The organism is Sulfuricurvum sp., assembly GCF_028712165.1.
Classification (GTDB): Bacteria; Campylobacterota; Campylobacteria; order Campylobacterales; family Sulfurimonadaceae; genus Sulfuricurvum.
Genome location: NZ_JAQTQR010000008.1, coordinates 1 through 53,616, shown reverse-complemented (window position 1 = coordinate 53,616; position 53,616 = coordinate 1). Strand labels below are relative to the sequence as shown.

Below are 53,616 nucleotides of genomic sequence, written 5' to 3'. Positions count from 1 at the left end.
GAAGTTTACATTGTGCTTTCCATCAGGTGCTCCACCTTCACCTTTCCATTTATCACCAGCTGTATCTGAATAGGAGAGAAAAAATGAACTATCGGTTGAAAGCTTCCCGCTATCAACCCTACCAAAAGTTCGTCTAAAATTATCCGTTCCGAAACTTTGTTTGATTGAAAATCCTAGATTATCTGATGGTGAGAGGAGATTTGCGTTAACTACACCTGTAGATGTTGATAGAGAAAAACCTTTATCGGAAGCTATTGCACCCTTGTAAACATTTAGCTCACTAACATTTTCCATATCAAAAAGTTCTCCGCCACCCATACCATTTGTCCCAACAATACCTGTTAGCGGAAGGTCTTCTACCGTCCTGCCAATATGAAAAGCACTTTTTCCACGTATTTTGATATTCTGACCATTAGATATTCCAAGAGCATCGGATGTTTGAACATTAACACCTGGAAGTATGTCAATCGCTTTATAGTAATTTGTTTGAGCCGGGCCACCGATTGTATTGAGTGCTTTTTTACTCAATGTATTGGTGCTTTTAGCGTTATCAGGCTCTTTAGCATATATAGAATTGTCTTGTTCCTCGTAAGTTGCTTCTATTTTCTCTAGAGTGTAAGATTTAGATGCGTTTGTATCATTAGCCATGATGCTATAAAATGGTAATAGCAAGGCTGATGCTATACAACTTATTCTAATAAAATTAGAATTTGATTTTACGTTGTGATTCATGATAGTAATCCTTAAGTTTTTATTATTCTATATATCATATTTGATATAACGTTTTGTAAAAAAAACTTCTCCTCCCTGTTAGTGTTTATATTGGGGGAAGAAGAGTTTAATAAACCGTTTTTCCTCTTGATCGATCGGTTTGATCAGATCGGGATAAAACGAGTGGATAAGCCATCGTATTCCCATCAGCCGCATAAGCGAGGGTGGACGGCTAATATAGTTAAACGGTACGGTAGGGACGGTGAGCACGTGTCCTGTTTTAACGGCTCTGAGGCTTTGCCATTGCGGATTGCTTTTTACTGAGGATGCAAATGCCCCCTCCATCGCTACGATAACATCGGGATCGGCAAGTAGGATCGTTTCCATCGAGATTTTTTCCATCCCGTAGTTGGAAGACATTTTACAGTTGAGAGCATTTTTGGCTCCGCTGTAGGTGAACGGTTCGAGGTGAAACGACCCGTCGCATTCGCTGGCAAATCCGTCCAGACTTTCGGCGAAGTAATAACGGACATCTTTTCGGGCATTCACTTTGGCTTGCAGTGATTGGATAAGCCCCAACGTCTCTTTGGTATAGTGCATCAGTTCGGAAGCGCGTTTTGTATTTCCGGTGAGTTTTCCTAAAAGTTCAAATTGCCCTACGAGGTCGTTGATCGATTCATTATGTACCATTAACACGGGAATACCGAGCATGGAGAGTTTTTTTAATTCATTCTCTGCACCTGTCGATTTCCCCCACATCAGGATGACATCGGGTTTGATTGCGGCTATGTTTTCGAAATTAGGGGTTTGTCCTTGACCGAAATACCCACCTGCTACCGGTTTGGATGCGGCAACACCGACGTAGGGTTTTTGATCCTCTTTGAACGGAAAGTTTAGTGCCGCAACAAGAGAGGGATCAAATGCCGTTACACTGATGGTGATAGGGGGCGATACAGAATAAATTTTGGTGATTTTATCGGGTACGGTAACTACACGGCCGAAATCATCGGTAATACTCCGCGCTTCAATAATATTAGAAAATATTAATAGGAAAATGAAGAGAGATAAAAGTTTCATAGGGTTCCTTTATTGAAAATAGGAAGACAGCGGATGTGGGTATCGTGGACGATGAGGTCGGCTTCGATTCCGTAGACGCTACGGATCATTTCAGGGGTGATGACCTCCTCAGGCAGACCGTCGGCGATGATTTTACCGCCGTTCATGACTGCGACACGGCTGGAGACCAGCAGGGCATGATCGGGGTAATGGGTTGTTTTGAGAAACGTGTAGCCCTGTGAGCTGAGTGAGACGATCAGTTCCAAAAGACGGATTTGGTTGCCGTAATCCAGACCCGATACCGGCTCATCCATAATAAAGGTATCGACCCCTTGGGTAAGTGCGCGGGCGAGAAGCACCATCTGTTTTTGTCCGCCGCTGAGCTGACCGAAAGGACGGGATGCCAAATCAGAAATCCCGACCCTCTCCAATGCTTCATGGGCAATCGTATAGTCAGATGCTGATGGGGCGGCGAAAAATCCGAGTTTGGAGATGCGACCCATGATGACCATTTCTATTACGCTGTAATTGAATGGGACGTTGTTATACTGCGGAATATAGGCGATATGTTCTGCTATCTCACGGTGTGAATAGCGATGCAGGGTTTTTTCATTGAGCCATATTTCGCCCTGCGAAGCATGTATAAGCTTGAGGATGAGACGAATCAGGGTACTTTTGCCGCAGCCGTTCGGTCCCAACAGGCTTACTACTTCGCCGCGGCGGAGGGTAAAATCGATCCCCTCTAACACAGGGCGCTTTGGATAGGAAAAATGAAGGTCATTGACCGTGATGATTGGTTTTAGTTCCATGCTGCCCTCGCGTTTTTAAGTACGATGATAAAGACGGGGATACCGATAAGCGAAGTGAGAATCCCGATCGGGACTTCGACGCTGAATGCCAGTCGTGAAATCGTATCGGCGAGGAGCAAAAATGCTCCGCCCACTATTGCCGAGAGGGGCATCAGCAAACGGTGCGAAGGGCCAACCGCCATACGGATGATATGGGGGATGATAAGACCGATCCACCCGATTATCCCTGCCATGACGACTGAGAGAGAGCTTGCGATCGTCGCCAGAATAATGGCCCCCAGCCGAACCATCGTAACATTGATCCCCAACGCTTTTGCCTCTTCATCTCCCAAACTCATGAGATCGAAATATTTCCCTAAAACGATCAGTCCGATGACACTGGCGAGCATCGGAACACAGATGAGCAATACACCGTGCAGATCCGCCATGGTCAGACTTCCCATCAGCCAGTAGACGATAGCGGGAAGGGTACTGTACGGATCGGCGAGGTATTTGATGATTGAGAGCATCGAAGTGAAAAGGGCACTGCTGATGACGCCTCCGAGTACCAGCATCACGGTGGATCGGGAGTTGGTTACCATCGTGCCGATGAGTACTGCGACCCCGACGGCGACAAAACCGAATGCAAAGGCGAGTAATTGGACGACAAACCATTGATCCGAGATGAGCATTCCCATCGCCGCACCGAATGATGCACCCGCGAGTACTCCCAAGATTCCGGGAGAGACCAGGGGATTGACGAACATCGCCTGAAATGCGGCGCCCGATGTAGCCAGGGCAGATCCTATGAGGATGGCCAGCAGAACGCGCGGCAGACGGATTTGCAAGATGATGTTATCGAGCATCGTGTAGGTATCGTTTCCAGCCCCTCCGAATGCTTTAAATTGGAGATAGCTGATCAACGTATCGAGAGTGATCGGATATTGCCCCCAGAGTAGAGATAGTGTAGCAACAACGATCAAAAGGAGCGTCGAGCCGATTATCCAACTGATCGGTTTGATATTTTTCATCATAGCCCTTAAAACTTCAGATTGATGCTGCCATAAAGTCCGAACGGTGCACCCGTATTGTAGGTACTTGCCGTGCCGGTTGCCGCCAAGAAGTTATCGGCGGCATTGATCGTAGCGATGTATTTTTCGTTTGTCAGATTGGTAGCTGTCAGACGGAAAAGGGCGTTACGAGATCCCATAAACTGTGCGATACGGTATGCTGCGTCGAAATCAACAAGGGTAAAGGCATCTATCTTTTGGGTATTGGCAACATCTCCCCATCGACTGGAGGTGTAGCGGGCACTCGGGGTGAGCGTCCAGTCTCCCAGGTGATATGAAAGCGCCGCTTTCGCCATGTATTTCGGAGCGTCAGGGAGCTGTTTACCGTCGGTTTCAACGGTTGAAGAAGCTCCGCTTTGGAAGTTTTGGGTGAATTGATAGCGATTGTACGAGAGACCTAGCAACAATTCCAAATCTTCGCTGATCGGACCGTATGCCGAGAATTCCGCACCGTATCCAAGTGCATCTCCGACATTGGCAGGATAATTGACACCGAATGAGGGATCATAGATATTGGCTTGTTTGTTTTGTACGAACGAGACATATAGGCTCGGATTGAGAGTGAGTCCTCCGAGGGTTGTTTTAACTCCGAGATCGATATTGTCGGAGAGTTCCAAATCGAGTTTGTCCCATAGCTGTTGCAACGTGACGTTTTGAGCTACAAAACTGGCACGATTGGAAATATAGGTCGGGAAAAGGTTAACGTCGAACCCATAGGTACGCGAATAATCGAGATATGCCATGGTCGATGGAGAAATCGTATATCCGAGGTAGAGCGACGGAATAAACGTATTAAAAGTTTTAGCATCTACGCTTGCCCACGGATCGATGGCAGTCGATGCGATTGCGGCATCATAGTCTGGATTTGCTGCAGATGTTTGATTACCGTTGGTATGGCTTTTAAGCGAGCCGAGTTTAAACGTTTGGTATTGTGCACCGGCAACATACGTAAAACGGTCGATCGTACCGCTGATTTGGGCAAACGGTGCTTGGAGCGTATGATAGTCGTTATCGGCGAGAACCGCATAGCCATCAAATACCAAAGCACCGTTAACCACTCTGTATTTGATTTGATCGCTCGGAGGCCCGGGAGGGAGCTGCTTGTGGTACCAATACCCGATTTTAGTTTTCAGCGCTTCGGAAAACTCATGATCGTACGCTGCGGTTGCACCGTAGAGGTCATGCTCCATTCGCCAGTTCATAACACGCTGTTTGGCGGCAGTTGTATCGAATTTGGAGAACCAATAGTCTCCCTCATCTTTTTTATAATACGGTTTGATCGTGATTGCATCATTCGTAGTCGGCTTGTATTCGAATTCTCCCAAAAGAGCCGTAGTCAGGAAACTTTGTTTGTTCCAGTCGTAATAGTTGACATCATTGGATGCGCTCGGTTGAGTCATGGCAAAATCTTTGTTGAAATTAGCCCCTAAATTATTCGCTTCGGCGTATGAGAGGTTATAGTAGTTGTGGTGATCGTCTGAGTTACGGATAGCGGTTACTTTGGCTTTGAACGTATTTGTAGGGGTGTAGGTCAGGCCGAGAGTACCGTTGAGACGTTTGAGATCGCCTTCGCCTTTGGTTTTGTCATTAGAGAGATGGGAGAAAGAACCGAATACCGCAACATCGCCGATTTTACCCGAATCGAAACGTACAAAAGTACGTTGGAAATTATCCGAACCAAATGATTGGGACACTTCGGCTCCGGCTTTCGATTTTGCACTCAGGAGATTCAGATCGACTTTACCGATGAGGCTGGAGAAGCCGAGGTTTTTATCGGCTGGGAGATACCCTTTGAGCAGATCGATCGAACTGACATTTTCCATATCAACGAGTTGTTTTCCCCCTCCCGGATTGCTGGAGATCGGCATACCGTCGATCATATAGACACCGCCGGGACCGCTTTGGCTTTTTCCGCGTATACGGATAGGATCATGATAGGAAGGTTCGTTTGATCCGGCCTGATCGACAGGGGTAAAGTTGACTGACGGCGAATAGGCGATAACGCTGTAGGGATTCATATTCGCCTGAGTCGAGAGGGTGGCGATACTTTTGGTACCGAATGATTGATTTGCACCGCTTTGATTGCTATCGAGTATCATTGCATCACCATCATCGACGGTGTCAGTAATAACGATTCGCTCGATCCCCAGCGGGTCTGCGGCGAGTATCGCACATGCGGCGAGAGAGAGAAGGATAGGTGAGAGTTTCATTAATTGGCTCCTAATAGATTTTTGACTTGTTCATCGCTGAGTTTTACATGTAAGAAAAGGTCATAGAACTCTTTTGTTCGGACACTCAGGTCGGCTTTGTACTCTTTTGGGTGGAACAGATGAGCCAGCCATTGGATTCCGATCACCCGCATAAACGACGGCGGCCGGTCGATCCAGTTAAACGGCTGGATAGGGACGAGATAAATACGGCCGGATTTAACAGCGCGCAGATTTTTCCAGAGCGAATCCTCTATCAGGTCGTTATAGACAGCTCTGTTTTGGACAATAATGACATCCGGATTGTAGGTAAGAAGTTTTTCAAAATTGATTTTTTCCAGGCCGAGTAGACCGCTTTGTTGGCATTTATGGACGTTCTCGCCTCCGGCAAAATTAAGCGCTTCGACATGAAACGAGGTATCGCATTCGGTAGAAAGTCCATCGGTTCCTTCTGCGTAGTAGTAGCGTGTCGGTTTGGCTTTGGAGACGCTGGTATGGACTTCATCGATTATTTTTTGAGAGTAGTTGGCTAGGATATTTGCCTGTTTGCTCTCTCCGATTGCAGCACCGGCCAGACGAAAAGCGCGAGGCATATCGTTAACTTCACGGAACGGGATCATAAAAGTCGGCAGATGGGTTTTTTCGATTTCACGCTGTACGGTTTGCACCATCATATCGTCTTGCCAGAGTAAAACCAGTTGCGGTTTGTAGGCCATCAGCGTTTCGAGATTGATACTTTGACCGCCGCCGTGAAACGATCCGATTACCGGAAGGGAAAGGAATTTTTGATTGAGGAAGTTTTCATTGGCCCCATTATTGGCGTTTTTTGCAGCAAAGTTCAAACCAATCATTTTATTTGGATTGAGCGCATAGATGAGATAGTTCATCGGCGGAGATGAACCGAAGACTCGATCGGTTTGATCCGGAAGTATGGCGGGATGCCCGTCCATATCCGTCACAGTTTTCGCGTGTGCAGCGAGAACGATCACCGATAAGAAGAGGATTTTCAGAAACGTATTCATAAGATTCCTTTAGGATTTGTGTAAGTTAAATGCGATGGGGATACTCAGTTCAAAGGTCTTTCCCAATGCGGGGTAATCACCGCTGAGGCTGAGAATCGTTTGAATCGCTTTGGTGTCCAGAAGAGTACTGCCGCTCGTCGTGATTATTTTTGCGGCTTCTACGATTCCGTTAGGTTTGAGTACAAACGATACCACCACAATACCCTCGATACGAAGTTTACGAGCGATTGCGGGGTAGGTGATTGCATGTTCGATCATAGCCCGTATATTTCCCAATGCCGCTCCGCCGATTTCGTTGCTGGAAACTAGGTTTCTTGGTAATTCGTTTTCAGATTTGGAGGAAACACTCTCATGAGGAGAATCAATGAGTGATGATGGCGGAGTCGATAACACTGGAGCAGGTGGAGCTAGAGGCGCGGACGCCTCAGAGGACACCGAAGGAGTTAATGACGGTATCCTCTCAGGGGTCGTTTTTAGGGTCGGATGCACTTCTTTCGGTGTACTTTTCGCTTTAGGCGTCGTAAGGGTTTTCGGTGTTTGTTTCTGGATGAGCGAATGTTCCATTACATTTCGATCACCGGAGGTAGAAGTGAACTCCGAGAGGGAGATGATGACTCTCTCTTCCTCCGGTTCCATCAGGATCGGATGGGTTGTCATAAAATACAAAATTCCGGCTAATACCGCACTGTGAACAGCGAATGAAGCGCCGAATGATTTAAATTTTAATAAGAAATTCTTATGTTGTATCTTTTCTGATATAACGATTGAGCTTAAAAAATACATCTTAATTTTCCTCAATTTTGATTTTATTCCATATCGATATATACGGATGACGTTCGATCGGTGCGACGGTCGTTCGTCGGTTGATCATTCGAATCGAAAGCGGCTCGATCCAGTTCCAGAACTCTTCGATACACTCAGACGGCATTTCCAGATCATTGATCGTTTTTTTATACATCATTAGCCAGATCTCTCGTCCTTTTTCATCGATAGTGATATGAAAATGGCGCATTCGTAATGCAGGATGACCATGCACAGGCGTGTAATGTTTTTCTCCTCCCAATGCCTCTACAAAAAAGTCTGCCGTTTTTTCCGTCGCAAAGGCAAACATTGTATCATCCGCTGGGAAGAGATTACCGATGACACTTTTACGTAATAACCCATGATGGTAGCGGACCATTTTACGGATATTTTCTTCTCCCCATTGCTGATAGAGCTTAGTTGTCGGAAAAGGAACTACAGGGTAGACAAAATCGATTTTGGCTTCGGCGGTATTGGGTGTCATACTGGCAGGTTCGAACGGTTTGGTTCCGCAGGCACTAAACATCGATACCGGTTTTCCATCAGACATTAAGAGATTCATTTCATTTCCTTTTACTCAAATATAGATAATATAGGTAGGGCATCAGGGGAGATGACAGGTTTTATTGAATAACCGCAGACAAACCTTCCTGTCATCTCTGCTCATGCCCCGCAGGGGCACAGATTAAAATCGGTAGTTCGCTTCCAAACGCATTTCGCGGTTAGAAGTTTCAGCCGTTGCCAACGTTGATTTTTCATTGTTTTGATCCATCAGACGGGCTTTGAGTTCCGTCCCTTTCCAGCTGCCGGAAAGTTTATACACGACATCAAAGTTCCATTGACGGGTATCACCGTTTCCGTAGGCTCTGTCGGTCATACTTTGGTACGGCTTTTTACTCGGGTCACGGTTATAATAGGCGTAGCTGAGCATTGTACTTACGCCCGACACGATGGCATCACAGTCATAATCAAACTCTGCTTTATAGGCGGTTGTATTCGCATTCCAATCGGTTTGCGTCATACTGCGTGTATAGCCCTGTGTCGGGAATCCGCGCCAAGGAGCGATCATATCCCCGCCGCCGTCCGTATGGGATGTTGCCAGCAGGAATTTTGCCGCACGATAATTTGCGGTTGCCCGCAGTGCATAGAGATAGGTGTCTACACTGTTATCGCTATCGTAATTGTTTGCTTTTGGCAGGATAATATCTCCGGCTCCTTGATCGTATTGTTTCATGTACAAACCGCCGAAGCCGAGGATAACATCGCCCGCTTCCAGTGCGTAATTGGCTTCGAGACGGAGATGATCGATCAAATCCGGCCAATGCATCACCCATCCTTGGAGCTCGAGATTATCAATCGATTTATTCGTGACGCCGACAATGCTGACATTGGGAGCATCTCCGTGCCGTACCGTAGCGGTACCGTATCCGGTATCATAATAGTTGCTGATTTTTGTCGGCGTATCGAGCGTTTCGGCCATGCTTCCGAAATAATCCATTCCCCGTTCTTTTATCTTGTCAATATAGTCCAACTGTATAGTTGTGTTGAGAATATCTTTGGAAACAAAATCAATCCCCTCATAGGCGATCGGGATCATTTTGGTATCGTTAGGAGACATCCATGGGTTAGTCACGAGCATACGACCCGCTCTGATTTTGCTTTTGGCGATATCGTATTGCAGATATGCTTGCGCTAAAACGGCGTATCCGTCACCATAGCTGTACGCCGATCCTGGACCGCGAGCAAAAAGGTCTTTTGAGGTATTGGCATATTTTCCATCCTCCGCTTCTGTCCATCCGCCCGGATTCTGTGTGGTATACAGACCCGTTCCGAAACTAAAACCGTACAACGGTGCCGTTTTATAGATCAAACTTCCCCCTACAGCAAATCCGGTTGCGCTGTATTTGGCGTCATCATCCCAATCGGTCACAAAATATTGGGCTCTGAGACGGCCGTCGAGTTTCCCCTCTTTAAATGCCGATGCCAAATCATCTGCCGCTTGGGCAATAAGACAAGTTCCTAAAATAAGTGCTGTAGTAATACTGAGTTTTGTCATTTGATATCCTTATATGTTTTTTGATATAACGATGCAGAAGCAAAGTCATTTGGCTGTGTCTGTCGTAATCATGCCTCAGGCGAGGCCAAGTTATTTTTTCGGTAAACCGTATCCGCTCGCTTTTAAAATTTCTAATGCTTTGGCAGAGGACATAAATCGGAGGAATTTTTTAGCGGCGATCTGATTTTCAGGGGTACCGTTTTTGAGCCCTACCATCGCCTGATCGATTGTGTTATACGATTTAGGATCGACTTCGACCCATTTACCGACATTTTTCATCTCAGGTGAGAGGACGATGGATTTTGCCATAAACCCGATATCGACCGCTTTTGTTGTTACATAGCTTCCTACTTGGGAGATGGATTCCGCTGTGACGAGTTTGGATGCGACAGCATCGGCAACTTTGTAAAATTTCATCGTGTTCATGGCTTCTGTACCGTAAGGGGCGGTTTTAGGGTTGGCAATAGCAATCTTTTTAACGGATGGATCTGTAACAACCGCAACACCTTTAGAGAGATCAGCACCGGTATCGCTCCAGAGGATAAGTGTTCCGTACGCATACACTTGAGCCGGAGTCGTTGTAAACCCGCCTTGAGAAAGTTTTGTCGGAAATTCGACATCGGCAGAGAGAAACGCATCATACGGTGCACCGCTCATGATTTGCTGTGTAAGTTTTCCGGAAGCACCGGTGATGATTTTGACACCGATTCCGCTCTCTTCAGTAAATGCTTTAGCGATGTCGGCAACAGCATATTTCATATTGGCTGCAGCGGCAACAGTAATCGTTTGCGCAGCGAGTGCGGAGGCAAACGCGAGGGATGCCAATACAATTTTAATCAGTTTCATGGAAACTCCTTAGTATCTGTTTTGATATAACGAAAATTACAAATTCACTTGTGCAAAAACGGTTCGTAAAAAAACGTGACATTTTCGTTGTGTTTTGTAAGATATAACGAATTATAAGAAAAAAGTCTTAAACTTGTCCGACAGTTGATCAAAATATGTTATAAAAGTATCATATTGTGATAAGGCATTTTGTAGTATTATATATCGTTAATATATTGCTTTTATTTTTTATCTCAATTCTGTTTTCTGAGTAGAATATTGACAACTGAAAATATATAAAGGAAGATTTTTGAAAATATATTTGCTTAGAGGCCTTGGACTATTTGGAATCTTGCTTTTTCTTCCGTTATTCCTTTTTACCTTTTCTGATCCCACAATCATTGAAAAATCGGGTAAAGATTTTATTGAGTGGAAACTACAGAGCGAACTAAATGAAAGAGTCGATTTTATTAATTCATCTCAATATAAAACTGTTGAAAAAATCTTTGTCAATTCTTCCAAAGATTTACGTCTAAAACTAGAAAAGGCTAAAGATAAACTGGCAGATTTTACGCAATCAAAATATAATGAGATTGTTGAGAAATTAACAATGGATATTAGAATATTTCTTGGTGTAAACTCGCTCGTGTTTATCTTATTATTCTGGGTATCATTTTTGAAACCGCAAGCCACTGAACATTTGTTTTTACCCGGCACACTCATATTTTTCTCCACAGCCATTAGCTCGTATTTTTATCTATTTGAGCAAAATTGGTTTTATACAATACTCTACAATGATTATGTCGGATTTGGGTATCTAGCCTATCTCGGGCTAGTTTTTGCAATCTTATGCGATATCGTTTTTAACAAAGCGAGAGTAACAACAGAAATCATAAATTTTATTGCAAGTGCTATAGGAAGTGCATTTAGTGTTGCGACTTGTTAAGCTAAAACGATTGTAGATTCTTGTTCAAAAGTGAATAAAGGAAGATTGATTCCGTTCGCCCTGAGCTTGTCGAAGGGTGCATATTCATGGTTCGACTAGCTCACCACGAACGGGGAAAAAGGTGTTTGTTATTCCCGACTAGATTGGGAATCCAGCTATAAGCTAAATCTCCATTTAAGGAGGGGAGATTAGGAGTCTAAAAATGCTTCGATTTTCATTACATCGTCATATATATCTTTAATAAATTTATCTGGGATTAATCCAAGATTTTTACATTCGCGTTCAAAGACTTCTTTATGTTCAAGTATCGTAATTTTTGTTTAAGCCAATATACTTTTAGTGTACCCATCGCTTCTTTCATTCCATCTTCATTAATAGATTTAGACATCCCTATTTCTGTACCATCTGATCCAACTATGGCTTTACAGGCTTCTAGCAATTCGTTATACCCATTGTGTTCTAAGATTGTTTCCAGCTCAATGATTTTATTCATTTGATTTCCTTTGTATTGATCGAAAGACAATTTTAACAAATATAATTGCCAAAAGTTATTAACTATTTTGCATTTTTTAATAATTTGATTAGAAAAACTGGATTCCCGATCAAGTCGGGAATGACGGGCGGGTATTACAATCCAATAATAATATGCAACGGCGAAATAATGGCGTAAGCAGTGGTGCCAACTTTTAACTTTTGCAATGCATCTTGTTTTTCGAGGGCGATGAGGAGTGTGCCTCCGTTTAGGCGCAGGCCGATTTCGATATTGTCTCCCGAAGTTTCGAGGGTTTCAACGGTACCGGCGAGGACATTATCTTCGGTATCGGAAGAGGGCGGAGTGGAGACGACATGGATATCGCTTGATTTGATAATCGCGTAGGTATCGCATCCTACCGTAAGACCCATGTTAAGAACTGATTTGGCGGTAATGGTTGAGCGCATGACATCTGAACCGCTGAGGGCGAGTGTGAGGGTAGAGTGCAGGCCGTTTGTTTGAATCTCTTTGAGAACACTCGGGAGTTGATTACGTGCACTGGTGGTGAGGAATGTACGGCTCAGGATTCGTGCCAGACGTTCGGGATCATTTCCCGCTTCTGAGAATCGGTCGATGAACTGGCGGTGAAGCTCGTTGAAACGGTGGAATGTCGCGATCAGTTCTCTCGCATAGGGGGTGAGTTTTGTCCCTCCGCCCCCTTTGCCTCCGGTTGTCCGTTCGATGAGAGGCTGATCGGCGAGAGCATTCATACCGTTAATACGCTCCCATGCTGCCTTGTAGCTCATTTTCATCTCTTTGGCTGCAGCGTGGATCGATCCGATCTTATCGATACGCTCGAGCAGCTCTATCCGTCCGGTTCCTAAAAAGCTTTGCCCATTTTTGGTGAGCCAAAAACGTCCGTCGATCTTCATTACAGGCTAAAACTGTGCTGCATAGGCACTTCGATGGTTTTGAGGGAAAATTCCCCGCCGAGAAAGAGGTAGGACGCTAACACGCCCTGTGCTAAAAGCATGTCCGAACCGTCTTTGTACGGAAGGCCGCTGATTTTTATTTCGCGTAAAAACGGGGTCTCTTTACCGTAGATAACATCGACCGCCCCTTTTGAACGGGATAGGAGTTCTATAAGCAGCGGTCTTGGGATCGGTAATTCATCATCGCTGAGTCCTGCCGAAGTGGTGTTGATGATCAGATCATAATCGTCCGCGGTAAAACCATTCCAGCAGTATGCTTCTATCCCTTCTTGGATAAAAAAGTCCAACCGACCGGATGAGCGGTTGAGGACAGTCGGGGTAATTTCACCTTGACGTAATGCGATGGAGAGCGCACGTGCTGTTCCTCCTCCGCCTAAAATCAATGCATTTTTGATAGGACCGAACGACTGGATTGCACTCATAAAACCGTCTGCATCGGTGTTATAGCCGATAAGTTTCCCTTTTTCATAGACGAGAGTATTGACGGCTTTGATCGTTTTGGCAATCCCGCGCACTTCATCGCATTGTGCGTAAGCCGCCTCTTTGTGCGGGACGGTTACGTTGGCACCACTGAGTTTTTTGGCTTCAAAAACATTTCGTAATTGCGAGCCGTCGGTGAGATGAGTACGTGAATAGCACGCACTGACTCCCAGTGTTTTAAAGACACTGTTATGCATCAGCGGTGAGCGTGAATGATTTACCGGATCACCAAAGATGCTAAAGAGTTTCATAGGGGATCGACCAAATCGTCAAGTGTGCTTGTGAGGGCACCGAGTTTGTTGGTGACTTCGAGGTATTCGAGTTCGTGAACGGAGTCGGCTACGACACCGGCACCCGCTTGCAAAATAACGTAGTCAGGCTTGATAAGGGCGGTTCGGATTGTGATCGCACTGTCCATATTGCCATCAAACCCGAAATATCCGATCGTACCGCTGTAAAAGCCCCGTTTAACCCCTTCAAACTGTGCGATCAGTTCCATCGCACGGATTTTCGGAGCACCGGTCATAGTTCCCGCTGTAAAAGTTGCTGCGAGAAGATCGAACATATCTTTATTATCGGCGATTTGGGCATGCACGTCCGAGACGATGTGCATAACGTGCGAATAACGCTCCACGTGCATCATCTCTTCGACTTTAACGGTTCCGGTTTTGGCAACGCGACCGACATCGTTGCGTCCCAAATCAATCAGCATTAGATGCTCTGCAAGCTCTTTGGGATCGGAGAGGAGTTCTTCTTCGAGCTCGAGATCGCGTTTTTTGTTGATTCCCCGTTTACGGGTTCCGGCGATCGGTCGCAGCAAGATATCTCCGTCGCTCAGACGTACCATCACTTCGGGAGAACTTCCGACGATACTGAAATCTTCATACTCCATCAGATACATATACGGAGAAGGGTTTTTAAGTCTCAAGATACGGTAGAAACTAAACGGATCTACTTTAGCATGACGGATATAGCGGTTGGTCATCAGGATTTGGAAAACATCTCCGCTTTTAATCATCTCTTTGGATTCATCCACCATAGAGAAAAATTTCTCTTTAGTATGGATAAATTCTCCCCCTTTATCTTCGGCTATCGCTTTGAGAGGAGTGTAGTGATAAGGAGCTTTGAGCGTTGTCTCGATCTCTTCAAAACGGCTGATCATTGTATCGACACAGCTCATCAAGGTGATCGTCGCATTTTTATGTGAGACGACGAGGGTAAGTTTCGGAAGGATCAAATCCATATCTGGTGTTTGTGCCTGATCGACAAGGCCGTTCATGGAGTCTTCGAGAACATGCTCAAAAACTTGTACCATGTCGTATCCGATGAATCCAATGAATCCGTCGATATAGCCCACTTTCAGTGCACGTGCACGTTCACGATATGCGTTTTGATCGATTTTACGATAGTACTCTTTTAAAAATTCAAATGGGGAGAGATCGAGCTGATGCGATAGCCCCTCACTGTCCATGTAGGTAGTTGTTTTATCGGCATAGGTGAGACGTTCACGAGCACCTATCACGATAATCGTATAGTTTCCTTCACTGTTTCCGGCACTCTCAAATAAAAAACTCACTTCGCCGGGGAAAAGGGTTTTAGCCTTTTCATAAACGGCGATAGGGGCAAACTGATCGAGAGAAAAATGGCGAGATGTAATCAAATTATTTCCCTGTTATATATGCGCCGGCTTCGATGTTCTTACGAACGGTTCCGAGTACGTCGCGTGCTGCTTTTTCACCTTGGAAAGGTCCGACCATCACTTTGGTTGTTGTACCGCTTGGTACAGTGATGTATTTTAATCCGCTTGCATTGAGACGATCAAATAATGCTTTATTCGGATCTTTGCTGAAAGAACCGACTTGGATGTAATAGGTTCCCTCTGTATCCGCAGCTGATTTTGCAGCAGGTTTTTCTGCCGTTTTTGGTGCCGTTACGGCAGAAGTTTTAGTCTCAGGTACGGCTGTCTTTTTAGTCTCTACAACTTTTTTCGGCACGACAGGTTTGACGTTCTTAATCGTAGGGGTATTAACAACAGGCTCTGGCGCTTTAGGTGCACTTTTTACAACAGCAGGCTTCGCTACGGCAGGTTTTACTTCAGCTTTGGGTGCGGCAGCTACAGGTGCCGGGGCACTTGCTTCAGTAGGTTTGGCTTGCGGAGCCGGAGTACTCGTTGATACAGCTTTCGGTTGTTCTGGCTGTGTATTTTGGAATGACTCTTGTTTGATTTTTTGCGCTATTTTTCCTAAGTCCTGAGCGGAAGTTTCATTCCCCCCTTCTTGGATCACTTCGACCGGTTCGAAGAGTGGATCGTCAACGATTTCAGTCGGAGCAGTCGGTGTCGGAGGCACTGCCGCATGCGGCGGTTGTTCTTCGGTTTGGGTTTTAAGCGAATTCATAATCACCAATACGATGATGAGAATGAGCGTTAATGCCGCAATTGCCAACAACAGCTTTTTGCTGTTTGATCCTGACCCGCTTTTGTTGAGGATAATATCGTTGAGTTCGTTTTTTTCTTCCATCTTTGTCCCATTCCTTAGGTGTAATAGTTATAGATTGTCGAGTTACATATGCTTCGACCATGAAGCTCCACGCTCTTTAGCGTACACTTCATAGGGAAGGTTGAGAATATTGTATTCCGGCGGCAAATCGAGTGTCGGAAACATTCTCCACTGTTTTGGTTGTTTTGCGGCTAATTTCATGGAAATCATTTTACCCAGTTGGTTGGCTTCTTGTAAAGTGGTATGCCCTTTATGGATATAAACATGGAGATGTCCCGGTGTTTTGGTCTCAAAAGCGGTAAAGTTGATAAATCCCTCTTCACGAAGCAAAAGCTGTGTTTTGTGGTAAAAACGCTGAGGATCGGTACCGTTATAATCGATCACGATGTTTTCGACTTTCTCAAATTTGTTAATCAAAGAATGAGCTACGGTGATCTGCCCTTTTAAATGCTGATCAATAATTGCCTGTGTTAGTGATTTATCGATTTTTTCGTATTTGTTAAAGAAAGTACGCCCTTTGAAATCGATTTTATTGACGACATTGTCATGTTTCAGCCAATAATGGTCCGAAATCATTTTAATCAGTTTCATATCCATCGATGTCATGGGCAAATCTCCTTAATACGTTGGTTGTTTATAGATAATAAATCCGCGTGCTAAAGCTTGAAGCTCTTCTTTGATAGCAGCTTGTTTTTCAACATTTTCAATATCGTCTAAAACATCAGCGATTTTATTGGCAATAAGTTCGAATTCTTTCTCTTTCATTCCGCGTGACGTAAGCGCCGGGCTTCCGATACGGACACCGGATGTAACAAACGGAGAACGGGTTTCACCCGGAACCGTATTTTTGTTGACGGTGATACCTGCACGCCCGAGTGCCGCATCGGCCTCTTTTCCGCTGAACGGTTTATTCAGGAAAGAAACGAGGATAAGATGATTGTCGGTACCGCCGCTGACGATATCATATCCGCGTTTCATTAACACGTCAGCAAGGACTGCCGCATTGGCTTTGACTTGCGCAGCGTACACTTTCCACTCAGGAGAAAGATTGAATTTAAATCCAACCGCTTTTGCCGCGATTACATGAACCAACGGTCCGCCTTGAAGGGCAGGGAAAATCGCGGAATTGATTTTTTTAGCGATCTCTTCATCATTGGTCATAATCATACCGCCGCGAGGCCCTGCAAGGGTTTTGTGTGTAGTTGTCGTGACGACATCGGCATACGGGAATGGACTTGGGTGCTCACCGGCGCACACCAAACCAGCGATGTGGGCAATATCGGCGAATAAAATCGCTCCGACCGCATCGGCAATTTCACGGAATTTGGCAAAATCGATTTCACGGGCATACGCTGATGCACCGCACACGATGATTTTAGGCTGAACGATTTTAGCGATGTCCATAACACGCTCATAGTTGATGCGACCGTCAAGCTCTACACCATACGAAAAACTGTGGTAGTTTTTACCGGAAAAACTTACTTTTGAACCATGAGTCAAGTGTCCGCCGTGGCTCAGATCCATACCGAGAAGTTTGTCACCTGCTTGGAGTAATGCCGCATACACGGCACCGTTTGCCGATGAACCGGAATGCGGTTGAACGTTGGCAAATTTACATCCGAACAATTCGCATGCGCGATCGATTGCCAGTTGCTCGACGCCGTCAGCAAATTCACATCCGCCGTAGTAGCGTTTTGCAGGGTATCCTTCGGCATATTTGTTCGTGAACACCGAACCCATCGCTTCCATTACGGCAGGAAGAGTAAAGTTTTCTGAAGCGATCATCTCCAAATGATCACTTTGACGTTCGAGCTCTTGCTCACATAGGGCGTATATTTCGTTATCGAATTCTTTAAGGAAACTCATTCTTCTTCTCCGTTGTTGATTTGGTTGTTTTGTATCGGTTTCATTGCCGGGAAGAGCAATACGTCCCGGATTGAATGTTGGTTGGTCAGCATCATGACGAGGCGGTCAATTCCGATCCCTTGTCCTGCAGTAGGTGCCATCCCGTAGCTAAGTGCCGTGACGAAATCTTCGTCCATCTCATGGGCTTCGTCATCACCGGAGTCTTTAGCAGCCATTTGCCCTTCAAATCGTCCCAACTGATCTACAGGGTCGTTTAATTCGCTAAAGGCGTTCGCAATTTCTCGTCCGGCGATAAAAAGTTCGAATCGGTCTGTCAACTCAGGACGCTCGTCATTGCGGCGTGCAAGAGGTGAAATCTCAACCGGATAGTGGGTAATAAAGGTTGGATTGATCAGTTTGCCTTCAACAAATTCGTCAAACAATTCGCCTTGGAGCTGACCGAGATTCATCGCACTGTTTGCTTCAAGATTTTTCGATTTCAAGAATGCCAAAATTGACTCTTTGTCATTGACAATCTCTTCCGGAACTCCGCCGATGACACTCAAACTTTTGATGAGTTCAATTTCAGTGAATTGGTCAAAATCGACTTCCAGTTCACCGTATGGAAGACGTTTCGGCAAGTCAAGATGATCAAAGAGATATTCAAAGTACTCTTTTGTAATAACGATCAAATCTTTATAGGTTTTATACGCCCAGTAAAACTCGATAGAGGTAAATTCAGGATTATGGGTTGCATCCATCCCCTCATTACGGAAATTGCGGTTAATTTCAAAAACCGCTTCAAACCCGCCGACAATAAGACGTTTGAGATAAAGCTCAGGGGCAATTCGAAGATAACGATCAACGCCGAGAGCATTATGATGCGTCACAAACGGTTTTGCATTGGCACCGCCAGCAATAGGGTGCATCATTGGTGTTTCAACTTCCAAAAATCCTTTGTCTTCGAAAAAGCGTCGGGTAAGACTGATCACTTTTGAGCGGATATGAAATGTTTTACGCACTTCGGAATTCATGATCAGATCAAGATAGCGTTGGCGGTAGCGCATCTCCTTATCTTGAATCCCATGAAATTTTTCCGGTAGGGGAGAGATGGCTTTGGTCAATATTTTAAGGGTATCTGCGTGTAAAGAGAGCTCACCGTGTTGTGTAATAAACGGATAGCCGCTTACTTCAATGATATCTCCTACTTCGATCAGTTTTTTAAATACATCATTATAAAAGTTCTCAGGAAGATTATCTCGAGCGACGTAAATTTGGAGCATGCCGCTTTCATCTTCGATTTTAAGAAAACTTGCTTTTCCCATTAGACGGTAGAGTTTGATCCGTCCTGCTACCGTGTAATGACGGTGTTCATCGCGTTTTTCCTCACTCTGAAACAAATCAGAGTTAACATTATGGAATTTATCGATCGTCGTATTTCGGTTAGAGTTGTTCGCATAAGGATCAATTCCGAGAGCTCTGAGTGCTTCGGCTTTTTCGATCCGTTGTTGTACGTATTGGTTTTCAAATGCCAATGTTTTTCCTTGTCTATGATTATTTTGTGGATTGTTCTTGGCAATTTTTACAAATGCCGTATATCTGCATAGAGTGCTCTTGCATGATAAATCCTAATTCTTGGGTGATCTTTTTTTGACGTTCTTCGATTGCTTCATCCACAAACTCGGTGATACTGCCGCATGTGGTACAAATGATATGGTCGTGATGATCTTTTGCCCCTAACTCATATTTTTTCCCTTGCGCTCCGAAAGAGAGCGAAGTGACCATTTCAGAATCTTCCAAAAGTGATAATGTCCGATAAACCGTAGCGATTCCGGTATTGAGATCCGGATGTTTTTCTTGAATCAGATGATGCAGACCTTCCGGTGTAAGGTGCTCATCCGAGTTATAAAGCATTTCAAGAATGACTTCTCGCTGGATGGTAAATTTAAGACCGTTAACTTTCAATAACTGTTTGAAATCACTTAAAAGTTTATTGTATTCAACGGTTCTTTCTGTGAAATCGGTATAAGAGTTCATTGATTATTCTCCCTTTTTCGATCCGTGTTTCGTATGCGTTTCTTTTGTATCATTTTTTTTTGTTTCATCTTTTGACTCCACGTTCGAATCATTTTTTTCGGTTTTATTGTCATCGCCTACAAGTGATTTGACATCATTTGTCTCGATATGAAGAATAAAATCTCCTGTAGCAAACATCGGTTTGTAAAAGAAGCTGTTTGCCATTTTCGGTTCAAAATTCTCTTTAATCGCGGTAACACTAAAAAGGGCATACACAATAATTGAGAGAATAAAGAAAAACTTACTGCTTCCGACAAGAAAGCCGAGAACTCGATCGATTGGCCCTAAGCCGCTGAGAGAACTTAATTTTTTAAATCCGGCACCGAGCGCAACCATGAGCAGCCAAAATATTCCTAATGCGAAAACAAAACCGACCAGATTAACCGCAGTCGACGTTTCAAAATGGAAAAGATTATCACTTAAAAATTTGCCTATATATCCGCCGATATGAGAAGCAACATAGACGCCCCCCACAATACCGACCATTCCAAAAACTTCTTTGGAAAAACCGTTGAGTAACCCTTTTAATCCCAAAAGTAAAATGACTGAGCCTACAGCAACGTCGAAATAATTCATATCCATTAAAACTCCATTTCTAGACGGTCTTTACCGTTCTTTTTCGCTCGATACAAAGCAACATCCGAACGATTGATAATCGCATCGATCGTGTCACCTTCGATTATTTTAGTGAGCCCGATACTTAATGTTACGGGGATTTGTTGGTTTTGGAACAACGGCTTATTGTTGCGGCAGAGGTTCAACAGCCGTTCAGCTACCAGCTGAGCACCTGCAGCGTCAGTACGGTTGAGGAGGATGATGAATTCTTCTCCACCGAATCGATACACCCGATCACCGTCACGTAATGCTTTTTTGAAAAGTTTCACGATAAAGATAAGAACTTTATCCCCTGCAATATGGCCGAATCGATCATTAATTATTTTAAAATCATCCACATCGATCATAAGTGCAAAAATATCGTAATCCAATTTTTCTTTTTCAAGAACGACTTTTAAATATTCATGAAGAGCATAACGGTTGTATGCTTTGGTCAGCGGGTCGAGAGATGTTTTTATTTCTAACGTTTTGACCTGTTCCAACAGGGTGTGAATCACATCATTGGCACGGGAGACTTCATCGTTTAAGTGGTCTTGAATGGCATTGAATTTTTCAGAAATTTTACTGAAATCAATCAACTTTGAAGAGGATGTTTCATTAAGCAATTCTGCATGTCTGTCGGTGATTTCACCAATTTTTGTGTTGCTTGCCGAATACGAATCGATACTTCTGCGTGCCAGCTCTTTATACTCTTCTGCCCCGGTGCCGCGATAGGCCAGTAAATCAAATTCACCTGACGTATACGATTCTAAAACTTCATGGGTAGCATTCGAAATGAGCTCAGAAAATTCTGTAGGTGTAATGGTCTCTTGTAAGTTGCTGAGTGACTCGAGTTGGATCGTGAGTTCTTTGCAAAAAAGGAAAAGTAAAGGATTGACTTGGTTGGTTTCCACCATTTGACCTTAATATGTGTTTTGAATGTTCAAATACCTCTTAATTGTGGAGGAAAAGGCAAGTATTAAACTTTCTAAAAGTTATGCCATTATACTTTTTCTAACATAAATATAACTTTTGATCCTCTCAATCAGTCCTCTTTTAGGATAAAAGGATAAAATTCGGGAACTAATAATTATGGTGCGAGAGCACACAGGAGATGATATGAGTACATGGAGCCGATCCAGCTGGAGAGAAAAACCGATTAAGCAGCAGCCGACGTATCCGGATACGGAAGCACTGGAGCAGATCGAATCACAGCTTCGTAATTATCCTCCTCTTGTTTTTGCAGGTGAAGCACGTACCCTCAAGAAAAATTTTGCCGATGTGTGTGAAGGAAAAGCATTTCTCCTTCAGGGAGGCGATTGTGCAGAGAGTTTTTCGGAATTTCACGCACACAATATCCGTGATACATTCAAAGTAATGATGCAGATGGCCGTTGTTATGACGTTTGCCGGAGGAGTTCCCGTTGTCAAAGTAGGACGTTTGGGCGGGCAATTCGCAAAGCCTCGTTCATCCGATTTTGAAACGCTTGAGGGGATCAGTCTGCCGAGCTATCGAGGAGATATCATAAATGGGGTCGATTTTACGGAAGCTGCCCGTGTCCCTGACCCATACCGTATGGTACAGGCATATAATCAGTCTGCTGCAACTCTCAACCTTCTTCGTGCCTTTGCATCAGGCGGATTAGCCGATTTGCATCAAGTTCATGCGTGGAACCTTGGATTTGTCGGGCAAAATGAAATGACTAAAAAATACGATGAACTCTCACGCCAAATCGATGATTCTCTCCGATTTATGGCAGCGTGCGGTATCACTTCAGATACCTATCGAACATTGCGTGAGACCGATTTTTATACCTCTCATGAAGCATTGCTTTTGAATTACGAAGAGGCGTTTACCCGACAAGATTCATTAACGGGTGAGTGGTACGATGTATCATCTCACATGTTGTGGATCGGTGATCGTACTCGTCAACTTGACGGTGCCCATGTCGAGTTTATGCGCGGTATTAAAAACCCGATAGGGGTAAAAGCCGGCCCTTCTATGGATCCGGAAGATTTGATTCGCTTATGTGACGTATTGAATCCGAATAATGAAGCAGGACGATTAAATGTAATTGTCCGTATGGGAGCCGATAAAGTGGGTGAAGGAATGCCTGCATTGATTCGCGCGGTTGAACGTGAAGGGAAAAAGGTCCTCTGGAGCTGTGATCCGATGCATGGAAATACCATTACCAGTGCCGGTTACAAAACCCGTCCTGTCGATTCAATCCTCAAAGAGATGAAACAATTCTTCCAAGTTCATAAATCCGAAGGTACGTATGCCGGAGGGGTTCATTTGGAAATGACAGGTAAAAATGTTACCGAATGTTTGGGTGGATCGTTTGAGATCACTTCCGATAATCTAAAAAGCCGTTATCATACCCATTGTGATCCTCGACTGAATGCGGATCAATCACTGGAACTTGCATTCTTGATCGCAGATACCCTTAAAGAAGCACATCGTTAAAAGATCGTTCGTGGTGAGCTCGTCGAACCATGAACACCCTTCGACAGGCTCAGGACGAACGGTAGTCTGAGCCTTTTATTTTTTCTGACAAGCAGGGCAAACGCCCGAAATCACAATCGCTACTTCATCTGCTGAATACTGACTGACTTCAATCGTCTCTTTTATTAATCCTGACGGATTAAAAGGGACGTCTTTTAGTTCACCGCACATTTTACACATAACATGGGCATGGGCCTCTTTTTCAATCTCATATTTTGTTTTTTGGCCTGGAATCTTTACTTCACGTATCAAACTGACATTTATCATTGTATGAATATTTTTATACAAGGTTGCCAATGAGATGGATGAGAACTTATCTCGGATTGCACCATATAAATCATCAATACTTATATGTCCTTCGCGCTGCATTAATTCTACTATAGCAATACGCTGAGGCGTTGCTTTGAGATGATGTTGCTTCAGTATGTGTTCATGTTTCATAATAGAGAATTATAGGATAATGAGTGCTAAATAGTATAAAAGCATTCAAAAAGGAGATTTTCTGAAATAATTTTTAAGATATTCTCCCCTGATAGGGGGAAAAATTACATAGCGTCGATAAGGCGAAGCAATTCATCCGGTTTATTGGAGTATTGTAATGCGATATCTTTGCTAACGATTTTCTTACGAAGGAACTCAATAATTTCTTGTGTTTGAGTCGTCATACTTGTCCCTGTCTGATTGAGCTGCATTTGGGAATAGAGCTGATGAACTTTGTCCTCACGGATCAAGTTGGCAATCGCAGGATTGGTGATCATGATCTCTTGGGCTGCAATACGACCTCCGCCGATTTTCGGCAAAAGGGCTTGTGCTATTACGGCGATAAGTGAAGTTGAAAGCTGTGCACGTACTTGCGGCTGTTCATCTCCGGAAAAAACGTCAATGATACGGTTAATCGTTTGTGGAGCCGAATTGGTATGGAGGGTTCCAAAAACCAAGTGTCCGGTTTCTGCAGCGGTAAGTGCCGCCGAAATGGTTTCACGGTCACGCATCTCCCCAATCAGAATAACGTCCGGGTCTTCACGCATCGCGTATTTCAATGCGGCAGAGAAACTCTTTGTATCGGTTCCGACATTACGATGGGAAAAGAGCGATTTTTTATTGGTGTGGACAAACTCGACAGGATCTTCAACGGTAATAACATGACGTGCTTCAGTCATATTGATCTCATTGAGCATAGCTGCCAAGGTGGTCGATTTACCGCTTCCGGTCGGACCAGTTACAAGAATAAGTCCTTTTTCACGCTTAATGATCTCTTTAAAGATTTTTTTCGCGTTCAAATCATCAAGTGAAGGGATAATTACGGGAATAATACGAAATGCGCACGCAATGTCGTCCATGGTTCGATAATAGTTGGCACGGAATCGGCCTACATCAGGAATAACGATTGAGAAGTCCAATTCGTTATTCTCTTCAAATATTTTTTTCTGTTTCTCAGTGAGAAGAGAATATCCCATCTCTTCAATGTCCCGTCCGTCAAGAATTGGAAGGTTAAGGGCGACAAGACGTCCGTCAATACGAATTTGCGGTTCAGAGCGACTGACCAGATGGAGATCGGACGCTTTGTAGGCGACAACACTTTTGAGGAGTTTATAAATATCTAATCCAGCATTCATGAGTGAAATATTCCTTCGTAATGAGATTGATCATATCCGACAACTAGTTTGTCGTTATATTCAATAATAGGGCGTTTAAGGAGGAGATTATGATTACTCATCCACTCTATTTTACCGCTTTCGTCCAGGTTGAGCGCTTTAATTCCCAGTGTTCGATAGGTTGTCCCTTTGGTATTAAGCAACACACTCATATCGGATTTTTTTAACCATGATTCAATTTTTACCCTGGAAACGGGAGAAATCTTGAAATCATGAAATGTGTATGGGAGAGAATGCATATCAAAAAACTGAAGAGCTTTTTTAACGCTGCCGCAATTTTTAATTCCGTAGATATGCGTCATGGTTTACTCGATGATCTTTGGAACAATGAAAAAATGCTCTGAAGAATGGGGCGCATGTGTCAAAATATCATCATTGATTGAGCGATCAACTACTCCGATATCCTCACGAAGAGATGTCGGTGTATCGGACATAGCAAACGTTGCACTGATACCGTCTGTATTCAATTCAGTGAGATTATCGACAAACGAAACGATTTCGCTGAGCTGCGATATCATATCTTCCCGTTGCTCTTCAGGTATTTGAAGATAAGAGAGTTTTTCTAAACGTTGTAAGAGGGCTTCGTCAATTTGCATGGTTAACCTAAGTTGTGATAAATTTATGAAAAATAATTGTACCCTAAAAATAGGTTTACAAAACTTTAACGTAGGGTAAGATATCATTGCTCTAATTAATGATTGTGAAAGACAGGAGCTGTTTTGAGTCTAAAAGAGAATATGAGTGCCCTCAAAGAGGAGCTGAGTTCTGAAGAAAAATTTTTCGAAAGTGCTATCCGGACTGAACGTTTTGTCAAACGGTATCAAAAGCCATTAATCGCTGTAGTAGTTGCATCGTTGTTCGCTGTTGGTGGAGCGATCGGGTATCAAATGTATACAAAAGCAAAAATTGAGAGTTCCAATACGGCATTTAACGCTTTATTAGCCAATCCGGCTGATACAAAAGCACAAGAGACTCTCAAAAATGACAATCCAAAGTTGTATGATGTATGGCAGCTTTCACGCGGTATTTCACAAAACGACGTGACGCTGTTGGAAAAGTTGGAGCACTCTGACGCATTTGGCGTTTCTGACATTGCCACGTATGAAGCCGCTGCAATTAAAGGCGATTCTAAAGCTCTTGATACGTACACTAAGAAGCAGGGCGCTTTGTATAAAGATATAGCATTGCTTGAATTAGCCGTCAGTGCGATGGAAAAAGGTGATACGGTATCGGCACATCAACATATTGCACTGATTCCCGAAGATTCACCTATCTACACAATAGCGCAGTCGCTCTCGCATTACGGAGTAAAATAATGAAGACAACCTTTATCGCGTTATCAGCTGCAATGGCTGTTCTTTTCAGCGGATGCTCTCATAAAGAGGTGTTTAAACCGGAGCATGTAAAAGGTGAATGGCGTAGTGCAGGACATTTGAGTGCTTCTATCAATCAGGTAACGCAATCGGCGGCTGTTTTGGAAAATGGGCATCTCCTCTCTAAAGACGGAGAGAAAATGCTAAAAATTCCAAACGATTACAGTCTGATTAATATAAGTGACTCATGGGTTATTACATCAAGTCCGGAAGGCAATATGGTGTTGTTCCCGCAAGACGGCAGCGATTCAAAAGTGACGTTTGATTTTAAACGCGGAGTTGCCGCTGCAAGTATTCAGGGTGATATTGTTGCCGTCTTATTTACGAATAATGAAATGGCGCTTTATTCTCTTGAAAGTAAAAAACTTCTTTTCAAAGAGCCTTCAAATGCTCCGATTGCGGTGGATGCAAGAATCGCAAACCCTTATTTCCTAAAAGAATTGGTAATGTTTTTGACATTGGACGGCAAGATTGTTATCGTTAATTCAGAAACAAAACAAGTTTTACGTTCTGTAGTCGTGAGTTCAGATGAATACTTTAACAATATCACCTATATGAATGTTATCGACAATAATCTTGTCGCTTCAACGGGAAATGCTGTTTTGGCACTTTCGCAAAAAGAGGCTCGCGAAAAATATGAGATTCGAGATATTGCGTATACTGCCGATGGTATCTGGTTAACGACGAAGCAGGGTGAAGTAATCGCTCTAAGCCCGACGTTACAGTTTAAAGCGAAGAAAAAATTCCCGTTTGCCCATTTTGTGGGTATCAGTGTACAAAATGACCGTGTGTTTGTTTTGGAGCAAGAAGGGTATATGATCGCTTTGAGCAAAAATCTTTTATCCTATGATATTTATGATATTAATTTGGACAGCGATAATAAAATCTTTGTGGGAGACGGTCAGTTCTATTTTGATGACCGCTATATCAATCTCAAATAATGTCGGGAGAGCTTGAAGCTTTTATCGAATATATCACGGTTGTCAAAGCGCTTAGTCCTCGAACGATTGAGGCCTATCGCCATGATTTGACCGATATTGAACACACTTCACTCAAAAATCTCACTGAGATTGATTCCAACACGGTTTTTCATATTCTTGGGACAATAGCCAATAAACGAACATTGAACCGGAAACTTTCAGCGTTTAACTCTTTTTTAGATTTTTGCCACCGCAGTCGATTTGATCACGTATCTTCAAAATTTTCTCTTTCAAAAATCCCGAAAAATTTACCGAAGTATTTGACTTTTGAGATGATCCAATCCGGGTTGCAATGCATTGATCGGAGTGAATGGATAGGGTTGCGTGATTATGCACTGTTACTATTTATCTATGCGACCGGTGTTCGTATCAGTGAATGTTTGCTGGTTCAAGAAGGAGATATTGAGGGTGAGTGGCTTCGAATCCGACATGGAAAAGGGGAGAAAGAACGCTACGTCCCTATCGCGCATGAGGCATTAAAAGCGATTAAAATCTATCAGGATGCATGCCCCTATACACGACAAACACTTTGGCTTAACTATCGGGGAGAACCGCTCAGCCGAATTTCCGCTTTTAAAATCACGCAAAAATATCTGGGTGTTTCTCCGCATGCGCTGCGCCACTCGTATGCAACGGCCTTGATACTCGGCGGTGCGGATTTACGGGTTGTTCAGGAATTACTGGGTCATTCTTCGCTGCTGACCACACAAATATATACCCATGTCCAAAAACAAAATCTTCAAGAGACGGTATGTAACCATCACCCGATGGCGAATACATCGAGTAAAGGATAGAAAATGACTCTTTGTGATATCGGTAATACAACGGTAGATTTGTTTTCAGAGGGTGTACGCAGTAAATTAGACGTTCATGATTTTAATCCGGACACATTATCAGGTGCTGTTTATTACGTCAGTGTAAATTTAGCTTTTAACGAAAAAATCCGTGATTATAGGAATTGGTATGATGTGCGAGAGTTCATTGATTGGGATAAATACTATTCCACAATGGGGATTGATCGGATCATGGTGTGTGAAGCGGTTTTCGATGGTGTTATTGTGGATGCAGGAAGTGCCATTACGGTTGATGTGATGGATGTCGGAGTGTATCAGGGCGGATTTATATCGTTAGGGCTGCGTTCGGCGCAAGAGGCGTATGCAAGACTCTCTCCTGCATTGGACGTGTCATTTAACTTTGAGGTAGATTTGACTATAATGGCGCAAAATACTCCCGATGCACTTACGGTCGGTTTTTTGGCTCCTTTGATCGAAAAGATAGAGGGACTCGGAAAACCGCTTTATCTAACCGGCGGTGATGCACGGCTTTTGTCCCGTTTTTTTACGGAGGCGAGAGTAGAAGAAGATTTGATCTTCTCAGGGATGAAAAAGTTGATTGAAAAAGGTTCTAAATGCTAAGTGTCGCACTCCCAAAAGGGCGAATTGCCGAAGATACGTTGGAAATTTTCGAAACGATTTTCGGAAGCAGTTTTAAATTTGATGATCGCAAGCTGATCTTACAAACTGAAAATTTTAAATTTTTGTTGGTACGCAATCAAGATGTCGCAACATATGTCTATCACCAAGCTGCCGATATTGGGGTTGTGGGACTGGATACGCTTGAAGAACAGGGGTTGGATGTTATCCGTCTTCTTGATTTGCAAAAGGGTAAATGCCGTGTCGCTATTGGAATGCGTGCGGGGGAAAAACCCGATTTTACAAAAAGCGAAATCAAAGTAGCGACAAAGATGGTCAATATTACCAAACGTTATTTTGCAGAACGTGCGGTGGCAGCCGATATTATCAAACTTTATGGATCGATTGAACTCGCGCCGTTGGTCGGATTAGCCGATATGATCGTCGATGTCGTAGAGACGGGAAGTACGATGAAGCAAAACGGGCTCGAAGTCGTTGAGACAATTATGGAGTCGACAACCCACCTGATCGCGAATAAAAACAGTTTTTTTGAGAAGAAAAGCGAGATATTAGATATTTACGAAAAAATCAATGCCCTTTTGTATGGAATGAAATAAAAAATTCACTATTGATTAACAATATATGCATACAATAGCCATAATTAAATGAGTTAAAGGATAGTTATGTCTAGTCGCTATATATCACATTTTGCTTTAGCAGTGCTTTTCGCTGGTTCAGCTGTGATGGCTGATAGTTTTTCAACTGTAGAATATGTTAAAGTAAGTCAATCGACACCAATCATGTCGACGATCCAAGAACAAGTTCCCGGAGAAAAATGCTATGATGTGCAAGAACAGGTAAGTTCAGGCAGCAGTGGCGGAAACAGTGTTGTCGGTGCAGTGGCCGGTGGTGCATTGGGAGGTGTTTTAGGACACCAAATCGGTGGTGGAACCGGCAAAACCGTTGCTACGGTTGGCGGTGCTATTTTAGGAACATTGGCAGGACAAAATGTTGCCAACAATTACGGCAGTAATACTCCTGCTACCTACCGAACCGTTCGCAGATGTGAAACGGTTAGTACGGTTCGTACTCGTCAAGTTTTGAGTGGATACAGCAATACTGCCAGATACAAAGGTAGAGAAATTACAGTAGAGAGCAATGAACCTCTAAGACAAATCCCGGTTACGGTTACCTACAGCTATTAATTCTTCATTCAGCTTCTAAATGAGGCTGAAATCTTCACTAAGTAATCCTTTTGTAAAGTTTTTTCGTTAAAATATATATATAGATATTTTTATTAGGAGACTTCATGGCACTCAAAGTGGCAATTAACGGTACAGGAAGAATTGGGATTATCGTAGCTAAGATTATTGCTGAGCGCAGTGATATAGAGTTGGTTGCTTTAAACACAACGGCAAAACCGGAAATGCTTGAATATCTGCTCAAATTTGACAGTGTCCATCGCGGCATCGATGCAAAAGTAGTGGATGAATCTACCATTGCTATTGCCGGTAAAAATGTTCGTATGTTTCGTGAACGAGACATTGACAAAGTAGATTTCGGAAGCTGCGGTGCTGAAGTGGTTATCGAATGTACGGGTGTGTTTTTAGATCAGGAAAGCTGTCAAAAACATCTAAAAAACGGTATCAAAAAAGTAATCATGTCTGCACCGGCAAAAGATGATTCTCCAACATATGTTTACGGTGTCAATTCAGACAGTTACAAAGGCGAAGCGATTATTTCCAATGCGAGTTGTACAACGAACTGTCTTGGACCGATTTGCAAAGTTTTGGATGATGCGTTCGGGATTGAAAATGGTCTGATGACAACGATTCACTCGTACACAAACGATCAAAATATTTTGGACGTAAAACACTCAAAAGATCCTCGTCGTGCCCGTGCAGCTGCCCTTAATATGATCCCGACTTCTACCGGTGCGGCAAAAGCAATCGGAAAAGTCATGCCTCAATTGCTTGGTAAACTCAACGGATATTCGATGCGTGTTCCTACTCCAGACGTTTCGCTGGTCGATTTGACAGTTAATCTCAAAAAAGAGGTAACCAAAGAAGATATTCATGCAGCTTTCAACGAAGCGGCCGCTGGTGCCTTTAAAGGACTGATTGAAGTGGATAACGATAAACGTGTATCCGGTGATTTCATCGGCTCGACAGTCAGTTCGGTATATGTCCCTGACATGACCAGCGTAGTGGATGGAATTACGGTTAAGGTATTGGCTTGGTATGATAATGAATGGGGTTACAGCAGTCGTCTTGTAGACATGACAGTTCTTATCGGAACCCACTGATGTTGCAGTATACAAATCATTTCGATACGAAAACTCTCGATCCTTTTACCCTAGAAAAAGGGTTTGAGGCGGTTCATTATGAAGAGCAAAATAAGGCGGTCGGATATTATCACCTTCCAAAGCTCTCTCAGGCACTTGTGAAAGAACTTGATACAATGCGTGATGAGATCGATAGTCGTTTTGATACAATTGCAGTGATCGGAATAGGGGGATCTTCACTAGGGATTAAAGCGATTGAACGCTTGTTGCGTTCCGGAACGCCCAACGCAAAAAAACTCATCTATCTTGAAAATTCTGATCCGCTTAGCATCATCAGTGAGATGGAAGAGATCGATAAGTCCAAGACTCTTTTTATCCTTATCTCTAAATCCGGCGGGACTGTAGAAGCTCTTTCCATTTTTAAACGTTTAATTGTTAGTTTTGAACTAACATTAGACAATTCCGATCAAATTTATGTGATCAGCGATGATAATTCGATCCTTTCACGTTTTGCGGATGAACATCATCTTCGTCGATTTGCCATTCCTGATAATGTCGGAGGACGCTTTTCGGTTTTAAGTGCCGTGGGTATTGTCCCACTTACATTAGCCGGTTTTGATACGGCATCTATCCTAAAGGGTGCTCAGGATTTTTTAGATCGCTTTTGGAACCGAAAAGAGGAACATATTCTACAAAAAGCGTCGTATTATGTATCCCATAAAGATCAATACCCGATGAATGTATTATTTGCTTATTCGGATGCTTTTGCAGAGTTTGGCAAGTGGGTTGTACAACTCTGGGGAGAGTCGCTTGGAAAGAAAAATCGTTACGGAGAGCGCGTCGGATTAACACCGATTTCATTGATCGGTTCAGTGGATCAACACTCCTTTTTGCAGCTTATTATTGAAGGGCCGTTGAATAAAACGGTTACGTTTATGCACGTTGAATCTTCTGCCGAACACTTGATGATCCCGAAACTTTCTTTGAAATATTTGGAAAAAAGCGATTTTATAAACGGTAAAAGTTTTAACGAACTTATCAATGCACAGTGTCAAGCCACAATGCAAAGTGTGTTACAAAGCGGTGTCAGTGTTGATGAAATTGCATGGAAGAAGATAGACGAAATCTCTGTGGGTGAAATGATTGCCTATTATGAGTTATTAACCTCGATTAGCGGCGCATTGATGGAGATCAATACGTATGATCAACCGGGTGTTGAGCTCGGGAAAACAATTTTAACCAGCTACTTTCAAAAGTAAAACGCTCTTTATGAGCGTTTATGACAAATCTCTTCTTCCGATTCTCTAATCAAAGCATCCATCAGTGTAAAGAGTGTAAGACTTGCCTCTTCCATGGACTGGAAGTTTTTGATGACTTCGTCTTGATGCTCAACTGAGTGGTCTCCATTTTCAATATAGGTAAGATTTTTATGCACTTCTTTATGAACCGTTTCATGCGGTTTTTCAATTCCTCTGAAGCTTGAGAGATGAGAAAATCGCTCTTTTCCTGTACCGCTTTCATACCATTTTCCGAGACGGCAGTTGTGATGATCACTAAAGGAAGATTCAACTTTACCGTTGACCATGGATTTGTATGCATTTGATTTGAACATAATATGATCTATTTTTGCAAGAGTAACAAAGGTTGTATTTTCGATTACAGTGGCTTGCAACGCAGTCGTGAGTGCATCTTGATTGAAACTGTTGAGGGTGACTCTAAAGGATTCGATAGCATGGCTTGACTCACTGGCAATATCATTCATATCTTCGGAGTTTGTATGAATTTCAGTAGTCTCTTGTTGAAGGGTCTGGACGGCAATCGCAATCTCTCCGGTTGCTTTTTGGGTACGTTCGGCGAGTTTTCGCACTTCATCGGCAACGACGGCAAATCCTCTTCCGTGTTCGCCTGCACGTGCTGCTTCAATAGCTGCATTAAGGGCTAATAAGTTGGTTTGATCCGCGATATCTTTGATCAAATTAACAACAGAACTGATTTCATTGGTTTTTTCATTAAGAGAATTGATCGCATCGGCAGAGGTTTGTACTAGCTCGATTAGACGACTAAGCTTGATAATGATCTCTTCAAGTTCATTGACGGTTTCAGAAGAGTTTTTTGAGGTAGCCTGACTAATTTGGGTGATGTTTCCAAGTCTTTGAATTGTATTTTGAAGGTCTTTCTGAATCACATCCAGTCCCCCTCCGATACCGGCACCGATTTTTCCGAGAGAGCTGTTTAAGATTGATTTTTGAATATGAATATAGGTTGTATGCATCGCATCAATGGCTTTATTGACAAAAGTGCTTGCTTCTTTAAACTCTCCCTGCAAACCTTGTATATTGATTCGGCGATAATATTCGTCACGGCTAGATGCTTCTACACCGGCACGTATTTCACGGATAAACACTTCAGTTTGATCAAGCATATTGTTGGTATTCCAGCATAAGTCACTGAGCTCACCATGATCTTTGATATGGGTAATACGGTTTTCTAAATCCCCTTTTTCAGCTCCTTTGATGACTGCTGCTACTTCATTGATCGTCTCTTGAGTTTTTCGAATATTGATAAAGATAAACCATGCCAATGCAAAGTTGAAAATATTGAGAATACGGACCCAACTCCATCCATCCATAACTGTTTCGACAACCAAAGCAATAATAAATAAAGCTATTGATGCAACGTTGGCATATTGTACTTTAGAGAGAGAGGATAAATTCATCGTAAGACATTCCTTTATCTTTTAATAATTGATTCAGCACGGACTCAGATGCTGCTACTCCGCCTTCACGCTCTTTTTGAAGCAATGTTGCATATAAAGGGCGAATAACATTAAGCGCTTTTTCGGAAGGTTTTCTACGTACAGAGTGATAATTACTGATAGCTCGATTGGTATCAAATGAAGGGGTAACATGGGCAAACACCCAATAATAATCTCCCTGTTGGGTCTTGTTTTTGACATAGGCAAAAATCTCTTTGCCTGCTTTAATCCGACTCCAAAGGAGTTTGAAAATAACTGCGGGCATATCTTCATGGCGTAAAATATTATGAGGCTTATCGATAAGCTCAAGCTCACTGTATCCGGACATCTGGATAAAGAGAGAATTTCCATACGTGATTTTACCGTTTAAATCGGTTTTGGAGACGATAAATTCTTCCTCTCCAAATGTTAATTCTTTATTGGACATAGAAAATCCTTGCAAAAGTATCAGAAACTGTTTATGTTAGTCTAACAACCATTTCCTGAATGTTTTCCCTTTTATAGGGCGACTGACGAATTTTTGGTAAATATTTTCAGCTTTGTTACGAGGAATTGCAACGTAGCTGAGATGGTCAAGTTGATCGATTTTTCCGATTTCTTCTTGTGTTAATCCGCACTCATTGATCAGTGCACCGACGATGTCGCCTGCACGTAGCTTCTCTTTTTTACCCGCATCGATACAGATAGTGCGCATCAGGGTTTTAATAGAAAACTTTTCACGGATATCGGGAAGTTCGATGGGTGTGACAGGTCGTTTAAGTTCCATAAAACGATCATATTGATAGTGGTTGACAAGTGTGATTGCAATACCGGTCTTTCCTGCACGTCCCGTTCGTCCGATACGGTGGGTATAGCGCTCGTTTTGAATCGGTACTTCGTAGTTGATGATAGCATCAAGCCCTTCGATATCGATACCGCGTCCGGCAACATCGGTTGCAACCAATATAGGAGCACTTAAATTGCGAAACTGGATTATGGCTTCGTTTCGGTCAAATTGCTCCATGTCTCCATGCAGTGTTAAAACATGGATACCGATACGGTTAAGATCGTCACACAATGCATTTGCATCCACTTTTGTATTACAAAAAATAATTGTATTGGTAATTTCGTGTAGATGTAAAACTTTTGCAATGGCCGGTAGTTTATCGTTGCACAAATAGGCGATCTCTTCAATTTTCGGTTTGCTGATTGTATGCTCTGTTTTGAGCAACACCGGGTCTTTCATAAACTCTGATGTAATCGTTTGAATCGATTCAGGAAACGTAGCCGAGAAAAGGAGACTTTGACGCGAAGGGGGTGTAAAGCCCAAAATCGAAGTAATATCTTCGATAAAACCCATATCGATCATTTGATCAGCTTCATCCAGTACTACGGTTTGAATTTGAGCCGGATCGAAGGCATCCATTTGAAGGAGCTTTAAAACTCGTCCGGGTGTTCCCACTATAATATGGGCACCGTGTTTGAGCGAATGGAGTTGTCCGCGCATTGGAACGCCTCCGCAGAGGGTAAGAATCTTGATATTCCCGATTTCGGACGCTAGTGAACGGAGTACTTTTGCCACTTGTTCGGCGAGTTCGCGGGTAGGGCAGAGGATAAGGGATTGAATCCCGAACGATTTAGGGTTAATCGAGTTCAAAACTCCTAAACCGAAAGCCAAAGTTTTACCGCTTCCGGTTGCTGCTTGGGCAATACAATCTTTTTTGTCTAAAATGACTGGAAGAGAAGTTGCTTGGATCGGGGTCATCGTGGTGAATTCGAGCCGTTTTAACGCCTCTTTCAGAGGTGTACGTAATGCTAAGGAGTCGAATGAGGACATTGTGTCGCTTTATAATATAGATACGCGATTATAGCACAGATGGGGGAAACCCCATAGAAGAGGGGTTTTGAGAGGGGTTGCTTATACGGCTTTAATGGTAACACCGTATTTATCTTCGGCAACATTACGTGCCTGAAGTGAATACGAAGTGATCTCATTAAAGTTGAGATATTTATAGACTTGATCTGCTTTTCCAGCCAATTTTTCTGGAACGATACTCATGTATTCCGCTACCGTAGGGATACGTCCGAGTTTTGCACATACTGATGCAAGTTCAGCGGATCCTAGATAAACCTGAGTCCCTTTACCTAGACGGTTGTCGAAGTTACGGGTAGAGGTTGAGAATACGGTTGAACCCTCACGTGAACTCGCTTGGTTACCCATGCAGAGTGAACAACCCGGAACTTCCGTTTGCGCTGCGATCGCTTTATAAACGTCGTAGTACCCTTCGTTAATGAGTTGTTGCTCATCCATACGGGTCGGCGGAACGATCCAGAATTTTTCAACCGCGATTTTGCCTTCGCCGCGCATGACTTCACCCGCCGCACGGTAGTGACCGATGTTGGTCATACAGCTTCCCAAGAAGACTTCGTCGATTTTTTCACCGGCTACTTCTGAAAGAAGTTTTACATTGTCCGGGTCATTCGGGCATGCCAAGATCGGTTCTGTTACTTCTGCAAGGTCGATTTCGATGATTGCTGCGTATTCTGCATCCGCATCCGGTTCCATCAATGACGGAGCAGCCAACCACTCTTTCATTTTGTCGGCACGGCGTTGAAGCGTACGTGCATCTTCGTAACCGTCCGCGATCATTGCTTCGATCAACGTTACGTTTGATTTTAGGTATTCGATAACCGGCTCTTTGTTAAGACGAACCGTACAAGCTGCTGCTGAACGCTCAGCCGATGCATCGGAAAGCTCGAACGCTTGCTCAACTTTCATGTTTGGAAGACCTTCGATCTCCAAAACACGTCCGTTAAAGATATTTTTCTTACCTTTTTTCTCAACAGTTAAAAGCCCTTGTTTAATAGCATAATACGGGATAGCGTTAACAAGGTCACGTAACGTGATACCCGGCTGCATTTCACCTTTGAAGCGAACCAATACAGACTCAGGCATTTCAAGAGGCATAGAACCGGTAACCGCTGCGAACGCAACAAGACCTGAACCTGCAGGGAAGCTCACACCGATAGGGAAACGGGTGTGCGAGTCACCGCCGGTTCCTACCGTGTCCGGAAGAACCATACGGTTCAACCATGAGTGGATAACACCGTCTGCAGGACGAAGAGCGACACCGCTGCGTGAGCTGATAAATGCCGGCAATGTTGCGTGCAATTTCACATCGGATGGTTTCGGATACGCTGCTGTGTGACAGAAAGACTGTAATACGAAATCCGCTGAGAAACCGAGAGCCGAAAGCTCTTTGATCTCATCGCGTGTCATCGGTCCGGTAGTATCTTGGCTTCCGACAGTGCTGGTCATAGGCTCACAATACATACCCGGGCGTACACCCTCCATACCGCATGCTTTACCGACCATTTTTTGTGCAAGGGTGTATCCTTTTCCGGTATCAGCAGGCTGGATAGGAGTTGCAAACATAGTTGCAGGAGCCATACCGAGCGCTGTACGAGCTTTTGCCGTCAAACCGCGACCGATGATAAGTGGGATACGTCCGCCTGCACGTACTTCGTCTTCGATGGTATTCGGGCGAAGTGAGAAGTTGGCAATGACGCTACCGTTTTTCGTAATGGTTCCCGCTTTTGTATCGATATCGAGTACATCACCGGTTTCCATTTGAGAAACATCCGCTTCGATCGGCAATGCACCGGAATCTTCACACGTAGCGAAGAAGATAGGAGCAATGATACTTCCGATTACAACACCGCCGGTACGTTTGTTCGGGATGCCCGGGATATCGTCACCCATGTGCCATTGGACTGAGTTTGCTGCTGATTTTCGGCTTGAACCGGTTCCGACAACGTCACCGACGTAAGCAATTTGCATCCCTTTTTCTTTCAACTCAGCGATTTTTGCAATACCTTCAGGCATTTTAGCCGAAAGCATTGTTGTTGCATGAAGAGGGATATCTGAACGGGTAAATGCCGCGCTCGCAGGAGAGAGGTCATCGGTATTGGTTTCTCCCGGGAATTTGAAGACAACTACGCTAAATTTTTCAGCCAATGTTTTTTTACTGGTAAACCACTCTGCATCTGCCCATGATTGAAGAACTTCTTTTGCGTATTTATTGGTTTTTGAAAGATCAACGATATCATTGAACGCATCGTATACCAAAAGGGTATGTTTAAGTTCATGAGCCGCTTCGTTTGCGATCGCATCGTTGCTAAGTGCATCGATAAGAGGTTTTACGTTATAACCGCCGACCATTTTACCGAGGATTTTGATCGCCGCTTTTTTGTGATCATCGCTGTTGATATCGCTGTTATCCGCTAAGAAAGCTTTTACTTGACCTTGAACGACTTGATGTAAAAATGCAGCCTTAACATGTGCGCCGTCGTCAACACCCGGATTGACACGTTCTGCCAACATCGTAACCAACTCATTGTTTTTAGAACTCTCTTGCGTAATGAGTTCAACAAGAGAAGTAACTTGTTCTTTAGTGAGTGGGAATGGAGGGATTCCCTGAGCTGCGCGTTCCGCTACGTGTGCTTTGTATTCGTCCATAAAAGCCATAGTGACTCCTGTGCCAGTTAATTTTGAATGATTATATCAGAAGAAAAAAACACTTTTGAATCAATGTTACTTTTCTACACAATTGTTTTGTCTAAATCTCTATAGAATGTGTATTAAAGTAGCATTATGAATATAAAATGGAAAATGTATGGAAAATGAATTTACCATGATAGAGGTAGAAACGTTACAAAAGAGAAAGAAAGGGGAGAAATTCTCCGAAGAGGAGAATTAAAAAGGATCGTTTGCGATGATATCGCGATTGCCTTTGGCATTCGGTGCGGAGAGGATACCGTTGTTTTCAAGCTGTTCGATAAGGGTCGCGGAACGGTTATAGCCGATTTGCAGTCGTCGTTGAAGATAACTGATCGATGTCTTTTGCTCACTTAGGACAATATTTTTAGCTTCTTCATAAAGCTCATCGAGCGGCTTGTTATCGGTGGTGTCGTTGTTGCTTTTCGCCACACTGCCGTTATCGGCCAGATAGCGGCAGTCATAATCGGGATCACGTTGAGCTTTGAGGAAATCGACTACTTTTTCTATTTCATTTTCGGTACTCCACGGAGCATGCAGCCTGACCAGACCGCTCATACCCGGAGGGGTGAAGAGCATATCTCCGCGTCCGAGAAGCGATTCCGCACCCATTCCGTCGAGGATAATTTTACTGTCGATTTTTTGTCCTACTTTGTAGCTGATACGCGAGGGCAGATTGGCTTTAATAAGACCGGTCACGACATCGACACTCGGACGTTGGGTTGCAACGATGAGATGGATTCCGCTTGCACGTGCCATTTGAGCCAGACGGGCGATCGAATATTCCACGTCTTTACCGCTGGTCATCATCAAATCGGCAAGTTCGTCAATGATAACGACGATATACGGCAGAGGATCGCGTTTCTCAGCTTTTGCTTTATCGTTGTAATTTTCGATATTTTTAGTACGGGTATCGCTCATCAAATGGTATCGTCGTTCCATCTCATACACCATATTGTTGAGTGCTGAAATCGCCTCTTTCGGTTTTGTAATGACAGGTGTGAGTAAGTGCGGGATATCATTATAGATAGAAAATTCCAACATTTTCGGATCGATCATCAGAAGTTTGAGCTGATCCGGAGAGTTTTTATACAGAAGGCTCAAAATCATTGAGTTGATACCGACGCTTTTCCCGCTTCCGGTTGTCCCAGCGATGAGAAGGTGCGGCAGTTTTTTAAGATCCGTAATAAACGGTTTGCCTACTATGTCTTTCCCTAGTATCAAAGTGAGAGGGGAAGCTGCTTCTTGGAAGAGCTTGCTTTCTAGCATTTCACGAAGATAGATAGTTTCTACCGATTTATTCGGGATTTCGATACCGACGACGTCTTTACCGGGGATCGGAGCTTGGATACGGATAGTCTGAGCTTTTAGTGCCATCGCAAGGTCATCTTGGAGCCCTAAAATTTTGGAGACTTTGATGTTTGCGGCAGGTTTGAACTCAAACGTAGAAACAACAGGCCCCGCATAGGTTCGTACGACATCTCCATCAATATTAAAATGTCTCAGTTTGTCAATCAGGTCTTTAATTTTATCGTCGAGTTCGGCTTCATCCACCAAGGTTTGTTTCTTGGGAGGATTTTGGAAGAAATCACTCGGCGGAAGTTTAAAGTTTTTAGGTTTTTCGCTTACACCTTTATCAATTTGCTCCAACAGCATTTTATTCTCTTCGAGTTCATCAACGACAAGGGCATGCTGTTTGGACTCTTTGACTTTCTTGGCCATACTGAGAATGGTCGATTCTTTTGGAAGCTCTTCTGTACTTTTAGTTGATTCGGACACGATAGAAGCGGGGGGAGTTGGTTGAATCGGTTCAGGTGCAGTAAAAGAGGGCACTGTATCGGAAGAGGTGTCATCAAAAAGAGAATATTCTTCTTCATAATTATTTTCGATAGTATGAACGGGAGTTTCAATTATTGGTTCGGATTTGAGGGCCGATGAAGATGGTTTCGTTTGCGTTTGTTTAGGTGTTGTAAGCGGTTTATCCATATATTCTTTGAGGGGCTGTGCCAATTCGGACAGACTTTGTTCCATAACCAATACAACCGATACGGCTACCATCATTAACCAGAAAGTCCATAGACCGAATGTACCGATGTAAACCGATAAGAAATCAACAATGCTTCCGACGAAGACGCCGCGATATATCCCTTCGACAACCATGGCTTGAAAAAAGAGCATCGCAAAAAATAATAGAGTAAAAATTCCGGCCATTTCAAGGCGTCGATAGAGCTCACCGTCGTATTTATACGAGTAAAACAACGGTATCATCAAAAGCAATAAATAGACATAGGCGACATAGCCGAAAATCCAGACATTGGTTTGGGCAAACATGGCCCCATAGGCTCCAATAATGGATGCATCACCGATGATTGTGGCAATGCCTAGATAAAATAAAATGCCAAATCCGGCTATAAACAGTGTATCGCGTAAAATAGGAGATCCTTGAAATCAGGTTGAAAGTGGTTTTATTATAGCAAAAAAGGGGACAGAAAGCCCTTTTATTGCAGATTGCTATAAATAGTTTACGAGTGAAAGTTTGGAAACTTTTGAGATATTGGATAACAATGCTTGATAATTAAGGCTTAGTTGCTGCATTTTGAGTGTGGCTTCCGCGATATCCGTATCAATAACATCGGATTGCAATGTTTTTGTACTGATGATCAACATGTCCGTACGATCAGAGGATGCCTGCAATACTTGCGAATACGAACCTGCTTCGGTTTGGAGTCGGCTTACATGGTCGCTGAGATCATCAATCATCTGAATGGAGTTTTGAATCCCGATATTTCTCGGATCGGTTGCGGTTGTACCGTCAGCCCGTTTTTTCCCGGATTCAACCGATTTTATAATCTCTTCAATTTGAGCAAAAAAGTCGTTTTTTGGATCACGAACTTGTAATGCGCTGTTGGCATTAAAAGACAAAGCGCTGCCGGAAGCTACAGTGCCCGTTGCGGGGTACGTATCGGATGTTGCATCATATAAAGCGATTGATGCTTGTGAAGAAGGGTTGGTTTTATCTTCAAATTTGATTCGACCGGAATAATCCAGTGTTGTTGAAGAAAGCGTATTTGATGCGGTTATCGCTGCATCATAAGCTGCTGATGTATTAGCAGTCGGTACTGTCCCGGATGTCGCAATATTAATAATATCCATCATCTGCTGATATGTCATTTTATCTGCATCAACTGCACTGCGAGGAGCTGTCGCCGTATAGATGTTAAAGTTCGTTACACCACCATCAAGTGAAAATGTTGATCCGGCTGATGATAAATCGATTTGTGCGGTAAAAGCAGCTCCAGTTACATCTTTGCCTTGAATGACAAACTGTTTTCCATTTAAAGTTGTTTCTCCGCTCACATCTATCAGCTTAGTAGAGCTCGTTGCAAATGAATTATCCGATTTTAAGACTTGAGGTACATTTGACGTAAGGGTTGCACCGTCTTGCGTAAAATTGGTTCGATCGTAATTGATCCCTTCTATGGTGTTGGGTGTGCCTGTAGGGGTCGTAAATCCGCTTTTTGTGAATTCTTTAACATAAAGCCCCGGAGTTGTTACCGCTGCCGTTTCGAAATCGGTTGTGCCGGATTGGAGGTTATCGATATTGGTCACATCGGCTGCCGCCCCGCCGCTAAAATCGACTGCACCGACCAGATGAAAATCGAGCTTGCTCGATCCCGCCGATTTATCGGAAACTTCTATTTGTCCATTGGCATTTATCGAGATATTGACTTGGTTTGCAGTCGGATTGGTTTGGTTCGGATCGTACGCAAGGGCGATTTTATGGGTTAAATCATCCATTGTATCGGTCATGTTCATCTGTATTTTTGATTTAAACGTACTGCCGTCCGTTCGTGTTCCCTGGAGATAAAAATAGCTCGGATGCGTTGCATCATTGGTGGTTATACTGTCCGTATCCCCCATAAAATCACGTATCGTACTTGAACCTGTAATATAGGTCTGTGTTGAAGCGCTGCGTGTCATAGACGGATCTTTCATGATATCCGGATACAAATCGGTTAAACTCATTTGACGTACATTGGACGTTACCGAACGGTTAATTTTATTTTCGTTACCTAAAAAAAGTTGATTGCCGCTGATATTGTATTTTTGTTTAACGCCTGAGCCTAAAAAGGCCTCAAGATTTTGATCGTTCCCCTGATACGTTCCGTCTGCACCAATAGGTTTGACGGAAGTAGCCGTTCCGGAAAAGAGGTATTGTCCCCCTATAGAGGTATTAGCTAATGATAATAGATGATTTTGCAGTCCGCGAAGCTCTTTTGCGATCGCTTGGGTACTGGTATCGGAATTGGCGTCATTGGCTGCATTGATCAGTTTGACTTTCATCGATTCGATTGTTTTGACGATTTCACCGATTGTCGTATCGGTTTGGGTCGAAATTTTATAGGCGCTTTGGGCACTTGTTTTTGCTTGGGTCAATGTTGTAATTTCGTTATCCAAACGGAGCGTATCAATAGCTACTCCGGGATCTTCATACGAATATTGTATTTTCATCGTTGACGAAATTTGTTTATTGACGTCAAACAATTGTTGATTGAGTTTATTGTTCTCGCCGTATATATTATTGTAATATGATCCTGCTGTGACTCTCACGTCAAATCCTTTTGTGCAAGCTTAAGCATAGTTAAGCAATAAAAGTTCCATACTCTATTATCGGCAAAAAACTACAAATGATTAGTAAAAGTACTTTTACGTATCTTTAAGCAAACGATCCCTATAATTCCGTCCTCTTCAAACACATGCCAGTGTGGTGAAATGGTAGACACGCCGGATTCAAAATCCGGTGGCGAAAGTCGTGGCGGTTCGAGTCCGCCCACTGGTACCACCTCTATATTACAGCTTTTAAAGCTTTTACAAAACTTCTAATACGAGTGTCTATGTTGCATGTTTTGAACTTATTCTTGATCTACAAGAAGAAGTTTTTAATACGTTCTTCCCGAATCATTTGAATGACTGTTATTGCTATTATCGCTATTATGATTAAAACGTCCAGAGTTCTTTGAACCACTATTGTCTTTATTATCTTCAGTATCTTTTGAATGATTGTTTTTGCTGTTGTCGCTATTATGTTTAGATCGTTCAGAGTTATTTGAACCAGTATCATTTTTTTTATCATCAGAATCTTTTGAATGAATAACAATATTGTTATCTACATGATTAGGTTTTGAAATATCATTTGGATTGCCTCTTCCGCGATTGTCATCACGCTTGTCTATAACTCTTTGTTGATCGTGAGAGTAGGTATCCCTGCGATTGTCATCATGTTTTTCTATAACTTTTAGTTGATCGTGAGAGTAGGTATCCCTACGATCATCATCACGCTTGTCTATAACTCTTATCTGGTTTTGAGGGGGAGTAAACCTGCGATTATCATCACGATCCTCTATGATTCTTGGCTGATCGCGGTAGTAAGTATCCCTGCGATTGTCATCATGATCCTCTCTATATCTTCCATAGTCTGTTTTTCTGTATTGGTAATGAGATTTTACGTACGGATAGTATTTTGTTTCGACATATATTACTCTACGAGATGAATCAAGATAATAAGGTCTGTCATAATAATCATAGAATACATCATATCCGTAAAATGGCGGTCTTGTTTCAATTATGCTCTGAGATCCCGTATGAACTATGGTTTCAGGATATGGATCAACATAAGCAACACATCCTTGCACAATGACACCTGCTGCAGTGAGTAGTAAATAGTTTTTAGAATTAGCGTACGTTAACATCTTACAATCCTTGTCGGTTATAAAGTTTATCATACAATAAAATCGGGCAAAATTTCCTGCATATTTTAGGCTGTTTTAAAGACATTTAATAATAGGTACATTAAAAGAAAAGTGGAATGATTCCAAAGAGCAGACACTTTTTAAGACGGTAACTGGTGCGATAAGCGATGCTTTTCGATGATCTGTGTAAATGCGCTCTGCAGCATCACAACATCGGATAGCTCACCGCGTTGCGCTTTACCTTTAAGATCGTAGAGTTCAAAAAGACGTTCGATATCTTCTCTGCCGAGTTCGAAATGTTTTGCTTCGATGGATCTGAGGAGCCCCTCGCTGATCGCGATTTGTTGTGCTTTGTTTGCTTCAGTCCACGCATCGCCCATGTACATATAGACAATCAAATCCGTGACGGGATAGTGACCTTTTCGTATGTAGGTGTAGTCCTCGAAATATCGTTCCAGTCGATTTAATGGCATCTGCTTTCCTTCTGATGGTTATCGCTTGCGTGCTGCTTTTTTCGCTGCTTTTTCCGCACGGAATTTATCCAAATCGGTCGCTTTTGTCTGCTCAATGAGATCAATCAGTTCCTCTTCAGATAATAATCCCGGTGTTTTGAAAATAACCGTCTTCTCTTTCATCAGCACCGTCGTCGGAAGATTCTGAATAAAGAAATAGTCTGAAAGAGCGGTTTCCTCTTCCGTATGGAGTTTTGCAAACGTGATGTCGGGGTATTTTCCGGATACTTTTTCAAATATCGGTCCGTACTGTTTGCACGGAGTACACCACTGCGACCAAAAATCGATAACCACTATCTTGTTCTCCTGAACGGTTTTATCATAATTCTCTTTTGTCAATATGAGCATATTTCGTAGTATCCTGTTTTCGAAGTCGTCATTCCTTTTGATCTTTCTAAATTCTGGCCAACATGACAATCACAAATGGTACCGGGCTTTTGGGTGCACCGGCTGCCTCAAAAATCCCCATAAATGAAGTCGCAATCGCCTTTATTTGAGGTGCAGTGTATTCATGCTCGTAGGTTTCATCGAGAACTTCCATTATTTTATCGACAGCGAGGTCAAGACGATCATTGTCGAGTTCGGCAAAGCCCAATCCTTTGTCCCATGAGCAACAATGCGGAAAGGTATGGAAGGTCTCCGTGATCGCATCATCATCTAAGTCCTCAAGCAGTTTGTATTCACGGACAAAATCGATTATTTGTTTCAGTTTGCAGACCATAGTGTTCCCCTAATAATTGATGTTTGATACTTTGCATAAATTATACGCGGCCGGGGTTTTACAACATTAGAATACTTTATGTATATTGTTCTGCAGAGTCGCTTGCAGGGAGAATTTTGTGGATCAGTGTTTGGTACGTATATGTGAGAGATTTGAAGAAATTACCGATTTTCTCGCACACAGGTCGCAAGAACACGATGAAATCGTCATAAATCTTTTTTCGGATTTCATAGAGTGTTTCTCATCCTTGAAAGCCGAAAAGCTGGAATATCCGAAAGAGTTTCAAAAAGATGTGAAATACTATTTGCAAGGCGAACCCGTCATGAAGAAACAATTTGAAGATGTCGAATTTCGCTATTTGATGCTGAGTGATTTTTACGATTTTTGCAGGCTGACAAAAAGGTACAGCAAAGCTGATACGAAGGGGTATGAATGTTGAATTTTGGACCGTTTAAATCACTGTCAACAAAAGAGTTTTTACAAAAAAAAGAAGAAGGTTTCGCCATAATCGATATACGAAGAGCCGACGAATGGGAATATTACGGCATTATCGAAGGGAGCCACACGATTACATTTTTTGATGAGTTCGGACAATATGATCTTGATAGTTTTATGGACGCATTTACGAAAGTGGTGACGAATAAAGAACAGCCCTTTATTCTAGTGTGTGCCCATGCAAACCGAACAAAAACACTCGGAGAGGTTATGGGTTTGCAACTCGGATATAAAAACGTTTATGAGTTAGACGGCGGGATTAACTGGGGTTGGATCGATCAAGGGTTGAAAACGGTACAATAAAGATATTCAATCTGGGTGCAAAAAGGGTATAAATGGCTCAATCAATTGAAATAATATCGTGGAACGTTAACGGGATTCGTGCAGTTGCAGAAAAAGGGGGATTTGATTGGCTCGAAGAGCGTCAACCTCATATCTTCTGCCTTCAAGAAATCAAAGCTTTAGCGGAACAAATGCCTGAGAATCTTTTCGCAAACCGTTTTCCAAATATAACCATCAATAGCGCAGTTAAAAAAGGATATTCAGGAACACTGATCGCAAGTATTCTTGACCCTGTATATTCAGATATCCGAGCTGACATTGATATCATGAACGAAGGGCGTATCGTTGAACATCATTATGGAGATATAGTCTTGTTTAACGTCTATTTTCCCAATGGGCAAAAGGACGAAGAACGGCTTGCGTATAAGCTGGAGTTTTATGATCGCTTCTTGGATTACTGCCAAAGTCTTCGTAGTGAGGGTAAAAAAATAATCATCTGCGGCGATGTTAACACCGCCCATCGACCCATCGATCTTAAAAATCCTAAATCGAACGAAAATACATCCGGCTTTTTACCGATAGAACGTGCCTGGATCGATAAGCTATTGGATCATGGATATATCGATACATTTCGCCACATACACGGGGATAAAGAGAATGAATACAGCTGGTGGTCGTACCGTTTCAGTGCACGTTCCAAAAACGTCGGTTGGAGAATCGATTACTTTTTTATCTCGGATGATCTTGCAGAATCACTCGAAGATGCGTTTATTCTTCAGGAGATTACAGGATCGGATCATTGTCCTGTCGGGATCCGTTTGAAGATTTAATATAGAGTTCCTCTTTATCAACCATTGGTTTATAGTGGGCATACTATTTCATTGTGATTGTGCATATTTTGCATAACTCTAGTATGACCTTTCAAAATACGTGACGTAATAAACCCGGATGCCAAATCCTCAGAAAACCTTGCTACTATATAAGTATTCAGCACGATCAAGGAAAAATAAATGGATATAAATTATTATGGCTACCTGCAAACGCTCATGCATTATTCGGTCGGTCTGATTACCATTTTAAATCCCATCGCAGCTGCAGCGATTATGATATCTTCATCGCCTTCGAACCTCACCAAAGAAGATGCGGATGAAATCGGTAAAAAAGCGACATTGACGGTTGTACTTGCTTCCTTGATAACCATTTTTCTCGGTAATATTGTTTTTGATCTATTCGGTATCAACTCTTCTTCTGTGATGGTGATAGGCGGAATCGTTTTACTGTTAATGTCTATCCAAATGGTACAGGGAAAAATACCTGAAACCTCTCACTCGGTTGAAGAGTCTAAAGTGGCAATGCTGAAAGAAAATATTTCAGTTATACCCATCGGAATCCCTATATTGTTTGGTCCCGGTGTGATATCCACCCTCATGATTTTTAAAGCTAAAAGTTCTAATATCGTAGAAATTGCATTGCTCCTTATTGCTGTAATGATATCCGGTTGGCTTATCTATTTAACGCTGCGAAATGCCATTTTTTTGACAAAAGTTTTGGGTGTCAGCGGATTGAAAATCATGACGAGAATTATGGGGCTGATCGTAGGTGCAATTGCGGCTCAATTTATCATTTTTGGTATTAAAGCTCTGTGGTAACCGCTTTAAATGAAAATCTCAACACAAACTCACCCACACTCCTACTGTAAGACTCGAAACAGCCGCTCCGGCAAATGATCCGGCTATCGGCGGGACAGACTCGGGAAGTCTGGCTACCGCTACGGCGATATGATCGCTTCCGACAATCTTTCCGATCGTGGGATCAAACCCTTTCCATCCAGCACCCGGCAAGTACACTTCCGCCCATGCATGGGTGGAGCCGATTTCAGCTATCAGCGGCGCATAGAGATATCCGCTGACGAAACGTGATGCGAGTCCCAAACATCGAACTGCCTGCATAAAAAGAAAAGCAAAGTCACGACACGATCCTGTACCGCATCTAAGGGTCTCTATCGCACTTTGAACCCCCGGTTCTTCCCTGACACGATAGGTCAGTGTTTTGTGAATGTATTCGGCAATCCGCTGTAAGAGGGTATAGGTTTGAATCGTTTCACCCACTTGCCAAAAATTATTGATCCATTTATTGATGACGTCGGTTGTCATTGGATCAGGTAATGCTTTGTAGGCTGAGAGCAAAATATTATCTTCACCCTGATAGCTAAAAGGATAGCGCAGCGCGTAGTCGCTTACCATGAAATTTAGAGGGGATTCATTGTATTGTTGAATGATCACTTCACTCTCTATTACCAGCTGATTTGTCGGAAGAGTAAAATTGGCGATGGCTACCGAGTTACCTTCAACATCCCGATGCCAAAGGAGGGTGGCATCCGGTATGATCTTCAGTGAAAAAGTTTCAATACGTAGCTCATAATCTTCTCTCGGACGCAGTAGAAGATTGTGGGAGCCGAGCATTACATTCGCAGAATAATTGTAGTAAGTGCGATGCATAATTTTATAGCGTAACATAGGGAGTCCTATTTTGACGATTGAGTTGCTCAACCTTAATTTGTTGAGAAATCGGTTGCAATGCAGGACCGAATTGATTGTAAACAGCAACATCTGCGGCATCACGGCCATAGCCAATCGCCACATATCCGCCTTTCATTTGTTCCTGCGTTGCGTCAAAAGCGTACCAGCGATCTCCGACATAGACTTCAAACCAGGCATGCAGATCTATCGGTTCCAATTCATAAAGGTATCCTACAACCATTCTTGAAGGGATACTGAGACTGCGACACAATGCGATACCGAGATGCGAAAGATCACGACAAACTCCCCATCCCCGATCATTGACCTCTTTTGCCGAGACCGGAATATTACTGCGATTAGGTTCAAAACGGATTCTAGCTCGTAACCACGACACAATGGCTGCTACCTGATCATACCCTAATGCCGCTCCTGCAGTAATTTCATTTGCCATCTGGCTAAAGGTATCGGACTCACAGTACCGACTTGGCAACAAGTAACTCAGTACATTGTCGGGCAGATTTTGGATCTCAACGAATTCAGCACCCGGTGCTTGGTCCATATAATCGGATGTCTTCACCTCTGCGGCCGTAAAAATAGCAAAATGCCCCGGTGGTGCAATAAGCCGCTGACAAAAGTTACCGTAGCTATCGATAAATTCGAATACAGGAACACTGGGCTCAATGCGATATTCTTCGAAATCAATCCATTGCTGTACACCGCTTTGCGGACGAAGCATGAGTACAAATGGGGTCGGTACTTCAATGTTAAATGTCAAATCACAGCTTGTGTGTAACCACATAAATAAAATCCTTTGGATTCGTCAAACAAAATAGTGATTGAAACAGTATATTTTACAGCATAATACTTCTATGGATATCTATTAACCAAACTAGTGCTATAATATGCCTTGTTGATTGGTGCATCTCATAGAAACTGCTTTAGAAGCAGCCTAAATTTGCCTGATTGATTTAACACGCTCATTCAATCTTTAACTCCTCCCACTTAAAAATAAAACCTCTTTATATATTGTAAAATATCCGTTTTAGAATAAAAAATTAACCTTTAGCAATTTACCTGCTACTTTCTATATTATCAAGGTTTTAATAATGAGTATTTTTGCTTTACAGTCTCCGGCAGGTGGGTTTTTAGATGAAGATCTGGATCACTTTAATAAAATATTTGACGATTGGTGTGTTCAGTTCGATAATTACGACGATGCCCTTATGATTGCCAACACGCTGGATAAAAAAAGATATGCCGAAGTTGTTGAGATTACTCCACTAAGCTATCCAAAATATTTTTTTCATAAACTGCAAGGAAATATCCATGCAACACGAGAAATAGAAGGTAAGATCATCTGTATTGTTGAGCCGTATATGGGCTCAAACTTTCGAATTGCCATCTGTGATTTGGAGACGAAATCGGTAACATTGACACAAACGCGCTATAAGAGTGCTTTGAGTGTCGAAGGTGCTTTTGCGAATTTCACTATTAGAGAGCACTGAAAAATTCCTCGATATACGCTTCTATTTTTGGTGCCGCTTCCGTTGCTTTTTCATGATAGACGATTTTAAAATAAGGGTCCAAATGTTCGTCCGGATCCAGATTATTTAAAAGCGAGTGTTCAAACCATTGTGCAAACCATCCGACGTTTAGTACATTCCCACTGGTTCCGATGACAATAAATACATCGCATTCATCGATTGAGTGCTGAAGCTTTTGATACATCGGCGCTTCTTCGCCGAACATGACGACATTATGGCGGATATTTGTGCTGCGACATGCAGGGCAGATTACATCGATTTGGCTTTTGTACCCGATTGCAAATACATTTTGGCACTCTTCACATCGTAAATCGGTGAGGGTCCCGTGCAAATGGATGACATCCGGGCATCCGGCACGTTCAAAGAGATCATCGACATTTTGGGTTAGGACATCGATTCTGTCAGGGTATTTGCGTTTGAGCCTCGCTACCGTTTCGTGTGCAAGATTGGGATGCTTGCTTTCCAAATCCGACCGTCGTGCATCATAAAAATCGGCCACCAGTTTCGGATTGCGCTCAAACCCTTCCGCAGAGCATACTTCCATAACATCGTATTCTTCCCATAGACCGTTGCTGTCTCTGAAAGTGCGGACACCGCTCTCTGCACTGATACCGGCACCGCTTAAGATCAGTACTTTTATAGCTGAAGAGGGCATTTTGGCATTTTCAAGTGCAGTTTTGGCCATCTGTTCCAATATCTCATACTCTTTTTCATAAAGGGCACTTTCAACCAATTCCGCAAAGTCTTCATTTCCGTTAAGCAGAACTTCATTCGCCTGCTTCAAGCGCTCCACTTCTGACACGAAGGAAAAACGGTCAATTTTATTTTCGTTGTATTGTCGGATAAGTTCATCCAAATCTTGATACAGATATTTAAGGGTATTTTTGTTTAACATAGGGATCAGTTCTGCTTTCTTGTGCAATAATCCCGTAGTATCTGGGCATGATCAAATACGAGCTTTTCATACGGTATATCATCAAGTCGATAGACAAATGCTTCTTTCGCATCATCAGCCCCTATCGGCGTACCGGAAGCTTTGCATATGAAAACGATAGAGACACAGTGAAACCGAGAGTCCCGAGTTGGATCCGAGTAGACACCCAGCAGTGATTTGCGGGTTACATCCAGAGATATCTCTTCTTTCATTTCGCGTTCAACGGCAGTTTCTACGCTCTCTCCGATATCGACAAATCCGCCGGGCAATGCAAGCCCTTTCGGAGTGTTCAACCGCTCGATAAGAACAATTCCCTCAAAATTGCCTGTATCACTGTAGATTTCGACAATTCCGTCAACGGCTAGAAAAGGTGTTTGAATCATTGTCAGCCTTTAGATGATCTATTTGACATTATAAACCAATCGACAATACCATATGTAAAAAAAATCGGATCAAATCAATTTATACACTACCTGCAATCTATGAATGTTAGGAAGACATAAAAGATACTTAAAAAATATAATATTTTGTCATGAACTTGTAAGTTTTTGAAAGGTATAGAAGTCGTATTTAAATGAATTACTTGATTTTCAGGCCATATGCCGACGGATGATCAGTCGACTTTAATGTATATACCGATGGGTCCTCTGCTATACAATAGACCTCAAAATTGACCAGATTATGGTTTTCTTTTATCACGGCTTCACCGCCAAGACTTTCGCAATAGGCTAAAATCTTTTCAGCTACTGCCAAACGCTTGGTTGTTATTTTGAGAATATATGCACCTTTATACCCACCATACGTACTGATGTCTTTAATGTCTTCAGTAATAAAAGTTTGAATGATATTTCTATGCAATTCGAACATTGTGATTATTCTTTCATTCAGTAATGTAATAGGATGATTATAACACATAATAAGTTAATAATAATTATTAACAATATTAAGAATCGTGATTAAATTGTATATTTATTAATACGTATTGCTTTCTTATAGAAATAATTTTTAAACTTGAGTGATATTTTCTTGGATAATTTCGGTTAGTAGTATTTAATAGGGGATTAATGATTTATTGACATATAAGACGGGTTAGACCTTTTGAAAATAACGATCTTCCCGATTAACATTGGCTATAAAACCTTCCTGATGCATCATAACATCGTGCATCATCAAATCGAAATTTTTGGAAGGGTTTTCATATACATTGATAGCGATATGACGATTAAAATGGACAGTGTAATCAGCCTTGAGCGTTTGATCGGAATCCGGATGCATGAAGAGCGCTTTGGCATCAGGCAAAAATTGGATCACAAGCCCCGTTTTACTGCATTGAAATTGTTTATTGCAAAGTTGTGTATCAATCCGTCGTGATACCTGTTCTTGTGTCGTCTGCAGACTCTCAGGTTGAATGAGTTCATCGCCAATTATAGGAGTAACACTCAATAATCCGGTAGTAATCAGGGCAGAAGCCAAAAATCTTTTAGTAGGGCTATTTTGTGTATACATTGTAAAAATCCTCTAAACTTGAAAGATATAGAGGATATTGTACATGGGCATAGTAAACGAACATTGCTAACTCTCTTTCTAAACAAAGTTCTACCCCATATTAGGGTTTCATCCAAAAATACTAGCTACAATTCGACCGGAGAAAGATAATAAATATTCTTCAAATAATTAAAGGAGCAGAGAAGATGAGATACCTTCTTCAAGTAGATTTTCCCCATTACGGTCCATTCGGTGATGAATTAACAACAGCTATGTCTGATCTGGCAAAAGACATTGCCAACGAAAAAGGGCTTATTTCCAAACTGTGGACGGAAAACGAAGCGAACAAGGAAGCAGGGGGTATTTATCTGTTTGACAATGAGGAAGATGCGGTGCGTTATTTGAAAAAACATACCGAACGGTTGGAAGCATTCGGATACAGTAATATTCGAGGGAAAATATTTGTAGTCAATGAAGCATTGAGTGCACTGTCACTTCCGTCTAAGTGAATTTAACTTAAGAGTTCACGATTGCTTCACAGATGGGTTCTATACTGCTGCATATTAAAAGTAGCGGAGGAAACAACCTATGAAAAAGATTATGATCGCGTTAGCGTTAACTGCAACAACAGCTCTGATGGCTCACGATAGTGTGAACTATCATAACGGGTCAACGGTACACACTGTATGTCGTCAAGCGCCGCAAAAAGTTGTCTATACTCAGACTCGTATCGTCCATGTCAAACCGGTCCCGGCGTATTACGCATGGAACGAACGTCGGGATTATCACGGATACGATCGTAGAGATGAACGTCGTGAACACCGATTTGAACGCCGTGAAGAGCGACACCATGACTATGACAGAAGATACGAATGGCATGACCATGACGATCGGTATGATCATCGATAAGGATAAAGCTTTAATTGAGCCGCTTTGGTCTCATTTGGAGTGCTAATATCGCCATTAACGATGTTAAAGACATCATAAAAAAGACGGGAGTTAATTCTCCTGTATGGTAAGACGAAGCGACATATCCGATCACTCCGGCAATGGTGAATTCGGTTACACCGATCACCGAGTTGGCGACACCGCTGTCATGTTTAAAAAACTCCAATGCCAATGCCATTCCATTTCCGAATATCAATCCCAAAATTCCCACATACAATGTCATTACAATGAATACCGCAAGGATATTAGGGTGGAAAGATAGTCCCAAAAGTGCGAGTCCTGCGAAAAACTGGATTGTGATTCCCGTTTTTAAAATAGAGCGGGGCTGAAATTTTTGTACGAGCTTGATATTTAATCGCGTCATACCGATCATTACCAATACATTGGCACCGAAGAGAAACGGAAAAAGGCGGTGGTCTGCTTTGAAATATTCCATATAAATGAAACTTGATTTTTCTATAAATATGAACATCCCCGAAAAACTGA

Annotated in this window: 58 protein-coding genes, 1 tRNA gene and 2 pseudogenes; 18 read left to right on the top strand and 43 right to left on the bottom strand. The window is 42.7% G+C overall.

The features are described from left to right. The 10 genes from PHP90_RS02485 to modA all read right to left on the bottom strand — a co-directional run. The coding region (locus tag PHP90_RS02485; protein WP_299924732.1) for a TonB-dependent receptor plug domain-containing protein at nt 1-732 on the bottom strand (732 nt) is incomplete at its 3' end. Between the two features lie 78 nt (nt 733-810). Then, entirely contained in the window at nt 811-1,788 is a 978-nt protein-coding gene (locus tag PHP90_RS02480; protein WP_299924729.1) for an ABC transporter substrate-binding protein, read from the bottom strand. Beyond that, the gene (locus PHP90_RS02475) at nt 1,785-2,576 is read right to left on the bottom strand and encodes an ABC transporter ATP-binding protein (RefSeq protein ID WP_299924726.1); all 792 of its coding nucleotides are present in this window, start codon (nt 2,574-2,576) and stop codon (nt 1,785-1,787) included. Before PHP90_RS02475 ends, PHP90_RS02480 begins: the two co-directional genes overlap by 4 nt. Then, nucleotides 2,567-3,586 (bottom strand): iron ABC transporter permease, encoded by a 1,020-nt coding sequence (locus PHP90_RS02470; RefSeq protein ID WP_299924723.1) that lies wholly within the window; start codon nt 3,584-3,586, stop codon nt 2,567-2,569. Before PHP90_RS02470 ends, PHP90_RS02475 begins: the two co-directional genes overlap by 10 nt. Before the next feature lie 8 nt (nt 3,587-3,594). After that, nucleotides 3,595-5,835: a TonB-dependent receptor gene (locus tag PHP90_RS02465; protein WP_299924721.1), complete on the bottom strand. Its 2,241-nt coding sequence runs from the start codon at nt 5,833-5,835 to the stop codon at nt 3,595-3,597. Continuing rightward, complete coding sequence (locus PHP90_RS02460) at nt 5,835-6,854, bottom strand: ABC transporter substrate-binding protein (protein WP_299924719.1); 1,020 nt, start codon at nt 6,852-6,854, stop codon at nt 5,835-5,837. The genes PHP90_RS02465 and PHP90_RS02460 overlap by 1 nt, the downstream gene beginning before the upstream one ends. 9 nt (nt 6,855-6,863) lie before the next feature. Next, complete coding sequence (locus tag PHP90_RS02455; RefSeq protein ID WP_299924717.1) at nt 6,864-7,637, bottom strand: energy transducer TonB; 774 nt, start codon at nt 7,635-7,637, stop codon at nt 6,864-6,866. A gap of 1 nt (nt 7,638) precedes the next feature. Further along, nucleotides 7,639-8,217, bottom strand: a complete 579-nt coding sequence (locus tag PHP90_RS02450; protein WP_299924714.1) for a globin — start codon at nt 8,215-8,217, stop codon at nt 7,639-7,641. A gap of 123 nt (nt 8,218-8,340) precedes the next feature. Further along, nucleotides 8,341-9,711: an OprD family outer membrane porin gene (locus tag PHP90_RS02445; RefSeq protein WP_299924711.1), complete on the bottom strand. Its 1,371-nt coding sequence runs from the start codon at nt 9,709-9,711 to the stop codon at nt 8,341-8,343. Between the two features lie 90 nt (nt 9,712-9,801). Beyond that, nucleotides 9,802-10,557: a molybdate ABC transporter substrate-binding protein gene (modA, locus tag PHP90_RS02440; protein WP_299924708.1), complete on the bottom strand. Its 756-nt coding sequence runs from the start codon at nt 10,555-10,557 to the stop codon at nt 9,802-9,804. Nucleotides 10,558-10,846: 289 nt separating this feature from the next. Here modA and PHP90_RS02435 point away from each other — a divergent pair, with 289 nt between their 5' ends. After that, nucleotides 10,847-11,482: a hypothetical protein gene (locus PHP90_RS02435; protein WP_299924705.1), complete on the top strand. Its 636-nt coding sequence runs from the start codon at nt 10,847-10,849 to the stop codon at nt 11,480-11,482. A 256-nt stretch (nt 11,483-11,738) separates the two neighbouring features. On the opposite strand, the gene PHP90_RS02430 is transcribed toward PHP90_RS02435, so the two are convergent. The 11 genes from PHP90_RS02430 to PHP90_RS02380 form a co-directional block, all read right to left on the bottom strand. Then, nucleotides 11,739-11,975 carry a hypothetical protein gene (locus PHP90_RS02430; RefSeq protein ID WP_299924702.1) on the bottom strand — a complete coding sequence of 79 codons (237 nt, stop codon included), beginning with the start codon at nt 11,973-11,975 and terminating at the stop codon, nt 11,739-11,741. A gap of 134 nt (nt 11,976-12,109) precedes the next feature. Then, entirely contained in the window at nt 12,110-12,886 is a 777-nt protein-coding gene (locus tag PHP90_RS02425; protein WP_299924699.1) for a TOBE domain-containing protein, read from the bottom strand. Next, a complete protein-coding gene (locus tag PHP90_RS02420) occupies nt 12,886-13,677 on the bottom strand; it encodes a shikimate dehydrogenase (protein WP_299924694.1) in 792 nt (263 codons plus the stop codon). Before PHP90_RS02420 ends, PHP90_RS02425 begins: the two co-directional genes overlap by 1 nt. Next, nucleotides 13,674-15,086, bottom strand: a complete 1,413-nt coding sequence (locus PHP90_RS02415) for an anthranilate synthase component I family protein (protein ID WP_299924691.1) — start codon at nt 15,084-15,086, stop codon at nt 13,674-13,676. The genes PHP90_RS02420 and PHP90_RS02415 overlap by 4 nt, the downstream gene beginning before the upstream one ends. A gap of 1 nt (nt 15,087) precedes the next feature. After that, on the bottom strand, nt 15,088-15,945 hold the full coding sequence (locus tag PHP90_RS02410; protein ID WP_299924688.1) for an SPOR domain-containing protein: 858 nt from the start codon (nt 15,943-15,945) through the stop codon (nt 15,088-15,090). Between the two features lie 42 nt (nt 15,946-15,987). Then, nucleotides 15,988-16,530, bottom strand: a complete 543-nt coding sequence (locus tag PHP90_RS02405) for a DUF1882 domain-containing protein (protein WP_299924685.1) — start codon at nt 16,528-16,530, stop codon at nt 15,988-15,990. Between the two features lie 12 nt (nt 16,531-16,542). Further along, nucleotides 16,543-17,790, bottom strand: a complete 1,248-nt coding sequence (locus PHP90_RS02400; protein WP_299924682.1) for a serine hydroxymethyltransferase — start codon at nt 17,788-17,790, stop codon at nt 16,543-16,545. Continuing rightward, nucleotides 17,787-19,304: a lysine--tRNA ligase gene (lysS, locus tag PHP90_RS02395; protein ID WP_299924679.1), complete on the bottom strand. Its 1,518-nt coding sequence runs from the start codon at nt 19,302-19,304 to the stop codon at nt 17,787-17,789. Before lysS ends, PHP90_RS02400 begins: the two co-directional genes overlap by 4 nt. Before the next feature lie 19 nt (nt 19,305-19,323). Beyond that, entirely contained in the window at nt 19,324-19,806 is a 483-nt protein-coding gene (locus PHP90_RS02390; RefSeq protein WP_299924676.1) for a Fur family transcriptional regulator, read from the bottom strand. Between the two features lie 3 nt (nt 19,807-19,809). Further along, nucleotides 19,810-20,427 carry a CvpA family protein gene (locus PHP90_RS02385; RefSeq protein ID WP_299924672.1) on the bottom strand — a complete coding sequence of 206 codons (618 nt, stop codon included), beginning with the start codon at nt 20,425-20,427 and terminating at the stop codon, nt 19,810-19,812. Then, a complete protein-coding gene (locus tag PHP90_RS02380; protein WP_299924669.1) occupies nt 20,427-21,353 on the bottom strand; it encodes a GGDEF domain-containing protein in 927 nt (308 codons plus the stop codon). The genes PHP90_RS02385 and PHP90_RS02380 overlap by 1 nt, the downstream gene beginning before the upstream one ends. Nucleotides 21,354-21,558: 205 nt before the next feature. On the opposite strand from PHP90_RS02380, the gene PHP90_RS02375 reads away from it, so the two are divergent. Further along, nucleotides 21,559-22,905: a class II 3-deoxy-7-phosphoheptulonate synthase gene (locus PHP90_RS02375; RefSeq protein ID WP_299924666.1), complete on the top strand. Its 1,347-nt coding sequence runs from the start codon at nt 21,559-21,561 to the stop codon at nt 22,903-22,905. 75 nt (nt 22,906-22,980) lie between these two features. On the opposite strand, the gene PHP90_RS02370 is transcribed toward PHP90_RS02375, so the two are convergent. The 4 genes from PHP90_RS02370 to gatC all read right to left on the bottom strand — a co-directional run bounded on the left by PHP90_RS02370 (nt 22,981) and on the right by gatC (nt 25,195). Continuing rightward, nucleotides 22,981-23,385 carry a Fur family transcriptional regulator gene (locus PHP90_RS02370; protein WP_299924663.1) on the bottom strand — a complete coding sequence of 135 codons (405 nt, stop codon included), beginning with the start codon at nt 23,383-23,385 and terminating at the stop codon, nt 22,981-22,983. A gap of 104 nt (nt 23,386-23,489) precedes the next feature. Continuing rightward, nucleotides 23,490-24,560 carry a type IV pilus twitching motility protein PilT gene (locus tag PHP90_RS02365; protein ID WP_299924660.1) on the bottom strand — a complete coding sequence of 357 codons (1,071 nt, stop codon included), beginning with the start codon at nt 24,558-24,560 and terminating at the stop codon, nt 23,490-23,492. Beyond that, nucleotides 24,557-24,901 carry an arsenate reductase family protein gene (locus tag PHP90_RS02360; protein ID WP_299924657.1) on the bottom strand — a complete coding sequence of 115 codons (345 nt, stop codon included), beginning with the start codon at nt 24,899-24,901 and terminating at the stop codon, nt 24,557-24,559. The genes PHP90_RS02365 and PHP90_RS02360 overlap by 4 nt, the downstream gene beginning before the upstream one ends. 3 nt (nt 24,902-24,904) lie before the next feature. After that, nucleotides 24,905-25,195: an Asp-tRNA(Asn)/Glu-tRNA(Gln) amidotransferase subunit GatC gene (gatC, locus tag PHP90_RS02355; RefSeq protein ID WP_299924654.1), complete on the bottom strand. Its 291-nt coding sequence runs from the start codon at nt 25,193-25,195 to the stop codon at nt 24,905-24,907. 123 nt (nt 25,196-25,318) lie between these two features. Between gatC and PHP90_RS02350 the strand changes: the two genes are divergently transcribed. The 8 genes from PHP90_RS02350 to PHP90_RS02315 all read left to right on the top strand — a co-directional run bounded on the left by PHP90_RS02350 (nt 25,319) and on the right by PHP90_RS02315 (nt 31,907). Continuing rightward, on the top strand, nt 25,319-25,915 hold the full coding sequence (locus tag PHP90_RS02350) for a hypothetical protein (RefSeq protein ID WP_299924651.1): 597 nt from the start codon (nt 25,319-25,321) through the stop codon (nt 25,913-25,915). Continuing rightward, nucleotides 25,915-26,913 (top strand): hypothetical protein, encoded by a 999-nt coding sequence (locus PHP90_RS02345; protein WP_299924648.1) that lies wholly within the window; start codon nt 25,915-25,917, stop codon nt 26,911-26,913. The genes PHP90_RS02350 and PHP90_RS02345 overlap by 1 nt, the downstream gene beginning before the upstream one ends. Then, entirely contained in the window at nt 26,913-27,746 is an 834-nt protein-coding gene (locus tag PHP90_RS02340) for a tyrosine-type recombinase/integrase (protein WP_299924645.1), read from the top strand. Before PHP90_RS02345 ends, PHP90_RS02340 begins: the two co-directional genes overlap by 1 nt. A 3-nt stretch (nt 27,747-27,749) precedes the next feature. Continuing rightward, nucleotides 27,750-28,367, top strand: coding sequence for a type III pantothenate kinase (locus PHP90_RS02335; RefSeq protein WP_299924642.1), 618 nt, complete (start codon nt 27,750-27,752; stop codon nt 28,365-28,367). After that, nucleotides 28,361-28,981, top strand: coding sequence for an ATP phosphoribosyltransferase (gene hisG / locus PHP90_RS02330; protein WP_299924638.1), 621 nt, complete (start codon nt 28,361-28,363; stop codon nt 28,979-28,981). Before PHP90_RS02335 ends, hisG begins: the two co-directional genes overlap by 7 nt. Nucleotides 28,982-29,047: 66 nt before the next feature. Further along, complete coding sequence (locus PHP90_RS02325; RefSeq protein ID WP_299924635.1) at nt 29,048-29,569, top strand: glycine zipper 2TM domain-containing protein; 522 nt, start codon at nt 29,048-29,050, stop codon at nt 29,567-29,569. 104 nt (nt 29,570-29,673) lie between these two features. Next, complete coding sequence (gene gap / locus PHP90_RS02320; RefSeq protein ID WP_299924632.1) at nt 29,674-30,669, top strand: type I glyceraldehyde-3-phosphate dehydrogenase; 996 nt, start codon at nt 29,674-29,676, stop codon at nt 30,667-30,669. Further along, nucleotides 30,669-31,907, top strand: a complete 1,239-nt coding sequence (locus PHP90_RS02315; protein WP_299924629.1) for a glucose-6-phosphate isomerase — start codon at nt 30,669-30,671, stop codon at nt 31,905-31,907. The genes gap and PHP90_RS02315 overlap by 1 nt, the downstream gene beginning before the upstream one ends. Nucleotides 31,908-31,915: 8 nt before the next feature. Here PHP90_RS02315 and PHP90_RS02310 read toward each other — a convergent pair whose 3' ends face one another. The 7 genes and pseudogenes from PHP90_RS02310 to PHP90_RS02280 form a co-directional block, all read right to left on the bottom strand. After that, nucleotides 31,916-32,260 carry a CZB domain-containing protein gene (locus PHP90_RS02310; RefSeq protein WP_299924734.1) on the bottom strand — a complete coding sequence of 115 codons (345 nt, stop codon included), beginning with the start codon at nt 32,258-32,260 and terminating at the stop codon, nt 31,916-31,918. Between the two features lie 93 nt (nt 32,261-32,353). Further along, a pseudogene (locus tag PHP90_RS02305) lies at nt 32,354-32,920 on the bottom strand (methyl-accepting chemotaxis protein); the annotation flags it as partial. 421 nt (nt 32,921-33,341) lie between these two features. Beyond that, nucleotides 33,342-33,830: a PAS domain-containing protein gene (locus PHP90_RS02300; protein WP_299924627.1), complete on the bottom strand. Its 489-nt coding sequence runs from the start codon at nt 33,828-33,830 to the stop codon at nt 33,342-33,344. Nucleotides 33,831-33,866: 36 nt separating this feature from the next. Beyond that, entirely contained in the window at nt 33,867-35,219 is a 1,353-nt protein-coding gene (gene dbpA / locus PHP90_RS02295; RefSeq protein WP_299924625.1) for an ATP-dependent RNA helicase DbpA, read from the bottom strand. A gap of 81 nt (nt 35,220-35,300) precedes the next feature. Continuing rightward, nucleotides 35,301-37,910, bottom strand: a complete 2,610-nt coding sequence (gene acnB, locus PHP90_RS02290; protein ID WP_299924624.1) for a bifunctional aconitate hydratase 2/2-methylisocitrate dehydratase — start codon at nt 37,908-37,910, stop codon at nt 35,301-35,303. 228 nt (nt 37,911-38,138) lie between these two features. Then, complete coding sequence (locus tag PHP90_RS02285; RefSeq protein ID WP_299924623.1) at nt 38,139-40,271, bottom strand: DNA translocase FtsK; 2,133 nt, start codon at nt 40,269-40,271, stop codon at nt 38,139-38,141. Nucleotides 40,272-40,451: 180 nt separating this feature from the next. Next, nucleotides 40,452-42,551, bottom strand: coding sequence for a flagellar biosynthesis protein FlgL (locus PHP90_RS02280; RefSeq protein WP_299924621.1), 2,100 nt, complete (start codon nt 42,549-42,551; stop codon nt 40,452-40,454). Nucleotides 42,552-42,699: 148 nt separating this feature from the next. Here PHP90_RS02280 and PHP90_RS02275 point away from each other — a divergent pair. After that, nucleotides 42,700-42,783 (top strand) — tRNA-Leu (locus PHP90_RS02275). A gap of 97 nt (nt 42,784-42,880) precedes the next feature. Here PHP90_RS02275 and PHP90_RS02270 read toward each other — a convergent pair. The 4 genes from PHP90_RS02270 to PHP90_RS02255 all read right to left on the bottom strand — a co-directional run bounded on the left by PHP90_RS02270 (nt 42,881) and on the right by PHP90_RS02255 (nt 44,923). Beyond that, nucleotides 42,881-43,690: a hypothetical protein gene (locus PHP90_RS02270; protein ID WP_299924618.1), complete on the bottom strand. Its 810-nt coding sequence runs from the start codon at nt 43,688-43,690 to the stop codon at nt 42,881-42,883. Nucleotides 43,691-43,830: 140 nt separating this feature from the next. Further along, on the bottom strand, nt 43,831-44,163 hold the full coding sequence (locus tag PHP90_RS02265; protein ID WP_299924615.1) for a hypothetical protein: 333 nt from the start codon (nt 44,161-44,163) through the stop codon (nt 43,831-43,833). Nucleotides 44,164-44,181: 18 nt separating this feature from the next. Continuing rightward, nucleotides 44,182-44,550 (bottom strand): thioredoxin family protein, encoded by a 369-nt coding sequence (locus tag PHP90_RS02260; protein ID WP_299924612.1) that lies wholly within the window; start codon nt 44,548-44,550, stop codon nt 44,182-44,184. Nucleotides 44,551-44,596: 46 nt separating this feature from the next. After that, entirely contained in the window at nt 44,597-44,923 is a 327-nt protein-coding gene (locus PHP90_RS02255) for a hypothetical protein (RefSeq protein ID WP_299924610.1), read from the bottom strand. Between the two features lie 118 nt (nt 44,924-45,041). On the opposite strand from PHP90_RS02255, the gene PHP90_RS02250 reads away from it, so the two are divergent. The 4 genes from PHP90_RS02250 (at nt 45,042) to PHP90_RS02235 (ending at nt 47,349) form a co-directional block, all read left to right on the top strand. After that, nucleotides 45,042-45,362 carry a hypothetical protein gene (locus PHP90_RS02250; RefSeq protein WP_299924608.1) on the top strand — a complete coding sequence of 107 codons (321 nt, stop codon included), beginning with the start codon at nt 45,042-45,044 and terminating at the stop codon, nt 45,360-45,362. After that, the gene (locus tag PHP90_RS02245; protein WP_299924605.1) at nt 45,356-45,721 is read left to right on the top strand and encodes a rhodanese-like domain-containing protein; all 366 of its coding nucleotides are present in this window, start codon (nt 45,356-45,358) and stop codon (nt 45,719-45,721) included. Before PHP90_RS02250 ends, PHP90_RS02245 begins: the two co-directional genes overlap by 7 nt. Nucleotides 45,722-45,753: 32 nt before the next feature. Beyond that, complete coding sequence (locus PHP90_RS02240; protein ID WP_299924602.1) at nt 45,754-46,530, top strand: exodeoxyribonuclease III; 777 nt, start codon at nt 45,754-45,756, stop codon at nt 46,528-46,530. Between the two features lie 180 nt (nt 46,531-46,710). Beyond that, complete coding sequence (locus PHP90_RS02235) at nt 46,711-47,349, top strand: NAAT family transporter (RefSeq protein ID WP_299924600.1); 639 nt, start codon at nt 46,711-46,713, stop codon at nt 47,347-47,349. An 18-nt stretch (nt 47,350-47,367) separates the two neighbouring features. Here the strand turns inward: PHP90_RS02235 and PHP90_RS02230 are convergent, their stop codons facing one another. Further along, nucleotides 47,368-48,216, bottom strand: a complete 849-nt coding sequence (locus PHP90_RS02230) for a transglutaminase family protein (RefSeq protein ID WP_299924597.1) — start codon at nt 48,214-48,216, stop codon at nt 47,368-47,370. Continuing rightward, entirely contained in the window at nt 48,203-49,018 is an 816-nt protein-coding gene (locus PHP90_RS02225; RefSeq protein WP_299924594.1) for a transglutaminase family protein, read from the bottom strand. The genes PHP90_RS02230 and PHP90_RS02225 overlap by 14 nt, the downstream gene beginning before the upstream one ends. 307 nt (nt 49,019-49,325) lie before the next feature. Here PHP90_RS02225 and PHP90_RS02220 point away from each other — a divergent pair, with 307 nt between their 5' ends. Continuing rightward, on the top strand, nt 49,326-49,724 hold the full coding sequence (locus PHP90_RS02220; protein WP_299924591.1) for a hypothetical protein: 399 nt from the start codon (nt 49,326-49,328) through the stop codon (nt 49,722-49,724). Here the strand turns inward: PHP90_RS02220 and PHP90_RS02215 are convergent. The 4 genes from PHP90_RS02215 to PHP90_RS02200 form a co-directional block, all read right to left on the bottom strand. Next, the gene (locus PHP90_RS02215; RefSeq protein ID WP_299924588.1) at nt 49,711-50,658 is read right to left on the bottom strand and encodes a Sir2 family NAD-dependent protein deacetylase; all 948 of its coding nucleotides are present in this window, start codon (nt 50,656-50,658) and stop codon (nt 49,711-49,713) included. The genes PHP90_RS02220 and PHP90_RS02215 overlap by 14 nt on opposite strands. A gap of 5 nt (nt 50,659-50,663) precedes the next feature. Further along, nucleotides 50,664-51,080 carry an NUDIX hydrolase gene (locus PHP90_RS02210; protein ID WP_299924585.1) on the bottom strand — a complete coding sequence of 139 codons (417 nt, stop codon included), beginning with the start codon at nt 51,078-51,080 and terminating at the stop codon, nt 50,664-50,666. Between the two features lie 196 nt (nt 51,081-51,276). Continuing rightward, nucleotides 51,277-51,564 carry a hypothetical protein gene (locus PHP90_RS02205; protein ID WP_299924582.1) on the bottom strand — a complete coding sequence of 96 codons (288 nt, stop codon included), beginning with the start codon at nt 51,562-51,564 and terminating at the stop codon, nt 51,277-51,279. Between the two features lie 222 nt (nt 51,565-51,786). Then, entirely contained in the window at nt 51,787-52,203 is a 417-nt protein-coding gene (locus PHP90_RS02200) for a hypothetical protein (RefSeq protein ID WP_299924579.1), read from the bottom strand. Between the two features lie 185 nt (nt 52,204-52,388). On the opposite strand from PHP90_RS02200, the gene PHP90_RS02195 reads away from it, so the two are divergent. Then, nucleotides 52,389-52,691 (top strand): monooxygenase, encoded by a 303-nt coding sequence (locus PHP90_RS02195; protein ID WP_299924576.1) that lies wholly within the window; start codon nt 52,389-52,391, stop codon nt 52,689-52,691. Between the two features lie 79 nt (nt 52,692-52,770). Further along, nucleotides 52,771-53,091 carry a hypothetical protein gene (locus PHP90_RS02190; protein ID WP_299924573.1) on the top strand — a complete coding sequence of 107 codons (321 nt, stop codon included), beginning with the start codon at nt 52,771-52,773 and terminating at the stop codon, nt 53,089-53,091. A gap of 10 nt (nt 53,092-53,101) precedes the next feature. Here the strand turns inward: PHP90_RS02190 and PHP90_RS02185 are convergent. Further along, nucleotides 53,102-53,616 (bottom strand): annotated as a pseudogene (locus PHP90_RS02185) (hypothetical protein); the annotation flags it as partial.

Excerpts from the sequence above, each read along its gene's own strand:
- PHP90_RS02480 (WP_299924729.1), bottom strand. The coding sequence starts at position 1,788 with ATGAAACTTTTATCTCTCTTCATTTTCCTATTAATATTTTCTAATATT.
- PHP90_RS02475 (WP_299924726.1), bottom strand. The coding sequence starts at position 2,576 with ATGGAACTAAAACCAATCATCACGGTCAATGACCTTCATTTTTCCTAT.
- PHP90_RS02470 (WP_299924723.1), bottom strand. The coding sequence starts at position 3,586 with ATGAAAAATATCAAACCGATCAGTTGGATAATCGGCTCGACGCTCCTT.
- PHP90_RS02465 (WP_299924721.1), bottom strand. The coding sequence starts at position 5,835 with ATGAAACTCTCACCTATCCTTCTCTCTCTCGCCGCATGTGCGATACTC.
- PHP90_RS02460 (WP_299924719.1), bottom strand. The coding sequence starts at position 6,854 with ATGAATACGTTTCTGAAAATCCTCTTCTTATCGGTGATCGTTCTCGCT.
- PHP90_RS02455 (WP_299924717.1), bottom strand. The coding sequence starts at position 7,637 with ATGTATTTTTTAAGCTCAATCGTTATATCAGAAAAGATACAACATAAG.
- PHP90_RS02450 (WP_299924714.1), bottom strand. The coding sequence starts at position 8,217 with ATGAATCTCTTAATGTCTGATGGAAAACCGGTATCGATGTTTAGTGCC.
- PHP90_RS02445 (WP_299924711.1), bottom strand. The coding sequence starts at position 9,711 with ATGACAAAACTCAGTATTACTACAGCACTTATTTTAGGAACTTGTCTT.
- modA (WP_299924708.1), bottom strand. The coding sequence starts at position 10,557 with ATGAAACTGATTAAAATTGTATTGGCATCCCTCGCGTTTGCCTCCGCA.
- PHP90_RS02430 (WP_299924702.1), bottom strand. The coding sequence starts at position 11,975 with ATGAATAAAATCATTGAGCTGGAAACAATCTTAGAACACAATGGGTAT.
- PHP90_RS02425 (WP_299924699.1), bottom strand. The coding sequence starts at position 12,886 with ATGAAGATCGACGGACGTTTTTGGCTCACCAAAAATGGGCAAAGCTTT.
- PHP90_RS02420 (WP_299924694.1), bottom strand. The coding sequence starts at position 13,677 with ATGAAACTCTTTAGCATCTTTGGTGATCCGGTAAATCATTCACGCTCA.
- PHP90_RS02410 (WP_299924688.1), bottom strand. The coding sequence starts at position 15,945 with ATGGAAGAAAAAAACGAACTCAACGATATTATCCTCAACAAAAGCGGG.
- PHP90_RS02405 (WP_299924685.1), bottom strand. The coding sequence starts at position 16,530 with ATGACATCGATGGATATGAAACTGATTAAAATGATTTCGGACCATTAT.
- PHP90_RS02400 (WP_299924682.1), bottom strand. The coding sequence starts at position 17,790 with ATGAGTTTCCTTAAAGAATTCGATAACGAAATATACGCCCTATGTGAG.
- PHP90_RS02390 (WP_299924676.1), bottom strand. The coding sequence starts at position 19,806 with ATGAACTCTTATACCGATTTCACAGAAAGAACCGTTGAATACAATAAA.
- PHP90_RS02385 (WP_299924672.1), bottom strand. The coding sequence starts at position 20,427 with ATGGATATGAATTATTTCGACGTTGCTGTAGGCTCAGTCATTTTACTT.
- PHP90_RS02375 (WP_299924666.1), top strand. The coding sequence starts at position 21,559 with ATGAGTACATGGAGCCGATCCAGCTGGAGAGAAAAACCGATTAAGCAG.
- PHP90_RS02370 (WP_299924663.1), bottom strand. The coding sequence starts at position 23,385 with ATGAAACATGAACACATACTGAAGCAACATCATCTCAAAGCAACGCCT.
- PHP90_RS02365 (WP_299924660.1), bottom strand. The coding sequence starts at position 24,560 with ATGAATGCTGGATTAGATATTTATAAACTCCTCAAAAGTGTTGTCGCC.
- PHP90_RS02360 (WP_299924657.1), bottom strand. The coding sequence starts at position 24,901 with ATGACGCATATCTACGGAATTAAAAATTGCGGCAGCGTTAAAAAAGCT.
- gatC (WP_299924654.1), bottom strand. The coding sequence starts at position 25,195 with ATGCAAATTGACGAAGCCCTCTTACAACGTTTAGAAAAACTCTCTTAT.
- PHP90_RS02345 (WP_299924648.1), top strand. The coding sequence starts at position 25,915 with ATGAAGACAACCTTTATCGCGTTATCAGCTGCAATGGCTGTTCTTTTC.
- PHP90_RS02340 (WP_299924645.1), top strand. The coding sequence starts at position 26,913 with ATGTCGGGAGAGCTTGAAGCTTTTATCGAATATATCACGGTTGTCAAA.
- PHP90_RS02335 (WP_299924642.1), top strand. The coding sequence starts at position 27,750 with ATGACTCTTTGTGATATCGGTAATACAACGGTAGATTTGTTTTCAGAG.
- hisG (WP_299924638.1), top strand. The coding sequence starts at position 28,361 with ATGCTAAGTGTCGCACTCCCAAAAGGGCGAATTGCCGAAGATACGTTG.
- PHP90_RS02325 (WP_299924635.1), top strand. The coding sequence starts at position 29,048 with ATGTCTAGTCGCTATATATCACATTTTGCTTTAGCAGTGCTTTTCGCT.
- gap (WP_299924632.1), top strand. The coding sequence starts at position 29,674 with ATGGCACTCAAAGTGGCAATTAACGGTACAGGAAGAATTGGGATTATC.
- PHP90_RS02315 (WP_299924629.1), top strand. The coding sequence starts at position 30,669 with ATGTTGCAGTATACAAATCATTTCGATACGAAAACTCTCGATCCTTTT.
- PHP90_RS02310 (WP_299924734.1), bottom strand. The coding sequence starts at position 32,260 with ATGTTCAAATCAAATGCATACAAATCCATGGTCAACGGTAAAGTTGAA.
- PHP90_RS02300 (WP_299924627.1), bottom strand. The coding sequence starts at position 33,830 with ATGTCCAATAAAGAATTAACATTTGGAGAGGAAGAATTTATCGTCTCC.
- dbpA (WP_299924625.1), bottom strand. The coding sequence starts at position 35,219 with ATGTCCTCATTCGACTCCTTAGCATTACGTACACCTCTGAAAGAGGCG.
- acnB (WP_299924624.1), bottom strand. The coding sequence starts at position 37,910 with ATGGCTTTTATGGACGAATACAAAGCACACGTAGCGGAACGCGCAGCT.
- PHP90_RS02285 (WP_299924623.1), bottom strand. The coding sequence starts at position 40,271 with ATGTTTGCCCAAACCAATGTCTGGATTTTCGGCTATGTCGCCTATGTC.
- PHP90_RS02270 (WP_299924618.1), bottom strand. The coding sequence starts at position 43,690 with ATGTTAACGTACGCTAATTCTAAAAACTATTTACTACTCACTGCAGCA.
- PHP90_RS02265 (WP_299924615.1), bottom strand. The coding sequence starts at position 44,163 with ATGCCATTAAATCGACTGGAACGATATTTCGAGGACTACACCTACATA.
- PHP90_RS02260 (WP_299924612.1), bottom strand. The coding sequence starts at position 44,550 with ATGCTCATATTGACAAAAGAGAATTATGATAAAACCGTTCAGGAGAAC.
- PHP90_RS02255 (WP_299924610.1), bottom strand. The coding sequence starts at position 44,923 with ATGGTCTGCAAACTGAAACAAATAATCGATTTTGTCCGTGAATACAAA.
- PHP90_RS02245 (WP_299924605.1), top strand. The coding sequence starts at position 45,356 with ATGTTGAATTTTGGACCGTTTAAATCACTGTCAACAAAAGAGTTTTTA.
- PHP90_RS02240 (WP_299924602.1), top strand. The coding sequence starts at position 45,754 with ATGGCTCAATCAATTGAAATAATATCGTGGAACGTTAACGGGATTCGT.
- PHP90_RS02235 (WP_299924600.1), top strand. The coding sequence starts at position 46,711 with ATGGATATAAATTATTATGGCTACCTGCAAACGCTCATGCATTATTCG.
- PHP90_RS02230 (WP_299924597.1), bottom strand. The coding sequence starts at position 48,216 with ATGTTACGCTATAAAATTATGCATCGCACTTACTACAATTATTCTGCG.
- PHP90_RS02225 (WP_299924594.1), bottom strand. The coding sequence starts at position 49,018 with ATGTGGTTACACACAAGCTGTGATTTGACATTTAACATTGAAGTACCG.
- PHP90_RS02220 (WP_299924591.1), top strand. The coding sequence starts at position 49,326 with ATGAGTATTTTTGCTTTACAGTCTCCGGCAGGTGGGTTTTTAGATGAA.
- PHP90_RS02215 (WP_299924588.1), bottom strand. The coding sequence starts at position 50,658 with ATGTTAAACAAAAATACCCTTAAATATCTGTATCAAGATTTGGATGAA.
- PHP90_RS02210 (WP_299924585.1), bottom strand. The coding sequence starts at position 51,080 with ATGATTCAAACACCTTTTCTAGCCGTTGACGGAATTGTCGAAATCTAC.
- PHP90_RS02205 (WP_299924582.1), bottom strand. The coding sequence starts at position 51,564 with ATGTTCGAATTGCATAGAAATATCATTCAAACTTTTATTACTGAAGAC.
- PHP90_RS02200 (WP_299924579.1), bottom strand. The coding sequence starts at position 52,203 with ATGTATACACAAAATAGCCCTACTAAAAGATTTTTGGCTTCTGCCCTG.
- PHP90_RS02195 (WP_299924576.1), top strand. The coding sequence starts at position 52,389 with ATGAGATACCTTCTTCAAGTAGATTTTCCCCATTACGGTCCATTCGGT.
- PHP90_RS02190 (WP_299924573.1), top strand. The coding sequence starts at position 52,771 with ATGAAAAAGATTATGATCGCGTTAGCGTTAACTGCAACAACAGCTCTG.